The sequence below is a fragment of the Luteimonas sp. TWI382 genome, assembly GCF_039674545.1.
Lineage (GTDB): Bacteria > Pseudomonadota > Gammaproteobacteria > Xanthomonadales > Xanthomonadaceae > Luteimonas.
The window spans coordinates 1-56461 of the sequence record NZ_JBDJNS010000024.1 but is presented as its reverse complement, the minus strand read 5'-3'; the positions used below and the strand labels follow the sequence as shown (position 1 = coordinate 56461).

The 56461-nt window shown below is 69.5% G+C and carries 53 protein-coding genes and 2 tRNA genes (1 of these 55 cut by a window edge); 29 read left to right on the top strand and 26 right to left on the bottom strand.

Going from position 1 to position 56461, the window contains the following annotated elements; genetic code table 11:
• On the top strand, positions 1-144 hold the 3' end of the coding sequence (locus tag ABE505_RS13780) for a DUF1415 domain-containing protein (RefSeq protein ID WP_346445163.1). Its footprint begins 426 nt before the window's first position; the window shows 144 of its 570 coding nt (coding positions 427-570); the start codon falls outside the window, past its left edge; the stop codon is at positions 142-144.
• A gap of 10 nt (positions 145-154) precedes the next feature.
• Here the strand turns inward: ABE505_RS13780 and ABE505_RS13775 are convergent, their stop codons facing one another.
• Positions 155-1300: a prephenate dehydrogenase gene (locus ABE505_RS13775; RefSeq protein WP_346445162.1), complete on the bottom strand. Its 1146-nt coding sequence runs from the start codon at positions 1298-1300 to the stop codon at positions 155-157.
• Between the two features lie 103 nt (positions 1301-1403).
• On the opposite strand from ABE505_RS13775, the gene ABE505_RS13770 reads away from it, so the two are divergent.
• Positions 1404-2450, top strand: coding sequence for a cation diffusion facilitator family transporter (locus tag ABE505_RS13770; RefSeq protein ID WP_346445161.1), 1047 nt, complete (start codon positions 1404-1406; stop codon positions 2448-2450).
• Positions 2447-2785: a metalloregulator ArsR/SmtB family transcription factor gene (locus ABE505_RS13765; protein WP_346445160.1), complete on the top strand. Its 339-nt coding sequence runs from the start codon at positions 2447-2449 to the stop codon at positions 2783-2785. The genes ABE505_RS13770 and ABE505_RS13765 overlap by 4 nt, the downstream gene beginning before the upstream one ends.
• A gap of 92 nt (positions 2786-2877) precedes the next feature.
• Here the strand turns inward: ABE505_RS13765 and ABE505_RS13760 are convergent, their stop codons facing one another.
• Positions 2878-3582: an HAD family phosphatase gene (locus tag ABE505_RS13760; RefSeq protein WP_346445170.1), complete on the bottom strand. Its 705-nt coding sequence runs from the start codon at positions 3580-3582 to the stop codon at positions 2878-2880.
• Between the two features lie 134 nt (positions 3583-3716).
• Here ABE505_RS13760 and fabA point away from each other — a divergent pair, with 134 nt between their 5' ends.
• Together fabA and fabB are read left to right on the top strand one after the other, a co-directional pair.
• Positions 3717-4226 (top strand): 3-hydroxyacyl-[acyl-carrier-protein] dehydratase FabA, encoded by a 510-nt coding sequence (gene fabA / locus ABE505_RS13755; protein ID WP_183427137.1) that lies wholly within the window; start codon positions 3717-3719, stop codon positions 4224-4226.
• Positions 4223-5455: a beta-ketoacyl-ACP synthase I gene (fabB, locus tag ABE505_RS13750; RefSeq protein WP_346445159.1), complete on the top strand. Its 1233-nt coding sequence runs from the start codon at positions 4223-4225 to the stop codon at positions 5453-5455. Before fabA ends, fabB begins: the two co-directional genes overlap by 4 nt.
• 134 nt (positions 5456-5589) lie before the next feature.
• Here the strand turns inward: fabB and ABE505_RS13745 are convergent, their stop codons facing one another.
• Both ABE505_RS13745 and ABE505_RS13740 read right to left on the bottom strand, forming a co-directional pair.
• The gene (locus ABE505_RS13745) at positions 5590-6288 is read right to left on the bottom strand and encodes a pseudouridine synthase (RefSeq protein ID WP_346445158.1); all 699 of its coding nucleotides are present in this window, start codon (positions 6286-6288) and stop codon (positions 5590-5592) included.
• Positions 6285-7328, bottom strand: a complete 1044-nt coding sequence (locus ABE505_RS13740) for a methyltransferase (protein WP_346445157.1) — start codon at positions 7326-7328, stop codon at positions 6285-6287. Before ABE505_RS13740 ends, ABE505_RS13745 begins: the two co-directional genes overlap by 4 nt.
• A gap of 198 nt (positions 7329-7526) precedes the next feature.
• On the opposite strand from ABE505_RS13740, the gene ABE505_RS13735 reads away from it, so the two are divergent.
• A complete protein-coding gene (locus ABE505_RS13735) occupies positions 7527-7784 on the top strand; it encodes a hypothetical protein (RefSeq protein ID WP_346445169.1) in 258 nt (85 codons plus the stop codon).
• Positions 7785-7823: 39 nt separating this feature from the next.
• Here ABE505_RS13735 and ABE505_RS13730 read toward each other — a convergent pair whose 3' ends face one another.
• Both ABE505_RS13730 and ABE505_RS13725 read right to left on the bottom strand, forming a co-directional pair.
• A complete protein-coding gene (locus tag ABE505_RS13730) occupies positions 7824-10352 on the bottom strand; it encodes an FtsX-like permease family protein (protein ID WP_346445156.1) in 2529 nt (842 codons plus the stop codon).
• Positions 10349-11077 (bottom strand): ABC transporter ATP-binding protein, encoded by a 729-nt coding sequence (locus ABE505_RS13725; RefSeq protein WP_346445155.1) that lies wholly within the window; start codon positions 11075-11077, stop codon positions 10349-10351. The genes ABE505_RS13730 and ABE505_RS13725 overlap by 4 nt, the downstream gene beginning before the upstream one ends.
• A 97-nt stretch (positions 11078-11174) precedes the next feature.
• Here ABE505_RS13725 and ABE505_RS13720 point away from each other — a divergent pair, with 97 nt between their 5' ends.
• Entirely contained in the window at positions 11175-11840 is a 666-nt protein-coding gene (locus ABE505_RS13720) for an arylesterase (RefSeq protein ID WP_346458241.1), read from the top strand.
• Here ABE505_RS13720 and ABE505_RS13715 read toward each other — a convergent pair whose 3' ends face one another.
• The 3 genes from ABE505_RS13715 to ABE505_RS13705 all read right to left on the bottom strand — a co-directional run bounded on the left by ABE505_RS13715 (position 11841) and on the right by ABE505_RS13705 (position 14249).
• Positions 11841-12539, bottom strand: coding sequence for a M23 family metallopeptidase (locus ABE505_RS13715; protein ID WP_346445153.1), 699 nt, complete (start codon positions 12537-12539; stop codon positions 11841-11843).
• A gap of 3 nt (positions 12540-12542) precedes the next feature.
• Positions 12543-13535 (bottom strand): L,D-transpeptidase, encoded by a 993-nt coding sequence (locus tag ABE505_RS13710; protein ID WP_346445152.1) that lies wholly within the window; start codon positions 13533-13535, stop codon positions 12543-12545.
• 78 nt (positions 13536-13613) lie between these two features.
• On the bottom strand, positions 13614-14249 hold the full coding sequence (locus ABE505_RS13705) for a murein L,D-transpeptidase catalytic domain family protein (RefSeq protein WP_346445151.1): 636 nt from the start codon (positions 14247-14249) through the stop codon (positions 13614-13616).
• Between the two features lie 153 nt (positions 14250-14402).
• On the opposite strand from ABE505_RS13705, the gene ABE505_RS13700 reads away from it, so the two are divergent.
• The 7 genes from ABE505_RS13700 (at position 14403) to ABE505_RS13670 (ending at position 18875) form a co-directional block, all read left to right on the top strand.
• A complete protein-coding gene (locus tag ABE505_RS13700) occupies positions 14403-14570 on the top strand; it encodes a hypothetical protein (protein WP_346445150.1) in 168 nt (55 codons plus the stop codon).
• A 392-nt stretch (positions 14571-14962) separates the two neighbouring features.
• A tRNA-OTHER gene (locus tag ABE505_RS13695) sits at positions 14963-15030 on the top strand.
• A gap of 2 nt (positions 15031-15032) precedes the next feature.
• Positions 15033-15104, top strand: a tRNA-Asn gene (locus tag ABE505_RS13690).
• Between the two features lie 403 nt (positions 15105-15507).
• Positions 15508-16629: a slipin family protein gene (locus ABE505_RS13685; protein WP_346445168.1), complete on the top strand. Its 1122-nt coding sequence runs from the start codon at positions 15508-15510 to the stop codon at positions 16627-16629.
• 56 nt (positions 16630-16685) lie between these two features.
• Entirely contained in the window at positions 16686-17909 is a 1224-nt protein-coding gene (locus ABE505_RS13680) for an RtcB family protein (RefSeq protein WP_346445149.1), read from the top strand.
• 162 nt (positions 17910-18071) lie between these two features.
• A complete protein-coding gene (locus tag ABE505_RS13675) occupies positions 18072-18215 on the top strand; it encodes a hypothetical protein (protein WP_346445148.1) in 144 nt (47 codons plus the stop codon).
• Between the two features lie 96 nt (positions 18216-18311).
• Positions 18312-18875, top strand: a complete 564-nt coding sequence (locus tag ABE505_RS13670) for a DUF3016 domain-containing protein (RefSeq protein ID WP_346445147.1) — start codon at positions 18312-18314, stop codon at positions 18873-18875.
• 89 nt (positions 18876-18964) lie between these two features.
• On the opposite strand, the gene betT is transcribed toward ABE505_RS13670, so the two are convergent.
• A complete protein-coding gene (gene betT, locus ABE505_RS13665; RefSeq protein WP_346445146.1) occupies positions 18965-20974 on the bottom strand; it encodes a choline BCCT transporter BetT in 2010 nt (669 codons plus the stop codon).
• A gap of 133 nt (positions 20975-21107) precedes the next feature.
• Positions 21108-22166 (bottom strand): hypothetical protein, encoded by a 1059-nt coding sequence (locus tag ABE505_RS13660; RefSeq protein WP_346445145.1) that lies wholly within the window; start codon positions 22164-22166, stop codon positions 21108-21110.
• Positions 22167-22489: 323 nt separating this feature from the next.
• Here ABE505_RS13660 and ABE505_RS13655 point away from each other — a divergent pair, with 323 nt between their 5' ends.
• Both ABE505_RS13655 and ABE505_RS13650 read left to right on the top strand, forming a co-directional pair.
• The gene (locus ABE505_RS13655) at positions 22490-22774 is read left to right on the top strand and encodes a DUF4031 domain-containing protein (protein WP_346445144.1); all 285 of its coding nucleotides are present in this window, start codon (positions 22490-22492) and stop codon (positions 22772-22774) included.
• A 75-nt stretch (positions 22775-22849) separates the two neighbouring features.
• Entirely contained in the window at positions 22850-23092 is a 243-nt protein-coding gene (locus ABE505_RS13650; protein ID WP_241944342.1) for a DUF3297 family protein, read from the top strand.
• Positions 23093-23117: 25 nt separating this feature from the next.
• Here the strand turns inward: ABE505_RS13650 and ABE505_RS13645 are convergent, their stop codons facing one another.
• The 9 genes from ABE505_RS13645 to ABE505_RS13605 form a co-directional block, all read right to left on the bottom strand.
• Positions 23118-23702: a hypothetical protein gene (locus ABE505_RS13645; RefSeq protein ID WP_346445143.1), complete on the bottom strand. Its 585-nt coding sequence runs from the start codon at positions 23700-23702 to the stop codon at positions 23118-23120.
• 113 nt (positions 23703-23815) lie between these two features.
• Complete coding sequence (locus ABE505_RS13640) at positions 23816-25117, bottom strand: DUF58 domain-containing protein (protein ID WP_346445142.1); 1302 nt, start codon at positions 25115-25117, stop codon at positions 23816-23818.
• 31 nt (positions 25118-25148) lie between these two features.
• A complete protein-coding gene (locus ABE505_RS13635; RefSeq protein WP_346445141.1) occupies positions 25149-26141 on the bottom strand; it encodes a MoxR family ATPase in 993 nt (330 codons plus the stop codon).
• Complete coding sequence (locus tag ABE505_RS13630) at positions 26138-27277, bottom strand: DUF4350 domain-containing protein (protein WP_346445140.1); 1140 nt, start codon at positions 27275-27277, stop codon at positions 26138-26140. The genes ABE505_RS13635 and ABE505_RS13630 overlap by 4 nt, the downstream gene beginning before the upstream one ends.
• On the bottom strand, positions 27277-28857 hold the full coding sequence (locus ABE505_RS13625; RefSeq protein ID WP_346445139.1) for a DUF4129 domain-containing protein: 1581 nt from the start codon (positions 28855-28857) through the stop codon (positions 27277-27279). The genes ABE505_RS13630 and ABE505_RS13625 overlap by 1 nt, the downstream gene beginning before the upstream one ends.
• Positions 28847-29848, bottom strand: a complete 1002-nt coding sequence (locus ABE505_RS13620) for a stage II sporulation protein M (protein WP_346445138.1) — start codon at positions 29846-29848, stop codon at positions 28847-28849. Before ABE505_RS13620 ends, ABE505_RS13625 begins: the two co-directional genes overlap by 11 nt.
• Positions 29845-30528, bottom strand: coding sequence for an RDD family protein (locus ABE505_RS13615; protein ID WP_346446273.1), 684 nt, complete (start codon positions 30526-30528; stop codon positions 29845-29847). Before ABE505_RS13615 ends, ABE505_RS13620 begins: the two co-directional genes overlap by 4 nt.
• A gap of 85 nt (positions 30529-30613) precedes the next feature.
• Complete coding sequence (locus ABE505_RS13610) at positions 30614-31156, bottom strand: gamma carbonic anhydrase family protein (RefSeq protein ID WP_346445136.1); 543 nt, start codon at positions 31154-31156, stop codon at positions 30614-30616.
• A gap of 105 nt (positions 31157-31261) precedes the next feature.
• The gene (locus ABE505_RS13605; protein ID WP_346445135.1) at positions 31262-33220 is read right to left on the bottom strand and encodes an LTA synthase family protein; all 1959 of its coding nucleotides are present in this window, start codon (positions 33218-33220) and stop codon (positions 31262-31264) included.
• 157 nt (positions 33221-33377) lie between these two features.
• On the opposite strand from ABE505_RS13605, the gene ABE505_RS13600 reads away from it, so the two are divergent.
• Complete coding sequence (locus ABE505_RS13600) at positions 33378-34070, top strand: response regulator transcription factor (RefSeq protein WP_346445134.1); 693 nt, start codon at positions 33378-33380, stop codon at positions 34068-34070.
• On the top strand, positions 34067-35344 hold the full coding sequence (locus ABE505_RS13595; protein WP_346445133.1) for a HAMP domain-containing sensor histidine kinase: 1278 nt from the start codon (positions 34067-34069) through the stop codon (positions 35342-35344). The genes ABE505_RS13600 and ABE505_RS13595 overlap by 4 nt, the downstream gene beginning before the upstream one ends.
• A 106-nt stretch (positions 35345-35450) precedes the next feature.
• Here the strand turns inward: ABE505_RS13595 and ABE505_RS13590 are convergent, their stop codons facing one another.
• Together ABE505_RS13590 and ABE505_RS13585 are read right to left on the bottom strand one after the other, a co-directional pair.
• A complete protein-coding gene (locus ABE505_RS13590; RefSeq protein ID WP_346445132.1) occupies positions 35451-36767 on the bottom strand; it encodes a type II toxin-antitoxin system HipA family toxin in 1317 nt (438 codons plus the stop codon).
• Between the two features lie 2 nt (positions 36768-36769).
• Complete coding sequence (locus ABE505_RS13585; protein ID WP_346445131.1) at positions 36770-37015, bottom strand: helix-turn-helix domain-containing protein; 246 nt, start codon at positions 37013-37015, stop codon at positions 36770-36772.
• A gap of 189 nt (positions 37016-37204) precedes the next feature.
• Between ABE505_RS13585 and xth the strand changes: the two genes are divergently transcribed.
• On the top strand, positions 37205-37984 hold the full coding sequence (xth, locus tag ABE505_RS13580; RefSeq protein WP_346445130.1) for an exodeoxyribonuclease III: 780 nt from the start codon (positions 37205-37207) through the stop codon (positions 37982-37984).
• Positions 37985-38114: 130 nt separating this feature from the next.
• Here the strand turns inward: xth and ABE505_RS13575 are convergent, their stop codons facing one another.
• Positions 38115-38375, bottom strand: a complete 261-nt coding sequence (locus ABE505_RS13575) for a GlsB/YeaQ/YmgE family stress response membrane protein (RefSeq protein WP_346445129.1) — start codon at positions 38373-38375, stop codon at positions 38115-38117.
• A gap of 71 nt (positions 38376-38446) precedes the next feature.
• Positions 38447-39853, bottom strand: coding sequence for an AMP-binding protein (locus ABE505_RS13570; RefSeq protein ID WP_346445128.1), 1407 nt, complete (start codon positions 39851-39853; stop codon positions 38447-38449).
• A gap of 99 nt (positions 39854-39952) precedes the next feature.
• Here ABE505_RS13570 and ABE505_RS13565 point away from each other — a divergent pair, with 99 nt between their 5' ends.
• The 8 genes from ABE505_RS13565 to ABE505_RS13530 all read left to right on the top strand — a co-directional run bounded on the left by ABE505_RS13565 (position 39953) and on the right by ABE505_RS13530 (position 49308).
• Positions 39953-40579: a 4'-phosphopantetheinyl transferase superfamily protein gene (locus ABE505_RS13565; RefSeq protein ID WP_346445127.1), complete on the top strand. Its 627-nt coding sequence runs from the start codon at positions 39953-39955 to the stop codon at positions 40577-40579.
• Positions 40576-41232 carry a 16S rRNA (guanine(527)-N(7))-methyltransferase RsmG gene (gene rsmG, locus ABE505_RS13560; protein WP_346445126.1) on the top strand — a complete coding sequence of 219 codons (657 nt, stop codon included), beginning with the start codon at positions 40576-40578 and terminating at the stop codon, positions 41230-41232. Before ABE505_RS13565 ends, rsmG begins: the two co-directional genes overlap by 4 nt.
• A gap of 112 nt (positions 41233-41344) precedes the next feature.
• Positions 41345-42154: an AAA family ATPase gene (locus ABE505_RS13555; protein ID WP_346445125.1), complete on the top strand. Its 810-nt coding sequence runs from the start codon at positions 41345-41347 to the stop codon at positions 42152-42154.
• Positions 42151-43068: a ParB/RepB/Spo0J family partition protein gene (locus ABE505_RS13550; protein WP_346445124.1), complete on the top strand. Its 918-nt coding sequence runs from the start codon at positions 42151-42153 to the stop codon at positions 43066-43068. Before ABE505_RS13555 ends, ABE505_RS13550 begins: the two co-directional genes overlap by 4 nt.
• Positions 43069-43112: 44 nt before the next feature.
• Positions 43113-43460: a DUF2946 family protein gene (locus tag ABE505_RS13545; RefSeq protein ID WP_346445123.1), complete on the top strand. Its 348-nt coding sequence runs from the start codon at positions 43113-43115 to the stop codon at positions 43458-43460.
• A 309-nt stretch (positions 43461-43769) separates the two neighbouring features.
• Positions 43770-45074, top strand: coding sequence for a TolC family protein (locus ABE505_RS13540; protein WP_346445122.1), 1305 nt, complete (start codon positions 43770-43772; stop codon positions 45072-45074).
• Positions 45071-46036, top strand: a complete 966-nt coding sequence (locus tag ABE505_RS13535) for an efflux RND transporter periplasmic adaptor subunit (RefSeq protein ID WP_346445121.1) — start codon at positions 45071-45073, stop codon at positions 46034-46036. The genes ABE505_RS13540 and ABE505_RS13535 overlap by 4 nt, the downstream gene beginning before the upstream one ends.
• A gap of 92 nt (positions 46037-46128) precedes the next feature.
• Positions 46129-49308 carry a CusA/CzcA family heavy metal efflux RND transporter gene (locus ABE505_RS13530; protein WP_346445120.1) on the top strand — a complete coding sequence of 1060 codons (3180 nt, stop codon included), beginning with the start codon at positions 46129-46131 and terminating at the stop codon, positions 49306-49308.
• A gap of 297 nt (positions 49309-49605) precedes the next feature.
• Here the strand turns inward: ABE505_RS13530 and ABE505_RS13525 are convergent, their stop codons facing one another.
• Complete coding sequence (locus ABE505_RS13525; RefSeq protein WP_346445119.1) at positions 49606-50142, bottom strand: hypothetical protein; 537 nt, start codon at positions 50140-50142, stop codon at positions 49606-49608.
• A gap of 235 nt (positions 50143-50377) precedes the next feature.
• Here ABE505_RS13525 and cml point away from each other — a divergent pair, with 235 nt between their 5' ends.
• Complete coding sequence (cml, locus tag ABE505_RS13520; protein WP_346445118.1) at positions 50378-51592, top strand: CmlA/FloR family chloramphenicol efflux MFS transporter; 1215 nt, start codon at positions 50378-50380, stop codon at positions 51590-51592.
• A 131-nt stretch (positions 51593-51723) separates the two neighbouring features.
• Positions 51724-54897 carry a hypothetical protein gene (locus ABE505_RS13515; RefSeq protein ID WP_346445117.1) on the top strand — a complete coding sequence of 1058 codons (3174 nt, stop codon included), beginning with the start codon at positions 51724-51726 and terminating at the stop codon, positions 54895-54897.
• A gap of 627 nt (positions 54898-55524) precedes the next feature.
• On the opposite strand, the gene ABE505_RS13510 is transcribed toward ABE505_RS13515, so the two are convergent.
• A complete protein-coding gene (locus tag ABE505_RS13510) occupies positions 55525-56334 on the bottom strand; it encodes an RHS repeat-associated core domain-containing protein (RefSeq protein ID WP_346445116.1) in 810 nt (269 codons plus the stop codon).
• Positions 56335-56461: the final 127 nt, after the last annotated feature.

The window sequence follows — 56461 nt, the reverse complement described above, 5'->3', positions numbered from 1 at the left end:
ACCCTGCATCTGCTGCGCGAGGACAGCGTCGAGCGCGCGGTGGCGATCTACCCCGACCCCGACGCGATCGTCGAACGCAACATCGACACGCTCCAACGACTGGGCCACGCGGGCTGGGACGCGCTGCTGCGCGCTCGCCACTAGCCGTGTCGACCTAGTCGCGCTCGATCACCCGGCCGATCCCGCTGGCGTCGATCTCCCGGGTCGCGGCTGCGAGCGCATCGCCATCGCAACCGGCCATCAACCCGATGCGGAAATGCAGTTCACCGCCGGGCGTGCGCGAGGAATGGATCGACCCCAGGTTCACCCCGTGGCGCTCGAACACGTGCAACAGCGCGCGCAACGAACCGGGCCGGTCCAGCGGCAGGTGCACGCTGACGCAGCGGTCGCCGGCAAGATCGGCCAGCAGGTAACCGACGCGTTCGAAGGCGTAGTTGCCCTGCTCGAGCGCTGCTGCGCCCAGCGCCTGGCGCTGCGCATCGAGCAGCGCGCGGAACTGCGCGCGTGCGGCATCGTCGCCGCGCGCCACCAGGGCGTGCAGGTGCGCCGTGCGTGCCGCCAGGTCGGCGAGCACACCGACCACGTGGGGATTGTCGAACTGGATGTCCTCGTAGATCGCCGGGTTCATCGACAGGATCCGCGCGATCATCGCGGCATCGAGCTCGAACGAGGCCGAGCGGAACGGCAGCAGGTCCACCAACCCGCCGCCTTCGGGCGCCTGGTCGAGCAGCACGCCGGCCTGGGCGAGATGGCCCGCATGCACCAGCGCCTGTACCAGCGCCATGATCCGGTCGTGGCGCTCCGCATCGGCCTGCACCACCTGGCCCTCAAGCGCCGCCAACAGCCGCGCCACCCATGGCCGCCAGCGCGCCAGGCGCGCTTCGCAGACCACGAGCACGCGGCCCCGCAGCGTGGGCGACTTGGGCGGTGCGGTCATCGGGTGCAGGCCGACGACCTCGGCCTGCGACCGCAGCATCGCCGCGACCGGCACCTGCTTGAGCGAGGTCACGTCGAGCCACAACCGCCCGCGCTCGCGCCCGGCCGAGCGCGCGGTCCAGTCGGCGACGACGGCCGCGGTCGCGCGGATCGGCGCGGCGAACAACAGCACGTCCGCCGCCGCGAGCAACGCCTCAGGCGCATCGCTGGCCGGGTCCGCCGGGTCGTGGCCGAGCACCCGCAGGCCCATGCGCGAAGCGAAGAACCCGCGCAGCCAGCGGCCGTAGGCGCCGGCGCTGCCGACGATGCCCACGACCGGTGATTCGGGTAGCGGCGTGTCGCGAGGGGCGTGGGCATCTGTCATCCGGCCATTCTCGCTGCTCGGCGGCGAATGCGCGCCCGCACTTCCAATTGAAATAAATACATGCTTATATGTCGACACTTTTAGACGCTGCCCTCTTCCTCCGATGCCGCACCCCCACGATCACCCCGCGCACAAAGCGCACGACCACGATCACGCGCATGCCCCGTCGGTCTCGGCCGCGAACGAACGCGCCGTCCTGATCGGCTTCACGCTGACCGCCAGCTTCATGGTCGTGGAGATGGTCGGCGGGGTCCTGTCCGGCTCGCTGGCGCTGATTGCCGACGCCGGACACATGCTCACCGATGCCGCGGCGCTGCTGCTCGCCTGGCTGGGCTTCCGCATCGGCCGCCGGGCCTCGGACGCCAGGCGCACATTCGGCTACATGCGCATCGAGGTGCTGGCCGGGCTGATCAATGCGATCACGCTGTTCGCGCTGGTGCTGTGGATCGCCTGGGAGGCGGTGCAGCGCCTGCGGCATCCGGGCGAGGTGCTCGCCGGACCGATGCTGGCGGTCGCGGTCGTCGGCCTGCTGGTCAACTGCCTGGTGTTCTGGATCCTGCATCGCGGCGACCAATCGCACGTCAACATCAAGGGCGCGACGCTACACGTGCTCGGCGATCTGCTCGGTTCGGTCGCCGCGATCGTGGCCGCGCTGGTGATCCACTTCACCGGCTGGATGCCGATCGACCCGATCCTTTCGGTGCTGGTGTGCCTGCTGATCCTACGCAGTGCCTGGGCGCTGCTGCGCGGCGCCTTCGACATCCTGATGGAGGCCACGCCGCCGGACATCGACATCGAGGCCCTGCGCACGCACCTGCGCGAGCAGGTTCCGGGCGTGGCGGGCGTCGACCACGTGCATGTGTGGTCGATCACCTCGGGCCGGGTGCTGGCGACGCTCGAACTCACGCTCGACGAGGACGCACCGGCCTGGCGTGTGGTGCCGGCGGTCAAACGCGCACTCGCCGACCGGTTCTCGATCGGCCACACGACGGTCGAGGTCGTGCATGCACCGCATGATGCCTGCGCGCTGGAGCACGGCAGTCGCGCGTCGCATCGCCATGAGCACGCGCACAGGCATCCGCACGAACACGACCACGCGGATGCCGCCGATCGCGTGCCGGGCGCGGCGAAGCCAGGAGGTCCCAATTGAGCGCATCTGCGCCTGACGTCGAGACCGTCCCCGATCCTGAGCAGGTCGAGATCCTTGCCGGCACCTTCCGCCTGCTCGGCGACCCGACCCGCTTGCGGGTGCTGCTGACCTGCCTGGATGGGCCGGTGCCGGTCGGCGAGATCGCGCGCCGCACCGGCGCCTCGCAGCCGTTGGTCAGCCATCACTTGCGCCTGCTGCGCGGCGCGCGGCTGGTGCGCGGCGAACGGCGCCAGCGCCAGGTGTTCTACGCGACCGCCGATGCGCACGTGCGCGACATGCTGGTCGACATGCTCGCCCACGCCGACGAACCGGACGACGAGGCACCGCAACGCTAGCGGGGGAACGCGCACGGACATGGCCTGCTCGGGCGCCCCATGCGCGCAGCGTCGGCGCCATGCGATTGCCCGAGGCGGATGCTCGGGCGGACTCAGCCCTGGGCGCGTACGGTCTGGATCAGCTGCCGGACATCGTCGAGCGAATCGACGATCCGGTGACCGAGCGCACGCACCGCATCATCGGGCAGCAGCAGGTCGGGCACCTGGATCGTGGTCATGCCGGCCGCGAGCGCGGCGCGCACGCCGGTCGGCGAGTCTTCCAGCGCCAGGCACCGCGCCGCCGGCACGCCCAGCCGCTCGGCCGCAAGCAGGTAGACATCCGGCGCCGGCTTGGGATGGGCGACATCGCTGCTGGTGCACACCGCGTCGAAATGCCGCAGAAGACCGGCGGCGGCAAGCTTGCGCTGCGCCAGCGGCGCCCGCGTGGAGGTCGCGACCGCGCGCGGGATGCCGCATTCGGCCAGCAGGTCCAGCAACGCGACGATGCCCGGACGGTGCGCGATGCCGGCTTCGGCACGCGCCAGATACAACGCCTGACTGCGACCAAACAGCGCATCGGCGGCGGGCTCGCCGATGCGCTCGACCAGGCGTTCGCGGCAGATGCGGTCGCTGTGGCCGACCATCGCGCGCCAGTACGCCGGCTCGATGTCCTGCGCCTGCTCGGCGGCCGCCAGACGCATGCAATCGAGGATTTCGCGCTCGCTTTCGAGCATCAGGCCGTCCATGTCGAACACCACCCCGGCAGGCAGCGACGACAGGGCGAGCCCCTGCGGAGACGGCGGAACGGCGGCGGACATCGAGGGCGTGGACACGCGATCGATTCTACCCCGCATCGCCCCGAAGGCCCATTCAGCGTACCCGTGCGTACGGGCAATGCCGCACGCATTCCGCAATAATCGCCGTCCGCCTCACTTCCCCGGTCCATGCGTCGATGAAGGATTCTTTCAGCTACGAACAACTGATCGCCTCGGGCGAGGGCCGGCTGTTCGCGCCGGGCAGCGGCCGCCTGCCGCTGCCGCCGATGCTGATGTTCGACCGCATCACCCACATCGACGACGACGGGGGTGCGCATGGGCTGGGCCAGATCCACGCCGAGCTCGACGTGCGCCCGGACCTGTGGTTCTTCCAATGCCACTTCCAGGGCGACCCGGTGATGCCGGGCTGCCTGGGCCTGGATGCGATGTGGCAGTTGGTCGGCTTCTACCTGACGTGGCAGCAACTGCCCGGTCGCGGTCGCGCGCTCGGTGTAGGCGAGGTCAAGTTCACTGGCGAGGTCGGCCCCGACGCAAAGCTCGTGCGCTACGAGATCGACATCAAGCGCGTGATCAAGCGGCGCCTGATCCTGGGCATCGGCGATGCGCGCATGCTCGTCGACGGACGCGAGATCTACACCGCCAGCGACTTGCGCGTGGGACTGTTCATGCGCGACGAGGCCGCATGAGCCTGAATCCGACCGCACGCCGCGTCGTGATCACCGGCGCGGGCATCGTGTCGTGCATCGGCAACGATCTCGACACCGTCGCCGCGTCGCTGCGCGAGGGCCGCTCGGGCATCGCCTTCGACGCCGGCCATGCCGACAAGGGCCTGCGCAGCCAGATCTCGGGCATGCCCGATGTCGACCTCGATGCGCTGATCGACCGCAAGCTGCGCCGCTTCATGGGCGATGCCGCGGGCTACGCTTACCTGGCGCTGCGCGATGCGATTGCGCACGCCGGTTTGACCGACGCCATGATCTCCGGCCCGCGGACCGGCCTGATCATGGGATCGGGCGGCGGCTCGCCGGAGAACCTGATCGGCTCGGCCGACGTGCTGCGCGACAAGGGCGTGCGCCGGATCGGCCCGTACCAGGTCACGCGCACGATGAACTCGACGGTCTCGGCGTGCCTGGCCACCGCCTTCGGCATCAAGGGGCTCAACTACTCGATTTCCTCGGCCTGCGCGACGTCGGCGCACTGCATCGGCGTGGCCGCACAGCAGATCCAGGCCGGCCTGCAGGACGTGGTGTTCGCCGGCGGCGGCGAAGAAGCGCACTGGGGCATGGCGATGCTGTTCGACGGCATGGGCGCGCTGTCGAGCCGCTACAACGACACCCCGACGCGCGCCTCTCGGCCGTACGACGCCGACCGCGACGGCTTCGTGATCGCCGGCGGTGGCGGCGCGCTGGTGCTCGAGAGCCTGGAGCACGCGCAGGCCCGCGACGCGACGATCCTGGGCGAACTGGTCGGCTTCGGCGCCAGCTCCGACGGCGTCGACATGGTCGCCCCCTCCGGCGACGGCGCGATCGCCTGCATGCGCATGGCGATCGAGAGCCTCGACGGCGACATCGACTACATCAACACCCACGGCACCTCGACCCCGGTCGGCGACGTCAGCGAATTGCGTGCGATGCGCACGGTATTCGGCGATGCAATGCCGCCGTTCTCGTCGACCAAGTCGCTGACCGGCCACTCGCTCGGCGCGACCAGCGTGCACGAAGCGATCTTCTGCCTGCTGATGCTCGAGCGCGGCTTCATCGCCGGCTCGATCAATGTCGACACCCTCGACCCCGAAGCCGAAGGCCTGCCACTGGTCCGCGAAAGCCGCCCCGCCCAGCTGCGCACCGTGCTGTCGAACAGCTTCGGCTTCGGCGGCACCAACGCCAGCCTCGCCCTGCGCCGCTGGGACGCCTGACAAAACCAGGGCCCGAAACCGGGGTCAGCGAAACCGAAACCGGGGTCAGAGTCGAATTTCCACCAGGATGTCCCACGCCTGCTGGTTCTCGGGGGAAATTCGACTCTGACCCCGGTTTCGGACCCGGTTTCGGGTTAGCCGAAGAGCGTGGTCAGGTCGGCGGCGTCGAGGGGGTGCCATTGCCCTTCTGGCAGGTCGCCCAGCGACAGGCCGCCGATGCGGCTGCGGTGGAGGGCGACGACGTGGTTGCCGACGGCCGCAAACATGCGCCGGACCTGGTGGTAGCGACCTTCGACGATGGTCAGCCGCGCATGCGTGGGGTCGACGACCTCGAGCGCGGCGGGCAGCAGCGGCGTGGTCTCGGACTCGAGCATCAGCGTGCCGCTGGCGAACAGCGCGGCCTCGTCCCCGCGCAGCGGCTGCGCCAAGGTCGCGTCGTAGACCTTGGGTAGCGCCGCCTTCGGCGAGATGATCCGATGCAGCAGTTGGCCGTCGTCGGTGAACAGCAGCAGGCCGCTGGTCTCGCGATCCAGGCGCCCGACCGTCGACAGCGCCGGCGCGCGCAGCCGGAAGCGCGGTGGCAACAGGTCGTAGACCAACCGGCCGGTGTCCTTGGTCGAGCAGGTGTAGCCGGTCGGCTTGTGCAGCAGCAGCGTCAGGCCCTGCGGCGGATCGAGCGGTTCGCCGTCGACGCGAATGGCCGCATGCGCCACCCGGTCGTCGGCATAGAGCACCTCGCCGTCGGCATCGGTGATGCGCCCCTCGCGGAACATCCACGCCACCTGCTTGCGGCTGCCGTAGCCGAGGTTGGCGAGCAGCTTGACCAGCTTCATCGCGCCTGCTCCGCGTGCACGATCTTGAAGCCACCCTGCGCGGCGACTTCGCGCACCTGGCCAAAGCGTGCGGCGAGCACGTCCTCGTAGGGCAGATGCCGGTTGGCGACCAGCCACAGGCTGCCGCCCGGTGCCAGCGCGTCGGCGGCCGCGGCGATGAACGCACGCCCCAGCTCGGGCCGCTCCTCGCGCCCGTGGGCATGGAATGGCGGATTGCTGACGATGAAGTCGTAACGCCGCGGCAGGCCCGCAGTGACATCGCGCCACTGGAAGTCCAGCGCCACATCGTCGCGTAGCCCGGTCAGATTGCGACGGGCCAGCGCCAGCGCGCGGCCCTCGGCCTCGATCACGTCGAGCGCGCGCAGGCCCGGGCAGCGCTGCAGCACGTCGGCCGCCAGAAAGCCGTAGCCCGCGCCGAGATCGGCGCCATGCCCGGCCAGCGTCGTGGGCAAGTGCGCGGCCAGCAGCGCCGACGCCGGATCGATCCGATCCCAGGCGAACACGCCGGGCCGGCTGACGAACCGGCCACCGAGGATCGGGCGCGGCGCGTCCAGTGCGGCCCAGCGCGCGCGCAACGCCTCGTCGCCGCGCGCATCGCGCTGCGCCCAGAACACCCGGCACTTGTGCTTGGACAGCGCGCCAATGTTGCCGGCGAGCGCGGCCAGGTCGGCCTGCGCGGACTTCGCGCCCTCGTCGTTGGCGACGCTGGCCACGACCCAGCCGCCGGGTGCGACCGCCGCCAGCGCGCGTGCCAGCAACGCCCGCGCCTCGTCACGCTGGCGCGGCGGCAGTGCCAATACCAACGGTCGTTCCGGCAGCGCCGGATCATCACCATCGTCCTGCGGCAGCGCCTCCAGGCCGGCGCGCTGTAGCGCGGTGTGCAAGGGCGCCAGGGTCTGCTCGCACAGCAGGCCAGGCCACCGCCCGCCGGTCGTCGCCACACCCGGACGCGCGCGCAGGAACAGCGCACCGGCCGGCGGCCACGACAGCAGCCGCTGCTCGAACGGGAGGAACAGCGCATCGAGTGCGGGGTCGGCCATCGCGGGAGGTCCTGGGAAACAGCCGGCGATTCTACCGGGACCGCTCGACCGGAACGCCGCCAGCAGCCTGCAGGGCCCCATGCGCATGCCGCACCAAGGCACCGCGTCATCGCGATCCCAACGCCACGTTGATGCATCGCGAACATCCGCGTCGGCACGATGGCCGGGCCTTCCCCCCCACAGGAGACCGCGATGCCCATCCGTGCACTGTTCGTCGGCGGCGTCATCGACAACAACGAACTCGACCTCGACGGCACGGAACCGCCGAAGCACTACCCGCCCGAGACCGGCAGCGGCCAGTCGCGTTACCGCCTGCATCTGGTCGGTCGCAAGCAGGACCGCGTCGCCTACGCCGTCTACGGCGCACCCGAACTGGCGGGCGAGGAAGTGCTTCGGGTCAGCACGGAACGCGAGTACGCCCGCCGCTTCGATGCGGCCGAGGATGTGATCGAGTGAGCCTCGGGCCGGGCAGTGTCCATGCGCCGCCCGGCCATCTCATTCCTGCAACTCACGCAGCGTCACCGAGGGCGGTGCGTCGAGCACGCGGCGGGTCGCCCACAGGCCGGCCGCGAGCGTCACGCCGACACCGATGCCGCCGCCCGCCGCGGCCAGCGCCCAGTTCGGCCGCCACGGCAGGTCGAACACCTGCACCGCGACGACACCGGCCAACACCGATGCGGCCAACGCGGCGACCACGCCCGACAGCAAGCCGATCGCCGCGAACTCCGAGGCCTGCGCCAGCCGCAGCTGTGCGCGTCGGCCGCCGAGCACGCGCATCACGCCGCCTTCGAGCAGGCGTTCGTCCTGACTGGCGCTGACCGCCGCTAGCAACACCAGCACGCCGGCGGCGAGCGAGAACCAGAACACCACCTGCACCACGGTCGAGACCTGGTCGGCGGTGCTGCGCACCTGGGTCAGCACCGCGTCGATGTCGACGACCGACAGGTTCGGGAAGCGCTGCACCAGATCGGCGGTAAAGCGCGGCCGCTCGGGGGGCACGCGCACCGCGGTGATGTGGCTGGCCGGGTAGCCGTCGAGTGCGCCGGGCGAGGCGACGACGAAGAAGTTCGGCCGGAAGCTCTCCCACTCGATACTGCGCAGGCTGGTGATCGGCGCCTCGAACCGCTGGCCGGCAATGTCGAACGCGATGCGGTCGCCGATCTGCCAGCCCAGGTCCTTGGCAAAGCCCTCCTCGACCGACAATTCCGGCGACGCGGGCACCGTATCGCCCCAGTACCTGCCGGCGGTGATCTGGTTGTCATCGCGCAGCGCGCCCTGCATCGACAGGTTGAACTCGCGCTCGGCCCGGCGCTGGGCCTGGCGGTCCTGGGCCTCGTCGCCGCTGCGTCCCAGGTAATCCTCGCCGCGTACCGCCTCGCCATTGCGCGCGAGCAGGCGCGCGCGCACCATCGGGAACAGCACCGGCGGCTCGACCGCCTGTTCGGCGATGAAACCGCGCACGGGGTCGAGCTGGTCGGGCTGCACGTTGATGATGAAGCGGTTGGGCGCGTCCTGGCCGATCGCCAGCTGCCAGCGATCGAGCAGGTCCGTGCGTACGAACGTCAGCAGCAGCAACGCCATCAGGCCCAGGCCGAGTGCGCTGATCTGCGCGACGCTGGTGCCCGCGCGCCGGCTCACGTTGGCCAGGCCGTAGCGCAGGCTGCCTCGCAGCTTCGAACGCAGTGCACGCACCAGCGCGATCAGCGCCCACGCGAGCAGCGCCAGCACCGCGAACGTGGCCGCGATACCGGCCAGCATCGCCCCACCAAGCGCCGCCGACCCGGCCTTCCACCACAACAGCGCGGCCAGCCCAACGAAACCGGTCAGCCCGACCAGCCAGGCGCTGGGCTCGAAGCCGCCGAGGTCGCGACGCAGCACGCGCAGCGCCGGCACCCGCCGCAGCGCCAGCACCGGCGGCGCGCCGAAGGCCAGCAGCACGACCAGACCGACGCCGTAGCCTTGCAGCGCGGGCAACACGCCGGCGGCCGGGATCGACAAGCCCAGCAGCGACGCAAGCCAGCGGCCGACCGCCCACTGCAGCCCGAACGCGATCGCGACGCCCAAGGTGCAAGCGACCACCCCGAGCAGCAGCAGTTCGCCGACGTGGATGCCGACCAGCGTGCGCTGCTGCGCGCCCATGCAGCGCATCACCGCCACCGACGACAGATGCCGGGCCGAATGCTGGCGCGCGGCCATTGCCACCGCGACCGCCGCCAGGATCACCGACACGAGTGCCGCCAGCCCCAAGAAGCGGCCGGCGCGATCGAGCGAGGAGCGCACTTCGGGGCGCGCGTCGCCGATCGTCTCCACGCGCTGGCCGCGGCCCAGCTGCGCACGTGCCAGGCGGGTGAAGCCGTCGACCGCGTTGGCGTCGCCGGCGACGACGAGGCGATAGCCGATGCGGCTGCCCGGTTGGATCAGCCCGGTGCCCCCCAGATCGGACAGGTGCAGGAACACCTTCGGCGCGACATTGAAATAGTCGATCGACGCATCGGGCTCCTGCAGCACCAGCGCGGCGAGACGGAAGCTGCGTCCGCCCAAGTGCACGGTGTCGCCGACCGCCGCGCCGAGCGTGTCCGCCCCGGCCCGGCTCATCCAGGCGGTCCCGGGTTCGGGCACCGCCTGCGCATCGCGTTCGACGCCATCGCCGCGATCGATCCGGAAGCTGCCGCGCAGCGGAAAGCCGTCACCGAGCGCGCGCACGTCGCCCAGGCGCAGATTGGCCGCATCGCCCTCGCCGACGCGGATCATGCTGTCGAGCTCGACAGTCTCGACCGCGCGCAGGCCAGGCGCATCGGCGGCGGCGCGGATCGCACCGTCGATCGGCGCATCGCCGCGCACCACCGCATCGCCGCCGAGCAGGCGGTTGGCCTCGATCGCCAATGCGCGCTCGGCGCGATCGGTGACGAAGCCCACCGCAGTCACCGCGACGACCGCGAGCACCAGCGCCGCGAACAGGATGCGGATGTCGCCGGCCTTGAAGTCGCGGCGCAGCTGCCGCCAGGCGAGGCCCGCGGTCCTCATGCGGCCAGCGCCTCGTCGGCGACGAGCCGGCCGCTGTCGATGCGCAGGCGCCGGGCACAGCGCGCCGCCAGGCGATCGTCGTGGGTGACCAGCACCAGCGTGGTGCCGGCATCGGCATTGAGCGCGAACAGCAGGTCGACGATCGCCTGGCCGGTGGCGGTGTCCAGGTTGCCGGTCGGCTCGTCGGCGAACAGCAGCGAGGGCCGGGTCACGAACGCGCGCGCCAGCGCCACGCGCTGCTGCTCGCCGCCCGAGAGCTGGCGTGGATAATGGCCCAGGCGCTCGCCCAGACCGACACGCTGCAGCACCTCGCGCGCCGGCGCCTGGACATCGCGGTCGCCGCGCAGCTCCAGGGGCAGCATGACGTTCTCCAGCGCGGTCAGCGACGGCAGCAGCTGGAAACTCTGGAACACGAAGCCGACCTTCTCGCCGCGCACGCGCGCCCGGCCGTCCTCGTCGAGCGTGGAGATCGGCGCGCCGTCGAGCAGCACGCGACCCGCGCTGGGTGTGTCGAGCCCGGCCAGCAGCGACAGCAGCGTGCTCTTGCCCGAGCCCGAGGCCCCGACGATCGCCACCGTGTCGCCATGCCCGATACGGAAGCCGACGTCCTGCAGGATCGTCAGCTCCCCGGACGGCAACGCGACCCGCTTGCCCAGTCCGTCGACGTCGAGCGCATGGCCTGCCGCGCGCACGGCTTCATCTTGCAGGGGGGAACCGTCGTGCATAGATATCCTTTGCTGTTCGCGCCAGTCCGGCGCACCGTCGCGATGCGGCATCGCCGACCAACCGGAGACATGGGAGATGACACTGGGAATTGCGGCCATGCGCCGCCCGATGCAAGCGCGCGTGGCGCGCTGGATGCTGGCGTGTCTGCTGGCCCTGCCCGTTCTAGCACAGGCCCAGGCCGCGACGACCCGCCCTGCCGCCGATCCGCAGGCCAAGACGCTCCTGGTCATGGGTGATTCACTGTCGGCGGGCTACGGCATGTCCGCCGCGCAAGGCTGGGTCGGCCTGCTCGCACAACGGCTGCAGCACGAGGCGCCGGATTGGCGAGTGGTCAATGCGAGCATCTCGGGCGAGACCACCGCCGGCGGCGCGTCTCGGATCGTGCAGGCAGTCGTGCGCGAGCGCCCGCAGGTGGTCATCATCGCGCTGGGCGCCAACGACGGGCTACGCGGGCTGCCGCTGGCCGAGGCCCGGCGCAACCTGGCGCGGATGATCGGCGCCTCGCAGCACGTCGGCGCGCGCGTGCTGCTGGTGGGCATGCGCATGCCGCCGAATCTCGGCCCGGACTACACGCGCGGCTTCGAGGCCAACTACCGGTTGCTCGCCGACACGTTCGACGTCGCACTGCTGCCGTTCCTGCTCGAGCCGGTCGCCGACGACCGCGGCAACTTCCAGGACGACAACCTGCATCCCACCGCCGAGGCGCAGACGAAGATCCTCGATCACGTCTGGCCGGCCCTGCGTCCGCTGCTCGCGCCTTAGTCAGGGCCGTTCGAGCAGCGGATACGGGTTGACCGGCACACCGGTCCACCACTGGCGTTCGGGCGTCAGCCGGAACACTGCGAAATGCAGATGCGGAGCAGCCGGATCGGCGTTGCCGGTGCTGCCGACCCGGCCGATGACATCGCCGCGCCGCACCTGCGTGCCCTCCGCGATGCCGGGCGCATAGGCCTGCAGGTGCGCGTAGTAGTACGACCAAGTGCCGGTAGGCTCGAACTGGTAGATCGTCAGGCCACCGCGATCGCTGGTGAACAGCTTTTCGATCGTGCCGTCCGCGGCCGCCAGCACCGGTGTGCCGGCAGGGGCCATGATGTCGAGCGCCTCGTGCCGGCGTTCGCTGCCACGCGCATCGTCGAACGTGTCGCGCACGTCGGCGAACGGGATGCCCTGTACCGGCAACAGCAGCCGAGGCGACGCATGCGCGTCGACGCGCGGGTCCGGCGCAGGCGTCGCATCGGGTGCCGCCGGAGGCTCGGCGCCGGGGACATGGGCGGCGGGCACCGACGCAGGGGGTGCTGCCACATTGTCGGACGGCCCCGGATCTGGCGCCGGCGACGGCGCGGCCTCGGCGACCACGGGCGACGCGACATCATGCGCGGATCCACCACGCCACAGGAACACGGCCGCGTTCGCCAGCGCGAGCACCGCTGCGAGCGCGATCCACAGGCCGGCACGGGTCATGGTCTATTCCTCCAGCATTACGACGGTGCCCGGCCCGACGACACCCGCCACCCGGCGCGCGCTCCAGTTGGTCATCCGGATGCAACCGTGCGACTGGGTCTTGCCGATGTTCGCCGGCTCCGGCGTGCCGTGGATGCCGTAATGCGGCTTGGACAGGTCGATCCAGACCGTCCCGACCGGGTTATTGGGGCCGGGTGGCAACGTGGCCTTGGCGTGACCGGGGTCGGCATCCCAAAACAGATCCGGGTTGTAATGGAAGGTCGGGTCCTCGGCCACGCCCTCGACCTTCCACTCGCCGATCGGCAGCGGATCGTGTTCGCTGCCGGTGGACGCCGGGAACTGCGCGTAGACCTTGCCGGCGCCGTCGACCAGCCGCACCACCGAATCGGATTTGCTGACCACCACCCGCTCGGGCTTCGCCAGCGCCGGGGCATCGGCCGTGTTCGGGACCACGATGCGCGTGCCCGCCTCGAATCGGGCACTGGGATTGAGCCGCCGCAGCAGCGCGGGCGCGGCATGGAACCGCTCGCCCAGCGCTTCGGCGAGGCTTTCGAAGCCCAGCGCCTCGCGCTTGGCCTTCTCCATCATGTCCTCGGGCAGCGCGACGAAGGGACCGGCGACCTCGTCGGCGGTCAGCGTGTGCGCCATCAGCGCCGGCACAGCATCGGCGGTCAGCGCCTGCCAGGTGCGCGCATCCAGCGTGCCACTCGCCTCCAGGCCGTGGAAGCGCTGGAAGGCGGCGATTGCGCGCGTGGTGTTGGTCCCGCCCTGCGCATCGATCTCGCCGGGGGAGAAATGCGCACGGTCGAGCAGCACCTGCGCGCGCAGCATCGTCGCATCGCCGGCGTCGGCCGTCGCCGCATTGACCGACTCGGGCGTCAGCGCGGCCTCGACATCCGCCTGTGGTCGGTCCTGGGCAATCGCCGGCGCGCAGGCCAACAGCAGCCCCAGGCAGCCGGTCATCCAGCGCACGAAGTGGGATCGGGATGGCGTCATCGGGGCGCTCCTGCAGCGTGGGATGCCGGCATGGTTCCGCGTCCGCTGCGCCGGTCACGTGAAGCCGGTGCTGCACGTTCAGCGGGCCGGGCAGTGGAGCAAGACTGAGTCCTGTCGCCAGCCAGGATCGTCGGCATAGGCGAACAGCAGCTGGCCGTCCTTGAGATCGTCGATCACCGCGCGCGCCACCGCGGTGCGCACCGCCGGGCAGCCCCAGCTGCGTCCCAGTCGCCCCTGGCGCCGGCCCTGTTCGGGGTCGACGTAGTCGGCACCGTGCATGACGATCAATCGCTCGCGGGCGCGGCCGTTGATGCCCGGCTCCAGGCCGTCCAGGCGCAGCGAGTAACCGTTCTGGCCAGTGTAGGTCTCGGCCGTCGCGAACAGCCCCAGGCTGGACTGGTAGCTGCCCTCGACATCGGAGAACACGGTCGGCCGGTTGCCGCCGCTGCCGCGTCCATGGGCGACATGCTCTGCATGCAGCAACCGCGCCTGCGCCAGATCGAACACCCACAGGCGGACCTCGGTCGAGGGCCGCGAGTAATCGATCACCGCCAGCCGCTGGCCGACATCGCGCGTGCGCGCGGCGCAATCACGTGCCTGCAGGGCGGACGCGAGCACCCCGCGATTGAGTCCGGGCGCCAACGCGGCCAGCCTGTCGACGCGATCGTCGCCATGGACAAGGCCGCCGGCCAGCAGTCCGATGATGCAGAACATCCATGAGATCGATTTGCGCATGGGACCAGCATATGCGCTCGACGTGACGCCCCTCGTGATCGCGGCGTTCGCCTCCACTTCCCGGGATAATCGACCGCAGATTGGCCGAAAAAAATCGACCGATCCGCTTGCACGGATGATTAAGTCCATGTAATGTTCGCGCCCATCCGGCCCACCCGACGTTTCCACGACATCCGCGACACCATGAAAACCGCCTTCTCCCCTGTCGACATGCCCCGCCTGCCGCGCGTCCAGCGCGAAGCGGCGCCATGCGCGCAGCAGGCAGCGCGGCGCGAGCTGTCCGGCCACATCTTCGACTGATCTCCTCGATTCCAAGGAGATCGACACCCCGATCTCCGAGGCACGCGAACGCCCTCGGATGCCACATCCGGGGGCGTTTTGTTTGTGCGTTCAAATACACGTATGCAATAGATTCGCAGGTTTCGCATTCGACCCGAGGCATCCGGGAAAACCGGTTTCCTGATTATCGGGCGATTATGTCGCGAGGCGTTCGCCATTGCGTGGCGGCAACGCTGTGCCATGATGCCGGGCACGGGCGACGGGCGGGTGCAGCCTGCAGAACGGATCGGCGCCGGAAGGCGCCGATCGGACCATCGACGAACACGGGCTTGCGGTGCGGGTTGCGATCCCGTCCGGTGCGCGCGGCACTGCCGTGGCGTATGCCGGCGCGTGCGAGGCGATGGTGCGATGAGCGGACGATAGCTCAGAGGCAGAGCAGCGGAACCACCTCCGGCCACCGGTTCGAGTCCGGTTCGTCCACCTTTGGATAGCTCAGATGGGTAGAGCATCGGACTGTTAATCCGACTGTCGCGGGTTCGACTCCCGCTCCAAGCATGACCTGTCACGTCATGACACCGGAACGCAAGTTCCACACCAGGACACGGCCCGCGCGGCGTGTCGCGCGCGACAGGCCCCGGCCTGTCGATGCCGCGAACCGTCGCAGCGGATCCGTCACCGGGCCAGCGTCCCCGAGGCGCGCGGACCGCCTGCGCACCGCCGCGATCCATCGCGACGTCCATGCCCGGGCGCCGTCTCCGCGCCGCGCGCACGCCACGCTCCGCGACGGCGATGCCAGGGCCGCGTCCATCTTCCTCGCGGGTCCGCCCGCACCGCATCGCACACCACCGCGATGCGACGTACTGCCGCCGCGCTAACCGATCCATCGCGGCGGCATCGACATCCGGATCGGACCACCAGTGCCAACAACCAAGGAGAGAGTGCCGTGCATGTCCACAGCATGTTCCGGACCAGGCGGGTCGTGATCGGTGACGGCGAGCGCGGCCTGGTGTATCGCAACCGTCAGTTCGAGCGCGTCCTCGCGCCCGGCGTGCATCGCATGTTCGACCCGTTCCACCGGGTCGAGGTGCGCACCTACGACATTTCCGCGCCGGTCTATGCTGGCCACGATGCCGACGCACTGATCGCGCGCCTCGGCGGACAGCTGGACGCGGTGTTCGTGCACGCCGACATTGGTGCCGACGAAGTCGGCCTCGTGTTCCGGCACGGCAAGCTCGAGGACGTGCTGGCGCCCGGCGCGCGCAGGCTGTACTGGCGCGGACTGGTCGATATCGCCGTCGAGCGCGTATCGTTCGCCGACAGCCTCGCCGTGCGCCCGGACGTGCTGCGGCGCCTGCGTCAGCTCGGCCTGCTGTCGAAGGTCGCCGTGGTCGTCGACGTGCCGGCGGAAGCGGCCGGCCTGGTCTTCATCGACGGCTCGCTGCTGGGAACGCTCGGTCCCGGCGCCTACGCGTTCTGGAACTTCCACAAGAACGTGGTCGCCGAAGTCGTCGACCTGCGCGTGCAGCCGGTCGAGGTGTCGGGCCAGGAGTTGCTGACCCGCGACCGCGTGTCGCTGCGCGTGAACCTCGCGGCCAGCGTACGCGTGACCGACCCGGTCGCCGCGCGTACCAAGGTCGCGAAGTCCGGCGATCACCTGTACCGCGAGCTGCAGTACGGCCTGCGCAAGGTCGTCGCCGCGCGCACCCTCGACGAACTGCTGGGCGACAAGGCCTCGCTGGACGCGGACATCTTCGCGTACGTGCGCGGCCAGGTAGCCGGTCTGGGCGTCGAGGTGCTGGGCGTCGGCGTCAAGGACGTGATCCTGCCGGGGGAGATGAAGACGATCCTCAACGAGGTGGTGCAGGCGGAGAAGGCGGCCCAGGCCAACGTGATCCGCAGGCGCGAGGAAGCCAACGCCACGCGTTCGCTGCTCAACACCGCGAAGCTGATCGAGGACTCCCCGGTACTGATGCGCCTCAAGGAACTGGAGGCGCTGGAGAAGGTGACCGAGAAGATCGACACGCTCACCGTGTTCGGCGGCCTGGACGGCGTGCTGAAGCAGTTGGTGACGATGAAGTAGTCATTCCCCCGCGCGGTGCACGGATGCAGCGCGCGGGACCATCGAAGGAAAGAGATATGAGTTCCCAATCGCAATTCGAACTCCTGCATGCCGAAGGCAGCGCCACGCCGATCAAAGGCTGGGTGCGCGGCGTGCCGCTGGATGACCAGGCCCACGCGCAGCTGTGCAACATCGCCGCGATCCCGTTCGTCGGGCCATGGGTGGCGGTGATGCCGGACGTGCACCTGGGCAAGGGTGCGACCGTGGGTTCGGTGATCCCCACGCGCGGCGCGATCATTCCGGCCGCGGTCGGCGTGGACATCGGCTGCGGCATGGCCGCGGTGCGCACCACGCTGCGCGCGAAAGACCTGCCCGACAGCCTGGCCCAGATCCGCTCGGGCATCGAGCGCGCGGTGCCGGTCGGCAACGGCCGCGGCGGCGAACACCGGAAGCTGCCCGACAGCATTGGCACGCGCATCGCGCAATCCGGATTGATTGAGCGCCTGGACGTGATCAAGCAGAAGCACCGACGGATCCGTACCGACAAGCTGGACTGCCAGATCGGCACGCTCGGCGGCGGCAATCACTTCATCGAGCTGTGCCTCGACGAATCCGATGCCGTATGGGTCATGCTGCATTCGGGCTCGCGCGGGACCGGCAACCTGATCGGCACCTACTTCATCGAGCAGGCGCGCAAGAAGCTCGAGCACCGCGTGCTGGGCTTCCATCTGCCCGACCGCGACCTCGCGTTTTTCATGGAGGGCGAGCCGCTGTTCGAGGACTACGTGGAGGCGGTGTCGTGGGCGCAGGACTACGCCCGCGAAAACCGCGAGGCGATGATGGCGCGGGTCCTGGCCGAGCTGCGCCACCGGCTGCCGAAGTTCCAGCTCGAGACGCTGGCGGTGAACTGCCACCACAACTACGTGCAGAAGGAATCGCACGCCGGGCAAGCGGTGTACGTGACCCGCAAGGGCGCGGTGAGCGCGCGGACCGGCGAACTCGGGATCATCCCGGGCAGCATGGGCGCGAAGAGCTTCATCGTGCGTGGGCTGGGCAACGGCGACAGCTTCCACAGCTGCAGCCACGGCGCCGGACGTGTGATGAGCCGCACGGCCGCCCGGCAGCAGATCACGCTGGCGCAGCACCGCGAGGCGACCGCGCACGTCGAATGCCGCAAGGACGCGGCGGTCATCGACGAAAGTCCGGCCGCCTACAAGGACATCGAAGCGGTCATGGCGGCGCAGACGGATCTGGTGGAGATCGTGCACACCCTGCGTCAGGTGGTGTGCGTGAAGGGCTGAGCGGCCACGGCCGCGACGTCAGGTGAGGCCGCCCGCGAGGGCGGCCTTTCTTCGTGCCGGCCGTGCCGCGAGCGCCGCGCCCGCGGATGAACCGATGCCACGTGCCGCCGGCCATGGCGGCTCGACCCGCTCAAGACCCAACGCAGTGAGGAGGACGTCCGGATGCGGATGCTCGGCTTGCCGGTGATAGCGCACGCCCTCGCGCGGAACGGCACGCTCTTTGGCCTGACGCTCGCCTGCCTGGCCCCCGCGCGACCGGTGCTGCAGCGCCCGCAGGCGCGGTCGCACGCCTTCTTGCTCGACTGAGCCCGGCACCTTGATTGCGGGTTAAGCCCGCCCGGCGCATGCTCCGATTCCAGTCCGATGCGCCGTGCGGACCCCGCACGCGAGGGAGTCACCGCCATGAACCGCCGTTCCCTGCCCCTGCTGCTTGCCGCCGCCCTGACCGCGATCGCCGCGCCGGTGCTGGCACGCAGCGACGTGACCGACCCCCAGATCCCGAGGTCGCTGCCCGGGGACAGCCCGGTGTCGGTGCAATGGACCGATCCGGATGCATTCTCCGATATCCGCCAGAGCGGCAATCGCTGGGAGGCGCGCCGCGGCAACTGGGTCGTGCAGATCGCCGAGCACATCCGCCGCCGCGCCGAGCGTGAGTTACCTCCGGGCAGCACGCTGGAGGTCACGATCCACGACATCCGCCGCGCCGGCATGTACGAACCCTGGCACGGTCCGCAGCTCGACCATGTGCGCATCGTCAAGGATCACTACCCGCCGCGGATCGATCTGGACTTCGTGCTGCGCGACGCATCGGGCACGATCGTCGCCGAAGGGCCACGCGAGTTGCGCGACATGGGTTTCTTGCAGCGCGCCGGCAGCACCATGAGCAGCGACGCCTTGCGCTACGAAAAGCAACTCGTCGACGACTGGCTGCGACGCGAGCTGCGCCCGGCGCTCGTGCAGCGCTGAGCACAATGGCCGGCCCCCGACCGGCCTGAGCCCAGACAGCAGAAGGCCGCGCATCTGCGCGGCCTTCTGCGTTGCGGTCCTGCGGAGTGCTAGCGCACCACGTTGAGGAAGTGGATGTGACGCTGGTACTGGTCGAGCACGTCGTGGATCAGCTCGTCGCGACGCCAGCCCATCACATCGTAGTCCTGCCCGCCCTCGCGCAGGTGCACCTCGGCGCGGTAGTAGCGATCGGAGTCCTTCTTGCGCCGGCGCGGGTCGTCGAGCATGAAGCTCGGCGGCTCGTACGACACCGGCCGCACCGAGTAGTAGAAGTCCATCTCCTCGCCATGGCCGACCTGCAGCCACACGCGGCCGTCCTCGCCCTCTTCCACCGATACTTCCAGGCCCTGCCTGCGCAGCTCCGTCGCCACGTCCTCGAACGCCGGCTTGACCTGCGCATGCAGGAACGAGAGCACCTCCTTCTGCAGCGGGTGGTGGGCCAATGCGCGCAGTCGCACCTTCCAGTCGCCGCCGCCTGCCGCGACCGGCGCAATGCGCGCGTCGCGGATGCTCGTGCGCTTCACGACCTCCAACCGCATGGCCTTCACCATGCCCCAGCACATCACGATCATGACGATGGTGAATGGCAGCGCGCTTGCGATCGTGCCCGCCTGCAACGCGGACAGGCCACCGGCAATCAGCAGCGCAATGGCGATCACACCGACCAGCAGCGCCCAGAAGATGCGCTGCCAGACCGGAGACTCCTCCTCGCCCTTCGACGACAGCATGTCGATCACCAGCGCGCCGGAGTCGGCCGAAGTCACGAAGAAAATCACGACCAGCAGCGTCGCCACCGCCGAGGTGATCGTCGACAGCGGGTAATCCTCGAGGAACTGGAAGATCGCCACAGAACTGTCGGCGGCGACCGCATCGACCAGGGTCTGGCTGCCCTCGACCATGACCTGGTACAGCGCGGCGTTGCCGTAGATCGTCATCCACAGGAAGGTGAACCCCAGCGGCACGAGCAGGACGCCGACGACGAACTCCCGGATCGTGCGGCCGCGCGAGATACGCGCGATGAACATCCCCACGAAGGGCGACCAGGCGATCCACCAGCCCCAATAGAACAGTGTCCAGCCACCGAGCCAGGTCGGACGCTGGTCGTAGGCATAGAGGTTGAACGTCATTGAGAACACGTTGGAGATGTACATGCCCGTGTTCTGCACGAAGGCCTGCAGCAGATAGACGGTTGGCCCCATCACCAGAACGAACGCGAGCAGTGCGATGGCCAGGATCATGTTGAGCTCAGACAGCCTGCGCACGCCACGATCGAGGCCGCTGAACACCGAGCCCGTCGCGATCAGCGTGATCACGATGATCAGCACCACCTGCACAGTCGTGCTCACATTCACATCGAACAGATAGTTCAGGCCGGAATTGATCTGGATCACACCCAGGCCCAGCGAGGTCGCCAGGCCGAAGATCGTCCCCAGGACCGCGAACGTATCGACGGCATGCCCGATCGGGCCGTGGATGCGCTCGCCGATGATCGGATACAGCGACGAGCGGATCCGCAGCGGCAGACCGTGTCGGTAAGCGAAGTACGCCAGCGACAGCGCGACCACGGCGTAGATCGCCCAGGCGTGCACGCCCCAGTGGAAAAAGGTGATCCGCATCGCCTGACGGGCGGCGGCGACGGTCTGCGCGTCACCAACCGGCGGATCGGCATAGTGCATGATCGGCTCGGCGACGCCGAAGAACATCAGGCCGATGCCCATGCCCGCAGCGAACAGCATCGCGAACCAGGTCGCATAGTTGTAGTCGGGGCGACTATGGTCGGGGCCCAGTCGCAGCTTGCCGAACTGGCTGACCGCGATACCGACGATGAAAACGAGAAAACCGGCAACCGCGAGGATCGTGAACCAACCGGCGTCCTCGGCGACCCAGCTCTTGGCGCGACTGAAAATGGTCTCCGATGCCTCGGGCGCGATGAACGACATCGCCACCAATCCCAGCACGATCAGTGCGGACGGGAAAAAAACGGGACCGAGAATGCGCGAGTGCCAGTATTCCGGCGGTGCGGCCGGATCGGTCTCCGGGCGCACGGTGGGATCGTTCATATTGAGTCCTCATAGCTGGACGCGACGGCGGAACGTGACAGGACTGCGCCACGGACCGTAGCGGCCGGGTGAAAGCGCCGGGTGGACCCGGCGGTACGACGGATCGGCCCGGACCAAGCGTCCGGGCCAGATGTCAGAAGTAGAAGCCGACGTTGATGTTGAGCCGGGAATGCCAGCCGTCGTTGGCCGGGTCGCGCACGCCGATGCCCGGGCCGCCAGCGAACCACATGTTCTTGCCGGCGATCCAGTCGACGTAGGTCAGCATTACGCCCTTGCCGAAGCTGCAGCCGGTGACGTTCTGGATCGAGTCGCGCAGGCCCGGATCGCCGCCCACCGGCAGCGTCGCGCTGGCATTGTTGTAGCAGGTGATGCTGTCGAACCAGCCCGAACGCTGCACGTCCCAGGCGACATTGAACGTCGGCACGTCGGCCTGTGCGGCGATCTCGAACGGGAACATGAAGGCCGACATCGCGATCCGCGACTCGGGGTTGTCGTAGCGGTAACGCGCCCACTGCGCCTGCAGCGTCAACGGACCGCGGCGCCACTGTCCGTGCAGCGCCGCACCGGTGTGATCGTGCTTGCGGCCGTCGACGCGATTCTCGATGCGGCCGGCGAATGCTGACGCGCCATAGGCCGTCTCCCAGCCGCCGCTCGTGCCGCTGCGCTCGTAGCGCACGATCGCGCGCTCGCGCTCGCGATAAGGCAGGTCCTCGGTCGTCGCGACATCGAAGGAATAGCGGTCGAAATTGGCGCCGGTGCCGTACTCGTCGCCCGAGAACACACCCGCATGCCACTGGTGCGCGCCGTGCTGGCGCTGCCAGACCACACCCAGGTCGTAATCGTCCTCGATGCCCAGGTAATACCCGGAGCCGAACCAGAAACTGTGCGAGGCGGTCGGCAGCAGGCCGAACGGGACCTGCTGGACACCGGCGCGAATATCGGACACCGGTCCGCCATCGTGACCATCTTCCAGGCGCCAGCCCGCATAGGCGTGATGCACGGCATCGAAACCGTCGTACCAGCGGTGTTGCAGGGAGAAGAACGCCGGGCCGGCATGGCCCTTGGCGTCGACCCGGACCAGTTCGGTCTGCAGGCCGCTGGTCGGCCCGTAATCGAGCCATCCGTAGTTGAAGCGGACCGCGCCGCCAAGATCGAGACTGCGCCCCTGGTCGGCCCCGTCATCGGCCGACACCGCAGGTACCGCACCTGCCAGGACACCACATAACAACCATCTGGAACCACGCATCATCACAACGGGTCTGCCCTCCTCGAATCACTCGTTTAATCGACACGAATCGGCCATTTTAGCGATTCGCGGGCGCGACCCCAAATCCTGCATGTCGCGACTGCGCACAAATGCCGGGAAAAACGAGGGGTTTCGCCGCACGAAACGATATGCAACGCGTGCGCGTTGCGATCGATTCCGCTGCTGGAAAGTGCAGACCGCACAGGCGCGCGGCCGCATCCGGGCGCTATCATGAACAACCGGCAATGACGCCGATGTGCAGGCCTGCCATGACCGTCTACGTCGACGATGCGGTGCACCTGTGGCGCGGCGAACGCTGGGCGCACCTGCTGGCGGACACACTCGACGAGCTGCACGCCTTCGCCGCGCAGCTCGGCATCCCGCGCCGCGCGTTCCAGAACCGCACCAGCGGCGCCCATTACGACGTCACCGCCGCGTTGCGCGATCGCGCGATCGCGTTGGGGGCAACGCCGATCTCCCGTCACCACGACCGCGCATTGGTGCGCGCGGTCATCGACAACGCGCGGCGCCAGGGACGCGGCCTGGCGCCCTGAGCGCGGCACCGCAGATGAAGCCGGCGTTCGCCGGCGGTATCCTTTGGCCCTTTCCGATCGCGATTTTCGACCGCCATGACCGATACACCGCCCGACCGCCTGTCCAACGACCCGCGCAGCCCGCACTACGATGCGGACGCGATGAACCGCGGTATCGGCATCCGGTTCAACGGCAACGAGCGCCGCGACGTCGAGGAATACTGCGTCAGCGAAGGCTGGATCCGGGTCGCCGCCGGCCGTGCGCTTGACCGCCGCGGCCAGCCGCTGACGGTCAAGCTCAAGGGCACGGTCGAGCCCTACTTCCACCTCGACGCCTGACCCGACTGGGCACCGCACCGGCGGATCAACTGCCGGCGCGGACCTCGGCCACGATGCGGTCGGCGATCGCCTGCACCTGCTTGGGGGTCATCGGCGCGAAGACACCCTGCCAGGCGCTCGACGTCGTGTCGTAGCTGCGCGTGGCAACGACCCGGCCCCCGGGTTGCTTGACGAACTGCGCGCTGGCCTTGATGTGCGCGTTGCCGGTCATCACGCCCAGGCCGATGCGGGCGCCGGTCGACACATAGCGGTAGCTGTCCACACGCAGTACCACCACGACCCCAGGCGGATCGAGCGTGGCCGGCTGGCTGTCGCGCACGCTGCCCTGCATCCCGGCGGCCGACGTCGCGTTGCGGATCGCCTCGTCCCACAGCGCGCGGAACCGCGACCAGTCGTCCGACGCGCGCGCGGTATCGCTGCCCTCGACCACCAGCACGACCTGGCGCACGTCGCCCCCGAACACGACCGGTTCCTCTGGCACGCCGGCCGGCCGCTGCACCGTGGCCGCACAAGCCGACAGCAGGGCGAGCAGCGCAGTGGCCGCGACAAGACGCAGCGCACGCGGGCGGCGAGCGGCCGCGGATGGGATTTGGGGACAAACGGTCAGCATGGCGATTCCTCCGATGGCGGGCATCGCGGCCGGACCCTCCCCCTGCGCGGCGTCCTGGCGCGCGCGGGCAGCGTAGCGCGATCGCATGCGCAGCGCGTGAACTGGCGCCCGCCTCACAACATGCCGTCGCGCTTGATCGCCAGATACCGTTCGACGAGCGCGGACGGCAGCTGCTCGCCGGTGACGTCGAGCACGGTCACGCGGTGGTTGCGCAGCGCATCGTGCGCGGCCTTGCGCTGGGCCAGATAGCGCGCGGTGGCACCAGCGCGCACGGCGTCGTCGTGATCGCGCACCTGCGCATCGAGTACCTCGTCGAGCGCGCGCTCGCGCAGCGAGGCGACGACGACCAAATGCCGCTTCTGCAGCATGCGCACTGCAGCCAGCACGTCCTCGATGTCCTCGTCGCGCAGGTTGGTCACCAGCATCAGCAGGCCGCGCCGGCGCTGGCGCAGCGACAGTTCGGTCGCCGCGGCGAGGTAGTCGGTCGCCACCGCCTGCGGTTGCAGGTCGTAGCTCACGCGCAGCAGCGTATCGACCGCGCCCATGCCGCGCTGCGGCGCCATCCAGCGCGCATCGCCGCCGGTCGCCAGCAATCCGACTGCATCGCCCTGGCGCAACGCGAGATAGGACACCACGAGCGCCGCATCGAGGGCATGGTCGAAGTGCGACAGCGCCCCATCCTGGGCGAGCATCCGCCGCCCGGTGTCGAGCACGACGATCAACTGCTGGTTCTTCTCGTCCTGGTACTCGCGCGAGATCAGCTTGCGCGCGCGCGAACTGGCCTTCCAGTCGATCTGGCGCAGGCTGTCGCCGACGCGGTACTCGCGCATCTGGTGGAAATCGGTGCCCTCGCCGCGCCGCCGCTTGATGTGGGCGCCGACCAGCCGTGAGGCCTGGTCGGCGCTGAGCAGCGCGAGCCGGGTCAGCGGTGCGAAATTCGGGAACACCCGCACGCGTTGCCGCGCGCCGGCGCTGCGCCGCTGCCGCCACAGCGCCAGCGGCGAGCGCAGGCGCAGCTGTACACCGTCGAATGCGGCCTCGCCGCGCCGGGTCGGACGCAGCCGGTATTCGACCCGGGCGACCGTGCCCGGCGCGAGCCGCAGCCGCCGTGGCAGGCCTGTCGCCTCCCAGTCCGGCGGATGCAGGTCGTGCACGTCCAGGTGCTGCGCGCGCGCGCCGCCCTCGATCTCCAGCACCGCCGGGCGGGCGACGCCGATCGGCCAGGCCTCGGGCACCGTGCGCACGACATCGGGCGTGGGCCGGCGCGCCAGCATCGCCAGGTCGCCGATCGACAGCGCCAACGCCAGCGCACCGATCGCCTGCCACGGCAGCACCGCCGGCGGCCAGAGCGAGGCCGCCACCCCGGCCAGCCCCCAGACCACCAGCAGCCCGATCAGGACCGGCGTCGGCCTCATGGCCGCACTCCGCGTGGGCGAACGCCGGACGTCATCGGCGCGGCGCGTCGACCTTGGCCAGCACCGCCTGCAGGACCTGGTCGGCATCCTGGCCTTCGATCTGCAGCTCCGGCGCAAGCGCGATGCGGTGGCGCAGCGCGGGCGTGGCGATCTCGCGGATGTCGTCGGGCGTGACGAAATCGCGCCCGGCCAATACCGCCTGCGCGCGCCCGGCGCGGATCAGCGCCAGGCTGCCGCGGGGACCGGCGCCCAGCGCGATGCCCGGCCAGCGTCGGGTCGCGCCGGCGATGCGCACCGCGTAATCGACGACCGCGGCATCGACGACGGTCGCCGCCGTGCCCTGCTGCAGCGCGACGATTTCGCCTGGTGCCAGTACCGTCGCCAGTTGCGAAAGGTCGAAATCGGCGGCGACCTTGCCGCCGCTGATCGCGGTCACCATCGCGACCTCGTCCTCGTGCTCGGGGTAGTCGATCAGCACCTTGAGCAGGAACCGGTCGAGCTGTGCCTCGGGCAGCGGATAAGTGCCCTCCTGCTCCACCGGGTTCTGCGTAGCGAGGGTCATGAACGGCGGCGGCAGCTCGAAACTGTGGCCCTCGATCGTGACCTGCTGCTCCTGCATCGCCTCCAGCAGCGCGGACTGGGTCTTGGCCGGCGCACGGTTGATCTCGTCGGCCAACAGCAGGTTGGTGAAGATCGGGCCGCGGCGCACCACGAAGGTCTCGCTCTTGGTGTCCCAGACCGCATGGCCGCTGACATCGCTGGGCATCAGGTCGGGGGTGAACTGCACGCGCGCGAAGTTGCAGCCCAGCGCGGCGGCCAATGCACGCACGAGCAAGGTTTTGCCCAGGCCGGGCACACCTTCGAGCAGCACGTGGCCGCCGGCGAGCAGGGCGACCAGGATCTGGTCGAGCACCTCCGGCTGGCCGATGAAGGCCTTGGCGACCTCGTCGCGGACGGCAGCGGCGCGTTCGGCGAGGGCATCGCCGGTGATCGGCGCGGGCGGGGACACGGGCAGTTCGCTCATGGTCGGGGTCTCGTGAGGTTCGATCGCATCTGGATCAGGCGGGCGATGCGCTGGCGCAGCGCCTTGGCATCGTCGGGACGGGGCGCGAGCAGGGCCTGGCGGACCTCGCGCGGGGACAGGCCGGTACGCGCGGCGATCGCCTCGTCGCGGGCCTCGCCCTCGAGCGAGGCAGCGAGCGGATCGCGTCGTCGCAGGCGCGCCAGGAACGCCTCGCGAACCGCCTCGTAGAGCAGCGGCGCACGGCCGTAGCGCACCAGGTGCTCGCCGCTGGCGCGCACGTGCTCGAGCAGCGCACGACGCGCCGCAGGCGGCGATGGCCGCAAGGGCCCCAGCCGCTGGGTGCGCATCCACAGCCAGGCCGCCAGCGCCAGCAACAGCGGGCCCCAGGCCATCCAGCCACGCGTCAGCAGCAGGTACCACAGCGGCGGCACGCTGGCCGCGTAGATCAGGTGCACGGCCCCTTCGCCCCAGTTCGGCACCAGCACCTGGCGCGCGAGCATCCAGTGCGGGCCCTCGCGCAACGCGCCATTGGCGAGAAAATCCATGTCGGCAAGCACATCCACCCACCCCTCGCCGACGGCGAAGCGGGCATAGGCGAGATGGCCGTCCGGGTCGCCCCAGGCCAGCCACGGCTCGGCCGCGTCGAGCTCGAAGCGGCGCCCCCCGCAGAACTCGGTATGTGGCGGCTGGCCTTCGATCCGCAGGTGCTCGCAGACCCCGGGGCCGTCGATCAGCCGTACGCCCAACGCGCCGAGCAAGGTCCGCGGCCGGGTCGCGCCGTCGCGCAGCCGCGGTGGCGGCGTGCGCACCACCAGGTGACCGCCACCGTCGACCCAGCCGACCACGGTCTCGATCTCCGCTGGGGTCATCGCCCCCGGATCGCCGTAGACCAGCAACGTGTCACGCGGCCCCAGCGCGATCGTGTCCAGGCGCAGGCGCTGGCGCGACTGCGCCGGCACCCCGGCCTCGTGCAGCGCCTGGCGCAACGCGTACAGCGGGTTGTAGGCCGCCTCGCCGCGCGGCGGCAGCGTCCGCTCCTCGTCCACGCGCTCGTGGGTGTGCAGAAACCACGCCACGCCCAGCGCCAGCGCGAGCGCCGCCAGCAACCCCAGACCGATGCGCGCCGGCCAGCCCATCAGCACGCCCACCCGAAGCGCGGCGCCAACTCGGCGACCAGCGCCTCGAAGCCGGCGTCGTCGGGCAGCCGCCCGCCGTACGCGGCGCGCTGCCAGACCCGCACCATGCCGGCGAACGCATCACGGTCGCCAACGTCGGGCAGCCGGCGCGACGCCCGCAGGCACTGCGCCTCGGTCGCGCCCGGCACCAGGGTCACGCCGGCCCGTTCGGCCATCGCCTCGACGCTGCCCCGGTAGAGCAGCGCGAGCGCGCGCCGCCGCTGGCCCGCGCGCCACAACGTCCGTGCGGTCGTCACCAGATCGTCGGGCAAGGCTTCGGGCAGCGGCGGCGCCGCATCGACGACGATCTCGCTGGCCTCGTCCGGCGCGGCGAGCCCGTCGCGCATCCACGGCCACCAGCGGCGTGCGGTCAGTGCCAAGGCCAGCACGATCAGGCCGAACACGATCCACAGCCCGTACTCGGCGATCAGCGCGATCGCCTGCGCAATCGCCGCGAATGCGCCGGGGTCGAGCGCGCTGCGGTCGCGCGCCGCCTCGTCGCGCGCCTTGGGCTTCCAGCGACGCTCGATCCGCCGGTGGTCGAGCAAGGGATCGGCATAGGCGCGCTCGAGCGCTTCGCCGAAGTCCCCCTCCGGCGCGAGCTGGTCGTCGAACACGTCCTGCAACGAGACCGCCGCCGCGTCCGTTTTGCGGTCCCGGTCCTCGGGCGTCCAGGTCTTGGTCGGCGCCAGCGGGTCGTCGGCCGGAGCCTGTTGCGCCTGCGACGGCCCGGCGGCCAGCAGCAGGCCCGCCAACAGCGCGACCGCGAAGGTCGAGGCCGCCGGCACGATCCGCGCGCGCAGCCGCCGGAACGCGATCTCCAGGTCCCAGGCCTCGAGCTGCGTACGCCGGTTGAGGTACAGCCCGAACCCGGCGCCCACCTGGAATGGCGCAACCAGACCGATCGCCAGCCACAGCGCCAGGTTGCCCAGCACCTGCGCCCAGCGCGGGGGGTGCTGGGTGATCAGCGCCCACATCGCGCGCGCCGACTCCGACAGCAGCTCGGCCGGCACGAACAGCAGCACCAGCGAGACCAGCGACAACACCAGCACGCCGACGAACATCAGGCCGACGAGGGCCAGCAACAGCGCATGCCCACCGACGCCGTCGACCAACAGCCGCCGGCGCTGCGCCAGCGCCGGCCCGGTCAGGCCTTCCAGCAACGCGACCGGCAGCGCCACCGCCCGCCACGGACTGAACCGACGCCAGGTCAGGACGCCGAGCATCGGGCGCCAGCCCCAGCGCAGCTGCGCGGCGAGCGTCTGCTGCATCCGCGGCGCGGCGCCGAACACCGCGCGCGAGAGCACGAACAACGGGATCCGGTCGAGCAGCGGCGCCAGCCACCACAGCGCCAGCGCCGCCAGCCACAGCCGATCGAGGGCCCAGGCCGCGGCATTGACCGCGAGAAACAGCGGCAGCGCGCACGCCAGCCACGGCCCCCAGATCGCGGCCGCGTGCCGACGCACCAGCGCATTGCCCAGTTCCATCGCTTCCCAGGCGGTGCGAGGCCGCAACTCGACCTGGACGGACTCAACGTGCATCCACGCCCCCGCGCCCACCGCGCCACAGCCACAGCAGCACCAGCAGCCACAGCCCGCCACCGACCCCGAACCGCACCGGGTCGGGAATCGTCCCGGTCGACGACCAGAACGCCTCGACGAACGCGGCGAACACCAGCATCACCAGGATGCCGATGCACAGCTTCCCGCCATCGCGCCCGGCCTGCACCAGCGCGTCGACGCGCCGCAGCTGTCCAGGCGCGACGAGCGCCAGGCCAAGCCGCAGGCCACCGGCACCGGCGATCACGATCGCGGTGAGCTCGGGCGCCGAATGGCCGACCACGAAGCGCCAGAACGGGCCGCCATGCCCGATCGCCTGCAAGTGGCCGGCCACGACGCCGAAGAACACGCCGTTGAACAGCAGCACGAAGATCGTGCCCACGCCCGCCAGCAGCCCGCTGGCGAAGGTGCGGAACCCGATGCTGACGTTGTTCCAGATGTAGTAACCGAACATCTGCACGTCGGTCTGCCCCGAGCGCTGGAAGGCCATGTCCGCCCCCGCCGGGTCGTACATCGATTCCATCTGCGCCAGTTGCCCGGGCGAAAGCACCGTATAGGCCAGCTCCGGCCACTGCAGCACCAGCCCGAACAGCAGCCCCATCGGCAAGGCGAACAGCGCCAACGACGCCCACAGGCAGCCACGCTGGGCGCGCACCAGGCGCGGGAACTCGGCCAGCAGGAACAGCAGCGCGCGCCGCCACGGCGGCGGCGGCGGTCGGTACATCACCGCATGGCCGCGCTGCATCAGCGCCTGGAGCCGGGCGGTGAGCTGCGGGCTGTAGCCGCGCCGGCGCGCAAGCGCCTGTTGCTGGCACAGCCGGCGGTAGCGCGAGGGGATCTCCTCATCGCTCAGGCCGTCCCAGCCGCTGCGGTGGCGACGCGCGCGCCAGGGGCTGGCCGCGCGGGCATCGAGCCAGCGCTCGAAGGCGTCCCACTCGGCCGCATGCCGGGCCACGAAGCTGTCCTGCCTCATGCGCGGCGCCCCAGCAGCCAATTCGCGATGCCCAGCAGGCGCAGCACGCCCACCTCGCCGCGCGCACCGGTCACCGGCACGACCAGGTCGGCCAACTCCTGCTGGCGCCCGGGCGTGAGCGCGCGCGCGCGCTCGGCGAACGCGATCACCGCGATCTGCTCGTGCGCCTGCAGCGGCACGGCCGGGGCCTGCGGCTGCAGTTCCAGCGCAGTCGGCAGGGTGCGCTCGCGCGGCGCATGGATCACCAGCGTGCCGGCCACCATGTCGCCCAGCCGTCGGCTCCAGGGATCGGCCAGACAGGCCACCAGCCCGGCGCCGTAGCCCATCGGCAGCATGTCGACGGTGCGCATCAGATTGCGCACGAAGCTGGCCATCCAGCCGATCGGCGCGCCGTCGGCCGAGACCACGCGCAGCGACAACGCGCGCTTGCCAGGCGTCCGGCCGCCGGCGAGGGCCTCGAACAGCACCGGGTAGCCCCAGAAGATCATGAACAGCGTCACCATGTAGACGCCGGAGCCGACCCGGCCCAGCAGCCCGAGCACGATCGCTGCGGCCAGCAGCAGGACGCCGCGGATGCCCAGATCGATCAGCCAGGCGACTGCACGCGGCACCGGGCCGGCGGCCGGCAGTTGCAGCGCCACCCCTTCGGGGGTGTGCACCTCGCGCACGGTGTCGAGCAGGGCCACGGGCGCCTGCGCGCGCGCTGCTGCCGCTGCCTCCGTGCGCCCCTGCTCCGTGCCGGCCATGCCGCGTACGTCGTCCCGCTCAGGCCGCCATCGCGGCCAGATACTCGTCCTTGAGGCGGACGTAGTGCGCCGCGCTGTAGCGCAGCCCTTCGATCTGCGCCTCGGTCAGCCGACGCACGCAGCGCGCCGGGTTGCCGACCCACAGCTCGCCCTCGCCGATCTCCCGCCCCGGCGGCACCACCGCGCCGGCGCCGATCATCGCGTGGCGGCCGACGACGACGCCGTCGAGCACGATCGCCCCCATGCCCACCAGGACCGCATCGCCGATCGTGCAGGCATGCAGGATCGCCTTGTGGCCGACGGTGACGTCGCTGCCGACGATCGTCGCAAAGCCGCCGAGCTTGGCATGCGGGCCGGCGTGGCTGACGTGGATCACCGTGCCGTCCTGCACGCTGGTACGCGCGCCGATGCGCACATGGTTGACGTCGCCGCGGATCACCGTGCCGGGCCAGACCGAGACGTCGTCGCCCAGGTGCACGTCGCCGATCACGGTCGCGGCCGGGTCGACATAGACGCGGGCGCCGAGCTGCGGCGCGATGGTGCGATAAGGGCGCAGGTTCATCGCGCGAGTATGCCTGCCCGGCCGCGGCTTTGCCCCATCGCGCCAGAGCCCCGACGCGGCGATACGCTCATCGCGACCCGATCCCGGGGCCGCGCGCGCGAGGGCTCAGCGCGCCGGCGGCAGCCGGTACCAGCCGCGATCGTAGGCGAGCGAGCCCCATAGCGCCTGCGCTTTCGCCTCGCGGGCCAGCGTCGGCGACAGCGCGGCCGGACGCAGCACGCCCGCACCGGGCTTGTAGTGGTACTGGCTCGGCGGCTTGTCCGGCTGGAACACGACCACATCCTCGCCCTGCAGCCAGGCGAAGTTGCGGTCGTACTGCATCAGCGCCCGTCCAGGCAGGGTCATGTCGGGATCGGAAAGGTCGCGGCCGGTCATCGGTGTGGCATCGCCGATCCCGATCAGCGACAGCAGCGTCGGCCCCAGGTCGATCTGGCTGGCGATGCGGTCGTCGCGGCGCGGCGCGATGCCTTGGCCCAGGATCAGGCCGGGGATGTGGAAGTTGTCGATCGGCACCAGGTCGCGCCCGAATACGCGCGAGTCGTGGTCGGCCACCACCAGGAACACCGTGTCCTGCCAGTAGTCGCTCGCCATTGCCCGCGCGAAGAAGCCGCCCAGTGCATGGTCGGCATACTTGGCCGCGTTGTCGCGGGAGTGCACCGGTTGGGAGTACGGCGTGATGCGTCCTTCCGGAAACTCGAAGGGGTCGTGATTGCTCGAGGTGAACACCAAGCCGAAGAATGGCGAGCCCTGGGCATGCAGACGGGCGAACTCGCTGTCGGCGCGCGCGAACAGGTCTTCGTCGGAGACGCCCCAGGCGCCGACGAAGGTCGGCGCGCGGTAGTCGCGCTGCTCGATCACCCGACCGAAGCCATTGCCCAGGAAGAACCCGCGCATGTTGTCGAAGTGGCTCTCGCCGCCGTAGTAGAACGTGGTGTCGTAGCCGTGCCGGCGCAGCACATCGGCCAGGGTGAAGAAGCCATGCTGGCTGCGTTGACGCTTGACCACGGCCTGCGCCGGGGTTGGCGGGAACCCGGCGACAACCGCCTCGATGCCGCGCACTGAGCGGGTACCGGTGGCGTAGAGTCGGGTGAAGGCCCAGCCCTGCCCGCTGAGCCGGTCGTAGTGGGGCGACAGAGGACGCCCGCCCAGGCTGCCGATGAACTGCGCGCCGAGGCTCTCCTCGAGCACGATGACGAGGTTCTTCGGGCGGCCCTGCCAGCTGGGCGTGCGCGCGGCGAGCGTGGGAATCGCCGGATCGGTGAACGCGTCCGCCGGCAGGCCGGTGCCGCGGCGCACGGCTGCGAGCACCTCCGCATCGGGCAGGTCGCCATACAGCGCCTGTGCGCTGTCCTCGTGGCGCAGCCACCCGCGCACGGCGTCGCCCAGCGAGTAGAACGAGTTCAGAGGCAATGTGTTGACCGTGGGATCGCTGCTGAAGGCCAGCATCGACGGATTCATCGGCCGATGGCCCAGCGTCGAGCGCACCCCCAAAGCCGCGAGCACGAGCACCAGCAGCGCCAGCAGCGCACGTGCCGGCAGACCGGCCGACGGCACTTCGTCCCGCAGCCACCAACGGCGCGCGAGGCGGGTACTGCCCCAGGCCGCCAGGCCGGTCAGCACCAGCACCCCGATGGATTCCATCAGGCGGCCGCCGACCAGCATCGACAATACTTCGCGCGGATACACCAGGTACTCGACGAACAATCGGTTGGGACGCAGCCCGTACTCCTGCATGAAGCCCGGTGTCGCCAACTCCAGACCGGCCAGCAGCGTGGCCCCTGCGGCCAGCCAAGCGATCGCCGCCCAGCGCAGCGCGCGCCAGGCAAGGACGCGCGCGGGCAGCAGCACCAGCAGCGCGGCGAGCGGGCCGAACAGCAGGCAGATGCTGGCGATGTCCACGCGCACGCCCTGCAGCAGCACGGGCCCCCAACCGTCGACATCGGAGACCCTGGCGTGGTGCCAGCCCGCCAGGCCGAGGCGCGATACGCTCAACACCAGCATGCCGAGCGCGCAGATCCCCAGCACGGGGCGGAGCCGGGTCAGCGTCCCGCGCAGCCTTGTCATAACGACTCCATCCGCCAAAGGGAGAGGCGGTCGATCTAGGATCGCCACCTACTTGTCGGAAGCGCATGGGAAAGATGTCGGAAATCTGTCGTAACCCGTCAGCCGCCGGTCGTATCATCGGACGCGGATGCCGGACTCGCTGCCGTAGGAATAACCGATGCGACTGCTCGTGGTCGAGGACAACCGCAACCTCGTCGGCAATCTGTTCGAGTATTTCGAGCCGCGCGGCCATGAGATGGACGCCGCGCCGGACGGCATCGTCGGCCTGCATCTGGCGGTGACCCAGCGCTACGACGCGATCATCCTGGACTGGATGCTGCCGCGACTGGATGGCTGCACGCTGCTGCAGCGGCTGCGCGAGCATGCGATCGACACGCCGGTGATCATGCTCACCGCGCGCGACGACCTGCACGACAAGCTCGTCGGCTTTCGCGCTGGCGCCGACGACTACCTGACCAAGCCCTTCGCGCTGCCCGAGCTCGAGGTCCGGCTCGATGCCGTGCTCGCGCGCGCAGGCGGCCGGCGCAGTCCGCGTGCGCTGCAGATCCACGACCTGCGCCTGGACCTGGATACCCTGGAGGCCACACGTGCCGGCCAGGTCCTGCACCTGTACCCGGCCGGGCGCAAACTGCTCGAGATGCTGATGCAGGCCAGCCCCGCGGCGGTCGAGCGCCGGCTCCTGGAGCACGCGCTGTGGGGGGACGCACCGCCCGATGGCGACATGCTCCGTTCGCACGTCTACGACCTGCGCCGCAGCGTCGACGGCCCATTCGCAGTCAAGCTGATCCGCACGCTCCCGCGCTACGGCTACCGGCTCGTCGCACCGAGTGATGCGTGCGTGCCCGGATGAGCCGGACCCGCAGCCTGCGCACCCGCATCCTCTACTGGCTGGCGGCCTATGCGCTGCTGCTGGCCGCCGCCGTGTCGCTGCACGGCCTGCTGGTCAACGAGTACGCCGAGAGCCTGCTCTGGGATTCGATGCTGCGCACCGAGTTCACCCAGCACCTGAAGCGACGCAGCAGCGACCCGGACTATCGGTGGAGCGACTCCGACAGCCTGCGGCTGTACGTGGACGAGGCCGACGCGCTGCCAGAAACACGTGGGCTGCCCGATGGGATCCACGAGATCAAGTTCGCGGACGGCGCCGAAATGCTGGCACTGGTGGAGCATGTCGATGGCGTGCGCCATGTGCTGACGCTGGACATCACCGAGATGGAACGCGAAGAGGACCGGCTGACGTTGTTGATCCTCGGCTCATCGGTGCTCATGGTGTTGGTGATGGGCGCAGTGACGGCCGTCGGACTGGGACGCGCTCTGCGCCCGCTGACGACGCTGGCGCGCGACATCGCCGAACTATCGCCCGACCGCGCCGGACAACGCGTCGTGCCCGGGCCGCAGGCCAGCTCGGAACTGGAGGTCATCGCCGCCGCGCTCAACGACTACCTGCAGCGCAACGAGCGCTTCGTCGAGCGCGAGCGGGCGTTCATCCGTACCGCCAGCCACGAGTTGCGCACGCCGGTGGCGGTGATGTCGGGGGCCGCCGAACTGGCACTCGATGTCCCCGACGTGCCCGCCACGACTGCGCACCAACTGCGGCGCATCCGGCACACGGCCCACGACATGGACCGCCTGATCGCACTGCTGCTGGCCTTGGCGAAGGATCCGGCGCGCCTGCTGCAGGCCGGGCAACCGATCGAGCTGTCGGCCTTGCTGCCGGCGATCGTCGACGACCACCGCCACCTCACCCGCGACAAGGCCCTGGAGATCGTCGTGCACGTGCCGCAACCGTGCACGATCCTCGCCCCGCCCGGCGTGGTTCGCGCGACGGTAGGCAACCTGCTGCGCAACGCGATCGAACACAGCGACGACGGCCGCATCGAAATCGTCCTGCATGCCGATGCGACCGTCGTCATCCGCGACCCGGGCCACGGCATGTCGCCCGAGCAGATCAGCACGATCTACTCGCGCATGGCGCGCAGCGCGGCCCCCGTGGGCGACGGCATCGGCCTGGAACTGATCGCCCGGGTCTGCGAACACCTGGGCTGGGCGCTGGAGATCGACTCGGCGCCGGGCGGTGGCACCACCGCAACGCTGCGCATGCACGCGTCCGACAGCGCGCGTTGAGCGGCATTCGGACGGTCCGCTGAACCGCACGGTGCGAACCAGCGGTGGGCGATGCACGGCGCCACGGCACGGCCTGATGCGGCAGTGCCACGCCCCTACGCGTGTCCTAGCTGTTCAGACCCGCCAGTAGCACACGCATCCGGCGCCCGACGCCTCCGCTGACGGACGCGTGCAGCGCCGCCGGAAAGTCCGCGGGCAGTGCGCGTTCGAGCGACGCCAGCGCAGCATCCACTCGGGCGGCGATGTCTTCGATCGCATGGCGCACCAGCGAGGGCGCCAGTCCCGCCGCGTCGCCCGTCTGGAAGAAGTGCCGGGTTTGGATCTCGTCGATGCGGTAATGATTGTGGTGGCCGACCGACATGGCGAGCTTCATCTGCTTGCGTTCGATCTGCCTCGCATCGAGGCTGAGCTGCGCCGTGAGCACGTCGTACATCGGGGTCAACGCATAGCCGCCGCCCGGGTGCAGGAAGATGCTGAAGTTCTTGGCGTGGCTGTCGGTTGCACCCATCAGCCAGAAGATCAATTGCGCCTGGAGCAATGTGCGGTGATCGTCGGCGGGCGCGTCGGCGCCCTTCAATAGGTCCGCGATTGCCACGAAGCCAGGACCGCCGTGACTCTGATACTTGCGCGCCGGCGGAACGGACAACGCCTGGCAACAATCCTCCTGCGGCAGACGAACCAGGCGGCCTTGGCTCCAGACGCGGTCGAAACGCTGGACGACCAATGCCTTGGTCTGACCGAACGTCACGATCTCCGCATGGGCGACCGGCAAACCGAGGTGGCCGAGCAAGCGGAGGCAGTAGAACTCGTTCTCGACGCTGTTGGACAGATCGATGCCATTGGGCAATTGGCCGATCTGCGGCTTGATCAGATGCGTGGTCGGCGTGGTGCCATGCGGCTTCAGCCATTGTCCGTCCAACTGCAGCAGCGCGGTCTTCTCCTGCGCGCCGGCAACCGAGATCCGGAAGTCGTCATCCCGGCGCAGCCCCAACGGGGCCTGCGCCAGCGATTTGAGCAGTTGTTCGATGGCCGCCTCGTCGACCGCTTCGCCCGAAAGCCGCGACGTATCGATCGGCGCCGCATCACCGGCGATGAACTGCAGGGCGCCGATGCAGTCCCGGCCGATCTCGGCCAGCAGGCTGTAGGCATCGATGCCGGCAGCACCGACCTTCTCGGCCACGCGCTTTCGTAGCTCGTCCGAGTCCGGCAACAGGTTCTCGAACACCGCGACGACCGGCTCACCCCGCCAGGGGTCCTCGCGCAAAGGTAGCGACAGCGAGACCGGGAAGGCCTTGCTGCCGCGGTCCAGCCACGCGCGGTCGTAACGGAACTCGATCGCGCCGCTGGGCTCTTTTTGCAGATGTCCGACCAGCCGGTCGTTCTGGTAGACGCGTAGCGGCGGATGTCGGCGTGCCCGGGCCATGCTCAGACCAGGTCCAGGGGGTTGGCCCCACGGCTGCGGGCGGCGATCCGCAGTTCCAGATCGAGTGCCGCCAGCACGGCGAGCACCGTGTCGAGCCGGGTCGCCGGATTGCCGGTCTCGATCAACGAGATCGTCTCCTGTCGCAGGCCGACGCGCTCACCCAGCGCGCGCTGGCTCATGGCAAGGCGCTTGCGGTGACGGCGGATGGTGGCGCCGATCTGCTTGGGGGTACGGGCCAAGTCGTGCATCGCGGTCTCCTTGGCTCAAGACTATGCGCCAATCGCGATAAATTGGCAATATCGGAATCAGCGCATATTTAGAAATTATTAGCCAATCCCGATAATTATGCTTTATGGTGCTTGGCGCATAGGATGTCGCGCTCGCGTTGTCGCACCAGGCCCCCGGCCTCTCCAAGACATCAACAAGTGACCCACTGAATGAAGATCGCCAGCTGGAACGTCAATTCGCTCAATGTCCGCCTGCCGCACCTCGAGCAGTGGCTGCGCGAGGCGCAGCCGGACATCGTCGGGTTGCAGGAAACCAAGCTCGAGGACGCGAAGTTCCCCGACTCGGCGCTTGCCGCGCTCGGCTACCGCAGCGTGTTTTCCGGCCAGAAGACCTACAACGGCGTCGCGCTGCTGGCGCGCGAGCGCGCGATCGTCGACGTCCAGATCGGCATCCCTGGCTTCGAGGACGACCAGAAGCGTGCGATCGCGGCGACGATCGACGGCGTGCGCGTGATCGACCTCTATGTCGTCAACGGCCAGGACGTGGGCACCGAAAAGTACGCCTACAAGCTGCGCTGGCTCGAGGCGGTGCACGACTGGGTCGCACGCGAACTGACAGCCCATCCGCAGCTGGTGGTGCTGGGCGACTTCAACATCGCGCCCGATGCGCGCGACGTGCACGACCCCGAGGTCTGGAACGACAGCCACATCCTCACCTCGAGCGCCGAGCGCGATGCCCTGCGCCGGCTGCAGGCACTGGGCCTGCACGACGCGTTCCGGCTGCACCACGCGCAGGGCGGGATGTTCAGCTGGTGGGACTACCGCCAGGCCGCGTTCCGCCGCGACCTCGGCCTGCGCATCGACCTGACCCTGGTCTCCGACGCCCTGCGCGACCGCGCGCTGGCCTCCGGGATCGACCGCGAGCCGCGCACCTGGGACCGGCCCAGCGATCACGCACCGGCCTGGGTCGAGCTGCGGCTGGATCCGTAGCCGCGCGAAGACGCAGACAACACGCGCCGCACCGACCCGGCTCCAAAACCGGGGTCAGAGTGCAATTTCGCCTCGCAGAATTGCACTCTGACCCCGGTTTTAAAAATTGACTCTGACCCTGGTTGTGGGGTCAGCGGCGGAACAGGTTGACGATCGCCAGCAAAATCACCGCGCCGAGGAAGGCGGTGACCAGGAAGCCGAGCCAGCCGCCGCCGACGTTCAGCCCGATCCTGGGCAACAGCCAGCCGCCGATGAAGCCGCCGACGATGCCGACGACCACATTGAGCACGATGCCCTGACCGCGGCTGCGCGTCAGCAGGCTCGCCAGCCAGCCGGCGATGCCGCCGACGAACAGATAGAACACCCAGGACCAGAACGACGTCGGTTCCATGCCAGCCAACCTCCAACTGCGAAAGGGAACCGCCGGGCTCGCCGGCGGCCGTCAGCACACAGACGACGCGCTTAGGCCACTGCGTCGCCGAGCAGAGCGTCCAGCGCGGCGCGCGGCAGCTTGCCGGTCTCGTTGCGCGGCAGCGCATCCACCCGGCGCAAGCGCCGCGGCAGGAACACCGGATCGGTGCTCTCGCGCAGCGCGGCCAGCAGCGTCGCGTCGTCGAGCCCAGGATCGGCGACCACGACCGCCGCGATCCGCCGCACCCCATAGGCATCGGCGGTCGTCGCCTGGCAGATCACGCCATCGCGCACGCCCTCGATCGCCAGCAGCCGGCGGGTGAGGTCGGCCAGCGACGCGCGCTTACCGGCGATTTCGATCATGTCGGCCTGACGCCCGCGCAACACGAACCGCCCCTGCGCGTCGAGCTCGACGATGTCGGCCAGCATCCGCGGCTCGGGCAGGTGCGGCGCGGTCACCAGCGTGCCGTCGGGCACCGGCTGCAGGCGCACGCCGGCGAACGGCGTCCAGGCGGTCTCGCAGGCGGTCCGGCGGCGGGCGAAGATGCAGGTCTCGGTCGAGCCGAACAGTTCGCGCACCTCGCAGCCGAAGCGCGCCTCGGCCTGCGCGGCCAGCGCCTGCGGCAGCGGCGCGGTCGCAGTGGCGATCGCGGCCAGCGGCGGCAGCGCCACGCCCGAGTCGACCAGCGTGCGCAGGTGGACCGGTGTGGTCACCAGCAGCGCCGGCGCCGGCGCATCGCGCAGCGCCGCGGCGATGTCCTCGGGGAAGAACGGCCGCGCGCCATGCACCGCCACGTCGCCCAGCAACGGGAGCAGCACCGACATCTCCATGCCGTACATGTGCTGCGGCGGCACCGTCGCGACAACGGGGAGCGTGGCGTCGTGCAGGTCGGCCAGCGCCGCCAGGTTCTGCTTGGTGCTGGCGTAAAAGCTGCCCCAGGTCTTGGCATTGGCGGTCGGCACGCCGGTGCTGCCGGAGGTGAAACCGATCGCGACCACCGCATCGGCAACGAGTGTGGGCATGTCGTCGGCGAACGCCAGGGGCAGGACCTCGGGCAGGCGCAGGTAATGCGGCGGCATCGCGCCCGAGGTGGCGCCGTCGGCCTCGCAGCCGCAGTCGCCGCGATCGCCGACGCAGTAGCTGTCGGGATGACGTGCCCGCACGTCGTCGATCGCCCCGCGCGTGCGCGAAGGCGGCAGCAGCGTCGTCTGCCCGCGCAGCGCGACCGCGCAGAATGCGACCAGGAAGCGGTAGCGGTCCTCGCACAGGTTCAGCGCGCATGGCGCGTCGGGCAGCATCGCGGCCACGCCGCGCACGTGCGCCAGGAACGTCGCCAGCGGCACCGGGCCTTGTCCGCCGAACGCGACCGCGCGCGCGCCCTCGCCGACGGCCAGCGGCAGCTGCCCGGCAGCCTGCGCCTCCCCCACGCCCCCCTGTTCCCAAACGACTGCCGACATCCGCGCTGCGCTCCTCGTGACCTGGCCCGCGCGCCCCGGCGGCATCGCGTATCCGACGTTTTAGCTTACGCTGGACGCCCCGCGGCATGCCAAGTGCGGATGTTCAGCCCATATAGCAGCCTGCGTACAGGCCCCGTCCGCTGCGCCTGGCGCGACTACCGCCGCGGCCAATCGGCCGAAACTCTGCTCCGCCCGTGGCTGGCCACCGAGCTGGCGATCGACGCTGCCCGGATCGACCTGAGCCGCGACGCCCGCGGCCGGCCGCAGCTGCGGGTCGCCACCGACGCGTCTGGCGACCCCCCGACCCGATTCGACATCAATTGGAGCCACAGCGGGGAGGCGCTCGCGGTCGCGCTCGGCGATGGCGTCGATGTCGGCATCGATATCGAATGGCTGCGTCCGCGGCCACAGGCGATGGCGCTGGCGCGGCGGTTCTTCGCCCGCGAAGAGGCAGACGCACTCGCCCGTCTGCCGCCTGACGACGCCGAAACCGCCTTCGTGCGCCTGTGGTGCGCGAAGGAAGCCGTGCTCAAGGCCCACGGCCACGGGCTGTCGTTCGGCCTGGACCGGCTGACGTTCGCGGCCGTCGAGGGGTACTGGTCGTTGGTGGCCTGCGATCCCGCACTCGGCCGTCCGGGCGACTGGCGCCTCCAGGCGTTCTCGCCGCTGCCCGGCTACCTGGCGACGCTGGCCTGGCGGCCGCGGCTTCTACAATGCCGGCCATGACCACCGCCCACGACCCCGCGCTGCGCGCCGAACTCGACGCCGGCCTGCGCGCCCTCGCCCTGGACCCGACCCTGGCCGGGCCGCTGCTCGACTACCTCGCGCTGCTCGCGCGCTGGAACCGCACCTACAACCTCACGGCGATCCGCGAGCCACGCGAGATGGTCGTGCGCCACCTGCTCGACTCGCTGGCGATGACGCCCTACGCGGCCGAGCTGCCGACGCTCGCCGACCTGGGCACCGGTCCCGGCCTGCCCGGCATCCCGCTGGCGATCGCGCTGCCCGCGCTGCGGGTGACCCTGGTCGAATCCAATGGCAAGAAGGCGCGCTTCCTGCGCGAGGCGGTGCGCCAACTCGGGCTGGGCAACGCCGAGGTGGCCGAGTCCCGGATCGAGGCGGTCGACCGGCCTGGCGCATTCGCCGCGATCACCGCACGCGCGCTCGCCACACTGCCCGACATCCTCGCCGCCGGCGGCCACCTGCTGGCCGACGCCGGCCGGCTGCTGGCGATGAAGGGCCAACGGCCCGACGACGAGATCGCCGCACTGCCCGCCGGCTGGCAACTCGAGGCGGTGCACCCGTTGCGGGTGCCCGGCCTGGACGCCGACCGGCACCTTGTCGTGGTCGCCCGCGCACCCGGCGCCGCTGCCGCCTGAACCGCGTCCGCGCCGGCCGGCGCGCCCGACCCCCTGCCCGCCTTAGGGCATAATCCCCCTCCGGACGCCGCCCGCGGCGCCCGGCTCCCGTCCTCAACCGCGCCCGGAGCCCATGGCCCGCATCATCGCCATCGCCAACCAGAAAGGCGGCGTCGGAAAGACGACCACGGCGGTCAACCTGGCCGCAGCGCTGGCCCGCACGCCCAAGCGCGTGCTGCTGGTCGACCTCGACTCGCAGGGCAACGCAACGATGGGCTGCGGCATCGACAAGTCGATCGTGCCGGTCTCCACCTGCGACGTGCTGCTGGGCGAGGTCGAGGCGATGGACGCGATCGTGCAGACCGAGGAAGAGGTCGACCTGATTCCCGGCAACACCGACCTGACCGCGGCCGAGGTCGAGCTGATGGACGCCGGGGAACGCGAGCAGCGCCTCAAGCGCGCGCTGGCGCCGCTGCGCCCGCGCTACGACTTCATCATCATCGACTGCCCGCCAGCACTGTCGCTGCTCACGCTCAATGCGCTGACCGCAGCCGATTCGGTGCTGGTGCCGATGCAGTGCGAGTACTACGCGCTCGAGGGCCTGTCGGCGCTGCTGCAGACGATCGACGCCCTCAAGCAGAACCTCAACCCCTCGCTCGAGATCGAAGGCGTGCTGCGCACCATGTTCGACGTGCGCAACAACCTGGCCAATGCGGTCTCCGCCGAGCTGACCGGGCATTTCGGCGATCAGGTGTTCCGGACCATCGTGCCGCGCAACGTGCGCGTTGCCGAGGCGCCGAGCCACGGCCAGAGTATCGTCGGCTACGACCGGTCATCGCGCGGCGCCATCGCCTACCTCGGCCTGGCCGGCGAGATCCTCCGCCGCGAACGCGAGCGGACCCAGACGCACAAGGAATCCACCGCCATGGATACGCCGGCATGAGTACCGCCAAGACGCCCGCCAAGAAGCGCGGCCTGGGACGCGGCCTCGAAGCGCTGCTCGGCCCCAAGGCCGCCGCCGAGGCGCCGAGCCTGGAGGCCACCGAGACCGACACCCTGCGCACGCTGCCGATCGATGCGCTGACCGCAGGCCGCTACCAGCCGCGCAAGCACTGGGACCCGGACAAGCTCACCGAACTGGCCGAATCGATCCGCGCCCAGGGTGTGATCCAGCCCATCGTCGTGCGCGAGCTGCCCGACCGCACCTACGAGATCATCGCCGGCGAACGCCGCTGGCGCGCCTCCAAGCAGGCCGGCCTGGCCGACGTGCCGGTGGTCGTGCGCAACGTCGAAGACCGCACGGTCGTGGCGATGGCGCTGATCGAGAACATCCAGCGCGAGGACCTCAACCCACTGGAGGAAGCCCAGGCGCTGCAGCGACTGATCGACGAGTTCGACCTCACCCACGCCCAGGCCGCCGAGGCCGTCGGTCGCTCGCGCGCGGCGGTGTCCAACCTGCTGCGCCTGCTCGAACTGCCGCCGGCGATCCGCATCCTGGTCGAGTCCAAGCAGTTGGAGATGGGGCATGCGCGCGCACTGCTCACGCTCTCGCCGGAGCTGGCCAGCAAGCTCGCCAGCGAGGCGGTCGAGCACGGCTGGTCGGTGCGCGAGGTCGAGCACCGCGCGCAGCAGTTCGCCGCCGGCCGGGTGCCGGGCGGCAACGGCCGCAGCGCCGCACGCAGCAAGGCCCGCCCGCAGGCCGACATCGTCTCGCTGGAGAACGAACTGTCGGAGACCCTGGGCACGCGGGTCTCGATCGCCAACGGCCGCGGCAACAAGGGCCGGCTGGTGATCCACTACGGCAACCTCGAAGCGCTCGACGGCGTGCTCGAACGACTGCGCGGTCCGCGCGACTGAGCCTGGAATTGTGTAACGCCGCGCCTTGCCTCTAGGCTGCGCGGATGCCCCTGTCCCGAAACCGCCTGTCCTGGTCGCGCCGGCTGCTGCTGGCGCTGCTGGTGCTGGGCCTGGCGATCGCGCCGGTGATGGTGGCGATGGGCAACACCTACGAGCTCGTCCGCGGCGAGACCGCCACCGAGCACGACGCGACCGCACACGCCCACGCCGACGATGGCGACCTGCTGCATGCGGTCGCCCACTGCGCCGGTTGCGGCGCGCATACCCCGGCGCTGCCGCCGGTACTGCCCGCCCTGGCCCCGCTGGTCGTGGTCCGACCTGCCTATCCGCACCCCGGCGACGCCCCGACCCGCCGCCACGAACGCCTGCTGCGTCCCCCGATCGCCGCCTGAGCCCGCTGGCGTCCGCGCGCATTACGTGCCGGGCGGTATCGGGTGCCCGACGCACGTCGCCGTCCGGCGCCGTGACGCGGGCCGACAGGCCACGTCACGTCTCCCGCCAAGACGCGCCACCGCAGGCCGCCGCGCACACGAGTGCGGCGCCGACCTGAGCGCACGTCCGCACCCGCCCCTGCCTCGACACCTCGCCCGAGGTCCCTGCCAGCGGTCCTGAGGCCCGGGCAGGCGCGTCTATGTGGCCTGCCCGCCCCCTACGTTGCCGTCGGTCCATCACGGCCGGCGCTCACGATCGGAGTGTGTCCCATGCTGTTGCGACTGGCGGCCTGCGCCGCCCTCGCCGTCGCGCCGTGCCTTGTGCCGGCGCAGGCGGCGCCTTCTGCTGCACTCGCTGTCCCGATGACGCCCGCCCCCGCGGCGGTGCAGGTCCTGACCCTGGACGCGGCGTTCGTGCGCGTCGCCGAGGCCCATCCCGACCTGCGCCTGGTCGATGGCCGCGGCGCGGTGCTCGCCGCCGAGCGCGATCTCGCCGCGCAGCGTCCACCGCTGGAAGCGGGCATCGAGATCGAGAACCTGGTGCCCGACGCGCCCACAAGCACCCTGGAAGCGACCTTGACGCTGGCTGGCGTGTTCGAGCGCGGCGGCAAGCCGGACGCGCGCCGCGCGTTGGCGCAAACCCGGATCGATGCGCTCGCGCTCCAGCGCGAAGCGGCGCGGGTGGACCTGCTCGCCGAGACCGCGCGCCGCTATCTGACCGCCGTGGTCGCGGCGCGACAACGCCGCCTGGCCGACGACGAGATCGCCGAGCAGGCCCGCGTGGTCGCGGCCGCACGCCGTCGCTTCGAAGCCGGCGCCGCCCCCGAGGCGGTCGCGCTCGCCGCGCAGGCGATGCAAGCCCAGGCCGAGCTGCGCCGCGCGCGCGCGCAAGCCGAAGGCGACGCCGCACGCCGCAGCCTGGCGATGCTCTGGGGCACGCCCGAGGCGGATTTCGCCGTGACCGACACCGATCCCCTGGCGCTGCCGGAGATCGCCACGTTCGCCGACCTGCGCGCCCTGCTCGAGCGCACGCCCGAACTGCGCCGATTCGGCGACCAACGCCGCATCGCAGAGGCCCGGCTGCAACTGGCGCGCAGCGCGCGCACGCCCGATGTCGGCTGGCAGTTGGGCGTGCGCCGCAGCCAGGACACCCGCGACGTCTCGCTGCTGGGCAGCCTCACGGTGCCGCTGGGCAGCGGCGCACGCGCGCAGCCGGAGATCCGCGCCGCCCAAGCCGAACTGGCGCTGCTCTCGGTCGAACGCGAGGCCGGCGATCGCGCACTGCAGGCCACGCTGGCCGAGGCGCACGGCCGTTACCTCGTCGAGCGTACGCAGGTGCAACGGCTGCAGGCCGACGTGCTGCCGCAGCTGGCGCGCGCCCTGGCCCAGACCGAACGCGCCTGGGCCGCGGGCGCTGCCACCTACCTCGAATGGGCGCAGCTGCTCGACGCCCGCCGCGACGCGCTGCGCCAACAACTCGACGCCGCCGAAGCCGCCCAACGTGCGCTGATCGAACTCCAGCGCCTGACCGGCGAGCCGCTCGCGCGGCCTGCCACCACCGGAGACACTCGATGACGACCCGATTGCCCGCCCGCGCACTGGCCCTGCTGCTGTTGATGGCGCTGGCCGGTTGCGGCGCGCCCGACAGCGCCCCCACCGCTAGCGCTGCCGACCACGACGACCCGCACGCTGGAGCCGACGAAGACGCGCACGGCCACGACACCGCCCTCGTCGTGCCCGACGCGATCGCACGCGACATCGGCCTGCGCACCGCACCCGCCGGGCCCGGCACGATCGCCGACCAGCACGAAGTGCAGGGCCTGCTGACCACGCTCGAGACCGGCAATGCCCGCGTCACCGCCCGCTTTCCCGGGCCGATCCGCCGCCTGCATGCCGAACTGGGCGATGTCGTGCGTGCCGGCCAGCCGCTGGCGACCATCGACAGCAACCTCAGCCTGTCGTCCTACACCGTGACCGCGCCGATCGGAGGCACCGTGCTCGCGCGCGACGCCGCGGTCGGACAGGTCGCCAGCGAAGGCGCGGTGCTCTACCAGATCGCCGACCTGTCGACGCTGTGGGTGGACCTGCACGTCTACGGCCGCGATGCAGAACACCTCGCGCCCGGCTCGCCGGTCACGATCACCCGGCTCGGCGACGGTGCGACCGCGCAGACCCGCATCGAGCGCGTCCTGCCCGCCACCGCGACCGCCAGCCAGAGCACGGTGTCGCGCGCGCGCCTGGACAACGCCGACGGCCAATGGCGCCCAGGCGCCGCGGTCCGCGCGCAGGTCACCGTCTCCCTGCAGCAGGCCGCGCTCGTGGTCCCACTGAGCGCACTGCAACGCATGGACGCGCGCGATGTGGTGTTCGTGCGCGAAGGCGAGCGCTACGAAGCGCGACCGGTGTCGCTGGGCCGCCGCGATGCACAGCAGGTCGAGATTCTCGACGGCATCGCCGCAGGTGACGATGTGGTGGTCGCGCAGAGCTACACGCTCAAGGCCGACCTCGAAAAAGCGGGGGCGACCCATGCGCACTGACACGATGCATCCCACGCTGCGCCGCACTCGCGGACACGCGCAGCGAGCGACCGCGCCCGCCGCCGCATCGGCCCTGCACGGAGCGCGCCCGGATGCTTGAGTCGATGATCCACCTGGCCATTCGCCATCGCTGGCTGGTCCTGCTGGCCACGCTTGCGCTGATCGCCGCCGGCGTCTGGAGCTTCCTGCGATTGCCGATCGACGCCACGCCCGACATCACCAACGTGCAGGTGCAGGTCACCACCGCCGCCCCCGGCTACGCCCCGCTGGAGACCGAGCAACGCATCACCTTCCCGATCGAAACCGCACTCGCCGGCCTGCCGCGCCTCGACCACACCCGGTCGCTGTCGGCCTACGGCCTGTCGCAGGTGACCGTGGTCTTCGAGGACGGCACCGACCTGTACTTCGCACGCCAGCAGGTGGCCGAACGGCTGCAGCAGGTCCGCGGCCAGGTGCCCGACGGGATCGAGCCCACGCTCGGCCCCGCGGCCACGGGCCTGGGCGAGATCTTCATGTACACCGTCGAGGCCGAAGCGGGCGCGCGCAAGCCCGATGGCAGCGCCTACACCGCGACCGACCTGCGCACGCTGCAGGACTGGGTGATCCGCCCGCAGCTGCGCACCGTGCCGGGCATCACCGAAGTCGACACCGTGGGCGGCTTCGCACGGCAGATCCACGTCACGCCCGACCCGGCGCGGCTGGTCGCGCTCGACGTGCGCTTCGACGACATCGTCGCCGCGATCGAGGCCAATACCCGCAACGTCGGCGCCGGCTACATCGAGCGCAACGGCCAGCAACTGCTGGTACGCGTGCCTGGGCAGGTCGCCGACATCGCGGCGATCGGCAACATCGTGCTGGTCCGGCGCGACGGCGTGCCGCTGCGCGTGCGCGATGTCGCGGACGTCGGCGAAGGCCGCGAACTGCGCACCGGGGCCGCGACCAAGGACGGCGGCGAGGTCGTGCTGGGCACGGTGTTCATGCTGGTCGGCGAGAACAGCCGCACCGTCGCACGCGCCGCGGCCGCGCGGCTGGAGGCCGCCAACGCCAGCCTGCCGGCCGGCGTGCACGCGACCGCGGTGTACGACCGCACGGCCCTGGTCGACCGCACCGTCCGCACCGTGTCCCGCAACCTGATCGAAGGCGCGCTGCTGGTGATCGTGGTGCTGTTCCTGCTGCTGGGCAACGCGCGCGCCGCGCTGCTCACCGCGCTGGTGATCCCGCTGACGATGCTGTTCACCATCATCGGCATGCGCCAGGGCGGCGTCTCGGGCAACCTGATGAGCCTGGGCGCACTGGACTTCGGGCTGATCGTCGACGGCGCGGTGATCATTGTCGAGAACTGCCTGCGCCGCTTCGGCCAGGCACAACAACGGCTGGGCCGGCTGCTCGACACCGACGAGCGCCATGCGCTGGCAGCCAGCGCCACCGCCGAGGTCATCCGCCCCAGTCTGTTCGGCCTGGGCATCATCGCCGCGGTCTACGTGCCGGTGTTCGCACTCGACGGCGTCGAAGGCAAGATGTTCCACCCGATGGCGATCACCGTAGTGCTGGCGCTGACCGGCGCGATGCTGCTGTCGCTGACCTTCGTGCCGGCGTCGATCGCCCTGCTGCTGCGCGGCCGCGTGGCCGAGCACGAGAACCGCGCGATGCGTGCCGCCCGACGCGGCTATGCGCCGCTGCTCGACGGTGCGCTCCGCCATGGCCGCTGGCTGGTCGCCGGCGCCGCAGTGCTGGTGCTGGGGTGCGGCTGGCTGGCCACACGCCTGGGCAGCGAGTTCGTGCCGAGCCTGGACGAAGGCGACATCGCCCTGCATGCGATGCGCATTCCCGGCACCGGCATCGAGCAATCGGTGGCGATGCAGCGCGCGCTCGAACGGCGCCTGTTGCAAGCACCCGAGGTCGCGCACGTGTTCTCGCGCATCGGCACCGCCGAGGTCGCCAACGATCCGATGCCGCCGTCGGTCGCCGACACCTTCGTCATCCTGCATCCGCGTAGCGACTGGTCACAGCCGCGCAAGTCACGCGCCACGCTGGTGGCCGAGATCGAAGCGCTGGCGCAGGCGATGCCCGGCAGCAACTACGAGTTCACCCAGCCGATCCAGATGCGCTTCAACGAGTTGATCTCCGGCGTGCGCAGCGACGTGGCGGTGCGCATCCAGGGCGACGATCTCGAGGTGCTGCAACGCCTGGCCGGCCAGGTCGAAACCGTGCTGCGCAGCATCGACGGCGCCGCCGACGTACGCACCGAAGCCGTCGACGGCCTGCCACTGCTGGAGATCGCTCCCGACCCGCGCGCAATGGCCCGCTACGGCCTCAATCCCGGCGACGTCCAGCGCGTGGTCGCCGCCGCCATCGGCGGCCAGACCGCCGGCCAGTTGTTCGAGGGCGACCGCCGCTTCGACATCGTCGTGCGCCTGCCCGAGGGCCGACGCACGGACCCGGCCGCGCTCGCCGATCTGCCGATCCCGCTGGGCACCGCCCCGTCGCCCGACGAAGCCGGCCGCGACGACCCCGGGCCCTCGGGCGCACCACGCACCGTGCCGCTGCGCGAGGTCGCCGACATCGAAACCCGGCTGGCCCCGAACCAGATCACTCGCGAAAACGGCAAGCGCCGCATCGTGGTCACTGCCAACGTGCGCGGCCGCGACCTTGGCGGCTTCGTCGAAGACCTGCAGACGCAGGTACGCGCGCGCGTGCCATTGCCGACCGGCACCTGGATCGACTACGGCGGCACCTTCGAGCAACTGGTCTCGGCCGGCCAGCGCCTGCGCCTGGTGGTGCCGGCGACGCTGGCTGCGATCCTGGTCCTGCTGTTCCTGGCGTTCGGATCGCTGCGCGACGCACTGGTGGTGTTCAGCGGCGTGCCGCTGGCACTGACCGGCGGCGTGCTGGCGCTCGCGGCGCGCGGCATCCCGCTGTCGATTTCTGCCGGCGTGGGCTTCATCGCGCTGTCGGGCGTGGCCGTCCTCAACGGCCTGGTGCTGGTGGGCTTCATCCGCCGCCTGCGCGCCGACGGCCTGCCGCTCGCGACGGCGATCCGCGACGGCGCCCTGACCCGCCTGCGCCCGGTGCTGATGACCGCCCTCGTCGCCTCGCTCGGCTTCGTGCCGATGGCCTTCAACGTCGGCGCCGGCGCGGAAGTCCAACGCCCGCTGGCCACCGTCGTCATCGGCGGCATCGTGTCCTCGACCCTGCTGACCCTGCTGGTGCTGCCCGTGCTGTACCGCTGGGCGCATCGGCGCGAGCGCCGGCCTGCCGATACAAGGGCGTGAACGATGTCCAAGCGCAATGCCCGTCGCAGACATGGCCGGACATCAGCTGGCGAGACGCAACCCACTGAAGTCCGGCTAACGAAGATCGCTGCCTGGCTCAGGGATGGCGAGCTGGCACTACTCGACGCATGCATCCTCCAATGTCGCATGCTGCATCAGCAGCATGCGCGTTGGGGCCAGCCGACGGTGCCAGTCGCCTGTTCGATCTCGCGCGGGACACGGCGCCGGTGCCGCTTGTCTGCCGCCAGACGTGGATCGAGATCTGCTGACTAATGGGCCACTCGCAACTAGGTTGCGTCAACCCAGCGCTCTGTAGATCGCAGGATTGAGGTCTCGGCACGATTCGCTTTCATTGCCCCGGTTCAACTCAACCCTGACCAATTCGCTAAATTCTGACCCATCCTCGAGACGCACACGCAGAGCAACTCCGCAATCGAACCAGCGATTCGTCTCGAAGACCTTTTCAACTTGGATCTGCGAGCCAAGCGTCAGCCGCCGCCGATACGCCACCTCCGACCCGCCGACGCCGGGCGGGGGAATCAGAGCGACGTAACTCGTAGCAGCGCCGGAGTGCGCCCTGATCCCGTAGGCATTGATGGCGCCCACGATTTCGTACCGCCTGCCGACCAGAACGCTGTACGCAGGTTCGTCACTGACGTCTTCAAGCGCGACCTCCGAGCAGGATTGCATCAGTAGTAACACTGGCAGCAGCGGAATCCACCTATATGTCGCCTTCACTCTTCCCACCGCGTCGCGCGATACCCGACGCTCACTGTATTTGAATAGCCTCACGCCGACCACGATGGTCCGCGATAGCCGCTGCTCCGCCGCCATCTTTCACATGCGGCTGAGGACCCAGCTTGCACCTGCCTGGAGTTCGCAACCGATGTTGACTAGAGTCTGCAGTTCAATCGCGCCTTCAGGCATCCCCGGCATGGCAGCAGGCCCTTCCACAGATCGCTAAGCCGCAACGACGTGTTCGACCAGTCGTTGCGGCGGTCTTTCCTCGATCTCGAATCCACGAGCAGGCAGATCGCCGCCAGATTCCACTCTGCGCGGGGGCTTTGCCATGTCCGACAACAACTCGCCCACCTGGGCCTACTCCGTGCCATCGACGTTGCTGTTGATGGTCCCGTTCGATCTGCTCGCCTCACTGGCGATGGATGTCTACCTGCCGGTGGTGCCGCAGATGCCGGCCGCGCTGGCCACATCGCCGGGGATCATCCAACTCACGCTCAGCGCCTACATCCTGATTCTGGGCGTGGGCCAACTCCTCTTCGGCCCACTCTCGGACCGGATCGGGCGTCGCCCCGTCGTGCTCGGCGGGGCCGTTGCCTATGCGCTCGCGTCCTTGTTGCTGGCCGTAGCCAGTAGCGGGAGCCAATTCCTGCTGCTGCGTGTGATCCAGGCCCTGGGCGCATCCGCCGCCCTCGTGGGCACGTTCGCCACGGTGCGCGACGTGTATGCCGACAAGCCCGAAAGCACGACCCTCTACGGCGTGTTCAGCGCGATCCTGGCGTTCGTGCCCGCGTTGGGCCCGATTCTGGGCGCCGTGGTGGCGTTGGCCTTGGGATGGCGGGCGATCTTCGTCCTGCTCGGTGCGATGGCGGTCCTCGCACTGGTGCGCGCCTGGCCGCGCTGGCACGAAACCCGGCCCGTGACCACGTCGACCCAAGGCCCGCGCCTTGCATCGATCCTGCGCAACCGGGCCTTCTGGGTCTATACGCTCGGATTCGGCACCGCCATGGGCAGCTTCTTCGTGTTCTTCTCCATCGCGCCCCGGGTCCTGATGGCCGGCGCGGGTTGGAGCCAGATCAAATTCAGCCTGGCCTTCTCCACGGCAGCGCTGGCGATGATCCTCACCACGCGCGCCATCCCGGCATGCGTGCGACGCTGGGGCATCCAGGGCTGCTTTGTACGAGGAAGTTGCACCATCGCCTTCGGCGCGATCGTCCTGGCCGCGTGTGCGGCATCGATCGAGCCCGGCTTCGTCAGCTTCGTCATGCCGATGTGGGTGATGTGCGTGGGCATCGTGCTGGTCGTGTCCGTGACCGCAAATGGCGCCCTCGGCGATTTCGCGGATGCGGCCGGCACCGCCGTCGCCCTGTACTACGCCATCCAGAGCCTGATCGTCAGCGGATTGGGGACCTTGTCGGTGCTGACGTTCAATGGCGCGACCCCCTGGCCGCTCGTGGCGTATGCCCTGGCCATGTCGACGGCAAGCCTCGCCGGGCTCGCACTGCTGCGACGGACCTCCGACTTGCGCCCGCGTTCCGGAGACTGAATGTGACGCGTTTGGCGAACTACGACGTCTGGGTTAGGGGGTGTCCCTAGCTCGCGCGCCCCACATGTCTCTGGACAATGGAGGACGCGCCCTGATGGGCGCGTTGCCCATTCCTGCCAGGGAGCACACCGATGGCGATCGATGGTATCAACGCAGCCCGCGTCTCCGACACCTCCAGCGTACCGGCCGACTACACCTCACCCAGCCGTGCCGAACTCACCGAACTGGCAAAAGCGCTGCACGATGTCGGCGAGCGCAGCGGCAAGAAGGACGACTACGACCGCCGCCTGCAGGCGCTGGCCTCCGAATTCCTGCCCACGCTGAGCCAGGAGGACCGCGGGCGCTTCCTGGGCGCGATCCTGGACCGCGACAAGGGCGCGCTGAAATCCTGGCTGCAGAGCGATCGTCTCGACAAGCTGGTCGACGACGGCCGGCTCGGCGAGAACGACCGGCAGCGGGTGGTCGATGCCGTCGAGCGCGGCTACGTCGACCAGCATGTGGAGCCGGACAAGGCGTCGGAGTTCATCGACACCGCCAAGGTGGACAAGGCGAGCGACCGGCCATCGGACGCACCGAGCAAGGACGACCTCGTCGACCTGCACAAGTCGCTGCACGACGTCGGCGAACGCCGCGCGCGCAAGGACGACTACGACAAGCGGCTTGCGGCCCTGGCCACCGACGACCGGTTCCTCAGTGGCCTGGACGACAACGATCGCGGCCGGTTCATGGGCGTGGTGTTCGAACGCGACAAGGGCGCGCTCGGCTCCTGGCTGCAGAGCGACCGCCTCGACAAGCTGGTCGACCAGGGCCGCATCGACGACAGCGATCGCAAGCGCGTCGTCGACAGTGTCGAGCGCGGCTATGCCGATGGCCACATCGACGAGAGCCGCGCATCGGAGTTCATCGATACCGACAAGGTCGACGAGCGCGCGCGCAAGCCGGCCCCCGACGACGACAAGGACAAAGACAGGGCCGCCCCGAAGTCTGTGACCGAGGACGGCTACAAGGTGGCCGGGGCCAAGGAGGACGTGGTCTACGACGACATCAAGCAAGTGTCCTACCCCGGCGAGTTCGACGACGGCTGGCTGCGCGTGGACACCAAGGGAGGGGACAAGCTGGCGGTCAGCCCCTCGGACGCCCCGGACCTGCACGCGCTGGCCGAGCGCAAGTATCTCGATGACGGCCAAGGCACTGTCGACCAGACCCGCGAGAACGCGCGCCTGCCCGCGAGCAAGGACACCGACCTGTTCGCCCTGAAGACCGACGTCGAACAGGACGGCGAAAAGCTCAGCGTCGGCGAGGCCGCGATGAAGCTGACGATCGACGAGATCAAAGGGCGCAGCGACCTCTACGACGGCAGCGCCCAGGCCCAGTTCCTGCGCCTGGTCGAAGCGCGCAGCGCGGTCACCAACGGACGCCCGATCCATCCGGTCTACGAGGACCGCATCAGCGGTGCGTTCAAGAGCACCCGGACTCGCACCGAGAACCTTGTCCGACTCGAGCAAGCGGACATGCAGGAGATCTTCGACGAGCGCGCGGTCAATCGCGAACTCGATTCGGCGATGCGCAACGAACAGGTCGCCGAACTCTACCAATCCAAGCTCACCGAGGCCGTCGGCAAGGTGCCGGAAGACGAGCGCAACAAGCTGGCCGATCGCCTGGAAAAGGTCGTCGGCAGCGCCGACTACGTGAAGGAAGCCAACCAGCTCGACGCAAGCGAACGCCCACTGGCGAAAGCCGACGTCGAGGACGCACTCTCGCAACTGGCGCTGATCGACCCCGAACGCGCCGGCGAAGCCGGCCAGACCTTCGCGCTCAATGCGCTGGCCGGCGAGATCGACACGGTCTTCGCCGATCCCGAGCTCGTGAGCTCGGAGGCGCGCGTGGATGCGGTGGACGCGGGCCTGGGTGCGATCAAGAACGGCATCGGCAAGGCGGAACTGCCCTTCGACATGGCAGGCAAGCTCGACAGCGTGCTGAAGGCCGACGACACCGTCAAACAGGACTTCTCCAAGCTGCTCGACGGCATGCGCAACGGCGGGCACGACGACATCGACCAGGTCTTCTCCGACACCATGTTCGCCAGCGACAAGCGCGCCCAGTCCGACATGCGCAGCCTGGTCAGCGACCTGTCCTCGAACGGCCTGCTGCCGGCCGTCACCGGTGCGATCGGCATGACCCAGACGATCCGCTCGCTGGTGAGCGACGGCCTGGGCGAAACGCCCGAGGAAATCCTCGGCACCGTGGGTGGCGTGCTGGGCATGGCCGCATCGCTCGAAAGCGGGCCCACCCTGCTCAAGAACGTGGCCTCGACCCTCGACGGCTCGGCGACCGATCTACTGGGCATGCGCAACGAGGACACCAAGCGCCTGGGGCTGGAGAGCGTCCACACCAATCACGCTACCCGCACCTATCGCAACGCAGTTGCCGACGCGCCCCACGGCCCCGGCAAGCTCGCCGTCCCGGACCAGGACAAGATCGCCGACGGCCTCAAGGACCGACTGGGCGATGCCAGCGACAGCAAGTTCGACCGGCGCGTGGACGCGACAATGAAGGTGGCCTCCAAGCTGAACGGCCACGCGACCGGCATGCTCGGTGTCGTCACCGGCGGCATGGGCCTGGGCGATGCCGACTCCGATGCCGACCGGGCCGCCGGCGTACTCGGCGTCATTTCCGGCTCGACCGATGCGCTCACCGGCATCGTCGGCGAACTGACCAAGGACGGCCAACTGCGTCCGGGCGTGAACCGGTTCCTGGCCGCCGCCGGCGGCGAAGGCGCCGCGGTGGCCGGCCAGCGCATCGCCGGCGCGATCGCACGCGGTGCAGGCCCGGTGGGCTTCGTGCTCACCGCCGTCTCCGAGCTGATCTCGGTGTTCACAGGCAACGCCAAGGCCAAGAAGACCGCCAACGAACAGCACGACTGGTTCAACGCACTGGCCGACGACGGCGTCATGCAGTCGGACTGGAACGTCAAATACGACTACGCACGCACCACGCTGGGCGAGTTCGACAACCTGCACAACGACCACGTCAAGAACGCCCGGGCACTCAAGAGCTCTGACTGGGGCGGCCGCCAGGCGCCGGAAGACCGCAGCATCTTCGACTTCCACCGCGACGAGTTCGCGCACTTCAAGCAGGAGTGGGAGAAGAACCGCGGCGCGCCGACTTACGTCACCTTCCTCGACCCGGACAAGCGCAAGGCGGACTTCAAGCGCGAAGCCGATGCTATGGATGAAGTGAAGGCCTACATGAAGGAGCACCCGACCTATCACCCGGGGCATAACGATTGGGTGCTGGAGCCGTAGGCTCGCACGGCGACTGCGCGCTCACAATAGTGAGCCTGAATAACTCGCGCAACGATCACGGCATCTGGACGAGTTCTTACTTCGCGAATTCAAAAGCCTCGCGCAGGAGCAGCGCAGCTCTAGCTTCTATTACTCACGACTTTTGCCCCAGAACACCCGCAACATCGGCTTCCCTTTGACTCAACAGCGATAGCAATTGGTACGCCTGCGCAGAAAAATTGACATGCGCCCCTCGGCCAACCCATCAAGACACGGGCTCTTAGAGAAGTAAAACTCACATTACCGCCAGCCCCACACTTAGGGCGAATGCCAGTGGGCTTTATGCACAACTTCCCCATCCGCACTTAGCTCGACCGACCAAGCCTCCATCCCAAAGCTCATTTTATTCTCGAACCATAAACGCTCCTTGCAACTCCCACTGCAGGGCTTGGAGGCATATCGCACGAACAGTTTCTCCGGAAGCTCTCTTACATCGGGATCACCTAACGCTTGGATAACCATGCGCCGATCGTCTCCGAAACTTATCGCATCAAATGCACGCGAATTCCTTTTAGAAACAAAAGAGCATGAGGATATATACAGAACTACAAACCCGAGAACAAAAAAAGCCAATATTTTTTTCATTCTCTATCTTCCAGGCTCAAATCCAGGCAGGATGTTCAGCAGCCCCTGAGGGATAGGGCCGCCCTGTGGAATGAAGAACGTCTGAGCACCAGGCAGCGCACCTGCCGCCCGCGTCAAACCGCCTGGAAAAGGCGTCTCAAGATTTGGCATCCCGCCAGCCAAGATTCCCTCATTCGTCCTGACAGCGCAATTGTCTAAGTAGCCCACTCCATTCATATCTGGATGATTTAACACCAAAGAGTAAGCAGCACGAGCATTCTGCACTGCGGTTGCGGGAAGTAGAACGACAGTTTGATTTCGAACGGCACTTTGGCTTTGCAGATAGCCAGTAACAGAGCTCCCCAACGGGGTGTCGTTGCCATAACTAAACATGCCATGCCCGGAAATAGCCAAGCCAACGTGCCCAAAGACATTCCCTCGAGTTCCATCACGCACACCGCCACCGATCACCAAGAAATCGAGGCCTGAGGGATCAGCCCTTGAGATAGGATTCCCACCTACGTATCCATAGGTATTCAATCCACCCGCCAAACCAATGGGATCGCTTTGCGTATATCGCCCCGTCCTTGCGTCATAGTAACGATTGATGTTGTACCAGAGGTTCGTCTCTCGATCGTAGCACTGGCCCGGGAACCCAATGTTCAGGCCACCGATGCTGTCTTGCGTGACGCGCCGGTCAAACGCAAAGTTGTCCGCCCGCCATACGATCGCCTTTACGGCATTGGTAGCGAGCTCGGGACGGCCGAGATGATCGCCGTGGACGTAGTAGATTTGGTTTCTGCGCACTATCCAGACCAGCTCACTCTTAGCCACAGGTAGTTGGTCCACTTGTAATGACCCAGTGATTTCCTGCTCAGGTGCTACCTTTTGAGGAGAGCACGATGAGCCAAGTGATGGACGAAGAGATCAAACGTTGGACGGCGCGGCGCAAGTCGGCGCT

Bases quoted from the DNA above. Each gene is read 5' to 3' on its own strand.
- ABE505_RS13540 (WP_346445122.1), top strand. From the start codon at position 43,770: ATGCTGTTGCGACTGGCGGCCTGCGCCGCCCTCGCCGTCGCGCCGTGC.
- ABE505_RS13770 (WP_346445161.1), top strand. From the start codon at position 1,404: ATGCCGCACCCCCACGATCACCCCGCGCACAAAGCGCACGACCACGAT.
- ABE505_RS13745 (WP_346445158.1), bottom strand. From the start codon at position 6,288: ATGAAGCTGGTCAAGCTGCTCGCCAACCTCGGCTACGGCAGCCGCAAG.
- ABE505_RS13515 (WP_346445117.1), top strand. From the start codon at position 51,724: ATGGCGATCGATGGTATCAACGCAGCCCGCGTCTCCGACACCTCCAGC.
- ABE505_RS13590 (WP_346445132.1), bottom strand. From the start codon at position 36,767: ATGGCCCGGGCACGCCGACATCCGCCGCTACGCGTCTACCAGAACGAC.
- ABE505_RS13705 (WP_346445151.1), bottom strand. From the start codon at position 14,249: ATGTTCTGCATCATCGGACTGCTGGCCGGCGGCCTTGTCCATGGCGAC.
- ABE505_RS13545 (WP_346445123.1), top strand. From the start codon at position 43,113: ATGCCCCTGTCCCGAAACCGCCTGTCCTGGTCGCGCCGGCTGCTGCTG.
- ABE505_RS13650 (WP_241944342.1), top strand. From the start codon at position 22,850: ATGACCGATACACCGCCCGACCGCCTGTCCAACGACCCGCGCAGCCCG.
- ABE505_RS13605 (WP_346445135.1), bottom strand. From the start codon at position 33,220: ATGACAAGGCTGCGCGGGACGCTGACCCGGCTCCGCCCCGTGCTGGGG.
- ABE505_RS13535 (WP_346445121.1), top strand. From the start codon at position 45,071: ATGACGACCCGATTGCCCGCCCGCGCACTGGCCCTGCTGCTGTTGATG.
- ABE505_RS13630 (WP_346445140.1), bottom strand. From the start codon at position 27,277: ATGGGCTGGCCGGCGCGCATCGGTCTGGGGTTGCTGGCGGCGCTCGCG.
- ABE505_RS13645 (WP_346445143.1), bottom strand. From the start codon at position 23,702: ATGCTGACCGTTTGTCCCCAAATCCCATCCGCGGCCGCTCGCCGCCCG.
- ABE505_RS13570 (WP_346445128.1), bottom strand. From the start codon at position 39,853: ATGTCGGCAGTCGTTTGGGAACAGGGGGGCGTGGGGGAGGCGCAGGCT.
- ABE505_RS13760 (WP_346445170.1), bottom strand. From the start codon at position 3,582: ATGTCCGCCGCCGTTCCGCCGTCTCCGCAGGGGCTCGCCCTGTCGTCG.
- ABE505_RS13640 (WP_346445142.1), bottom strand. From the start codon at position 25,117: ATGAGGCCGACGCCGGTCCTGATCGGGCTGCTGGTGGTCTGGGGGCTG.
- ABE505_RS13685 (WP_346445168.1), top strand. From the start codon at position 15,508: ATGTTCCGGACCAGGCGGGTCGTGATCGGTGACGGCGAGCGCGGCCTG.
- ABE505_RS13675 (WP_346445148.1), top strand. From the start codon at position 18,072: ATGCGGATGCTCGGCTTGCCGGTGATAGCGCACGCCCTCGCGCGGAAC.
- ABE505_RS13565 (WP_346445127.1), top strand. From the start codon at position 39,953: ATGTTCAGCCCATATAGCAGCCTGCGTACAGGCCCCGTCCGCTGCGCC.
- ABE505_RS13575 (WP_346445129.1), bottom strand. From the start codon at position 38,375: ATGGAACCGACGTCGTTCTGGTCCTGGGTGTTCTATCTGTTCGTCGGC.
- fabA (WP_183427137.1), top strand. From the start codon at position 3,717: ATGAAGGATTCTTTCAGCTACGAACAACTGATCGCCTCGGGCGAGGGC.
- xth (WP_346445130.1), top strand. From the start codon at position 37,205: ATGAAGATCGCCAGCTGGAACGTCAATTCGCTCAATGTCCGCCTGCCG.
- cml (WP_346445118.1), top strand. From the start codon at position 50,378: ATGTCCGACAACAACTCGCCCACCTGGGCCTACTCCGTGCCATCGACG.
- ABE505_RS13585 (WP_346445131.1), bottom strand. From the start codon at position 37,015: ATGCACGACTTGGCCCGTACCCCCAAGCAGATCGGCGCCACCATCCGC.
- ABE505_RS13595 (WP_346445133.1), top strand. From the start codon at position 34,067: ATGAGCCGGACCCGCAGCCTGCGCACCCGCATCCTCTACTGGCTGGCG.
- ABE505_RS13625 (WP_346445139.1), bottom strand. From the start codon at position 28,857: ATGCACGTTGAGTCCGTCCAGGTCGAGTTGCGGCCTCGCACCGCCTGG.
- ABE505_RS13700 (WP_346445150.1), top strand. From the start codon at position 14,403: ATGTTCGCGCCCATCCGGCCCACCCGACGTTTCCACGACATCCGCGAC.
- ABE505_RS13725 (WP_346445155.1), bottom strand. From the start codon at position 11,077: ATGCACGACGGTTCCCCCCTGCAAGATGAAGCCGTGCGCGCGGCAGGC.
- ABE505_RS13610 (WP_346445136.1), bottom strand. From the start codon at position 31,156: ATGAACCTGCGCCCTTATCGCACCATCGCGCCGCAGCTCGGCGCCCGC.
- ABE505_RS13555 (WP_346445125.1), top strand. From the start codon at position 41,345: ATGGCCCGCATCATCGCCATCGCCAACCAGAAAGGCGGCGTCGGAAAG.
- ABE505_RS13620 (WP_346445138.1), bottom strand. From the start codon at position 29,848: ATGAGGCAGGACAGCTTCGTGGCCCGGCATGCGGCCGAGTGGGACGCC.
- ABE505_RS13670 (WP_346445147.1), top strand. From the start codon at position 18,312: ATGAACCGCCGTTCCCTGCCCCTGCTGCTTGCCGCCGCCCTGACCGCG.
- ABE505_RS13550 (WP_346445124.1), top strand. From the start codon at position 42,151: ATGAGTACCGCCAAGACGCCCGCCAAGAAGCGCGGCCTGGGACGCGGC.
- ABE505_RS13600 (WP_346445134.1), top strand. From the start codon at position 33,378: ATGCGACTGCTCGTGGTCGAGGACAACCGCAACCTCGTCGGCAATCTG.
- ABE505_RS13715 (WP_346445153.1), bottom strand. From the start codon at position 12,539: ATGACCCGTGCCGGCCTGTGGATCGCGCTCGCAGCGGTGCTCGCGCTG.
- ABE505_RS13740 (WP_346445157.1), bottom strand. From the start codon at position 7,328: ATGGCCGACCCCGCACTCGATGCGCTGTTCCTCCCGTTCGAGCAGCGG.
- ABE505_RS13730 (WP_346445156.1), bottom strand. From the start codon at position 10,352: ATGAGGACCGCGGGCCTCGCCTGGCGGCAGCTGCGCCGCGACTTCAAG.
- ABE505_RS13655 (WP_346445144.1), top strand. From the start codon at position 22,490: ATGACCGTCTACGTCGACGATGCGGTGCACCTGTGGCGCGGCGAACGC.
- ABE505_RS13775 (WP_346445162.1), bottom strand. From the start codon at position 1,300: ATGACAGATGCCCACGCCCCTCGCGACACGCCGCTACCCGAATCACCG.
- ABE505_RS13525 (WP_346445119.1), bottom strand. From the start codon at position 50,142: ATGGCGGCGGAGCAGCGGCTATCGCGGACCATCGTGGTCGGCGTGAGG.
- ABE505_RS13720 (WP_346458241.1), top strand. From the start codon at position 11,175: ATGCGCCGCCCGATGCAAGCGCGCGTGGCGCGCTGGATGCTGGCGTGT.
- ABE505_RS13680 (WP_346445149.1), top strand. From the start codon at position 16,686: ATGAGTTCCCAATCGCAATTCGAACTCCTGCATGCCGAAGGCAGCGCC.
- betT (WP_346445146.1), bottom strand. From the start codon at position 20,974: ATGAACGATCCCACCGTGCGCCCGGAGACCGATCCGGCCGCACCGCCG.
- rsmG (WP_346445126.1), top strand. From the start codon at position 40,576: ATGACCACCGCCCACGACCCCGCGCTGCGCGCCGAACTCGACGCCGGC.
- ABE505_RS13530 (WP_346445120.1), top strand. From the start codon at position 46,129: ATGCTTGAGTCGATGATCCACCTGGCCATTCGCCATCGCTGGCTGGTC.
- ABE505_RS13710 (WP_346445152.1), bottom strand. From the start codon at position 13,535: ATGACGCCATCCCGATCCCACTTCGTGCGCTGGATGACCGGCTGCCTG.
- ABE505_RS13635 (WP_346445141.1), bottom strand. From the start codon at position 26,141: ATGAGCGAACTGCCCGTGTCCCCGCCCGCGCCGATCACCGGCGATGCC.
- fabB (WP_346445159.1), top strand. From the start codon at position 4,223: ATGAGCCTGAATCCGACCGCACGCCGCGTCGTGATCACCGGCGCGGGC.